This window comes from Ralstonia sp. A12, assembly GCF_000801955.1.
GTDB lineage: Bacteria > Pseudomonadota > Gammaproteobacteria > Burkholderiales > Burkholderiaceae > Ralstonia.
The window spans coordinates 340,912-382,380 of sequence record NZ_JSZO01000007.1 but is presented as its reverse complement, the minus strand read 5'-3'; the positions used below and the strand labels follow the sequence as shown (position 1 = coordinate 382,380).

The 41,469-nt window shown below is 62.2% G+C and carries 41 protein-coding genes and 1 tRNA gene (1 of these 42 only partly in view); 1 reads left to right on the top strand and 41 read right to left on the bottom strand.

Going from position 1 to position 41,469, the window contains the following annotated elements:
- Positions 1 to 312: 312 nt before the first annotated feature.
- The 39 genes from ureC to PI87_RS11700 all read right to left on the bottom strand — a co-directional run bounded on the left by ureC (position 313) and on the right by PI87_RS11700 (position 38,182).
- A complete protein-coding gene (ureC, locus tag PI87_RS11890) occupies positions 313 to 2,031 on the bottom strand; it encodes an urease subunit alpha (protein ID WP_039597887.1) in 1,719 nt (572 codons plus the stop codon).
- 13 nt (positions 2,032 to 2,044) lie between these two features.
- Positions 2,045 to 2,350 carry an urease subunit beta gene (locus PI87_RS11885; protein ID WP_039597886.1) on the bottom strand — a complete coding sequence of 102 codons (306 nt, stop codon included), beginning with the start codon at positions 2,348 to 2,350 and terminating at the stop codon, positions 2,045 to 2,047.
- Between the two features lie 18 nt (positions 2,351 to 2,368).
- Positions 2,369 to 2,986 (bottom strand): HupE/UreJ family protein, encoded by a 618-nt coding sequence (locus tag PI87_RS11880; RefSeq protein ID WP_039597885.1) that lies wholly within the window; start codon positions 2,984 to 2,986, stop codon positions 2,369 to 2,371.
- Positions 2,987 to 3,020: 34 nt separating this feature from the next.
- Positions 3,021 to 3,323 (bottom strand): urease subunit gamma, encoded by a 303-nt coding sequence (locus tag PI87_RS11875; RefSeq protein WP_039597884.1) that lies wholly within the window; start codon positions 3,321 to 3,323, stop codon positions 3,021 to 3,023.
- A gap of 55 nt (positions 3,324 to 3,378) precedes the next feature.
- Positions 3,379 to 4,275 (bottom strand): urease accessory protein UreD, encoded by an 897-nt coding sequence (locus PI87_RS11870; RefSeq protein WP_039597883.1) that lies wholly within the window; start codon positions 4,273 to 4,275, stop codon positions 3,379 to 3,381.
- Between the two features lie 90 nt (positions 4,276 to 4,365).
- A complete protein-coding gene (gene urtE, locus PI87_RS11865) occupies positions 4,366 to 5,058 on the bottom strand; it encodes an urea ABC transporter ATP-binding subunit UrtE (RefSeq protein WP_039597882.1) in 693 nt (230 codons plus the stop codon).
- A gap of 22 nt (positions 5,059 to 5,080) precedes the next feature.
- Positions 5,081 to 5,932, bottom strand: a complete 852-nt coding sequence (gene urtD, locus PI87_RS11860; RefSeq protein WP_039597881.1) for an urea ABC transporter ATP-binding protein UrtD — start codon at positions 5,930 to 5,932, stop codon at positions 5,081 to 5,083.
- On the bottom strand, positions 5,929 to 7,110 hold the full coding sequence (gene urtC / locus PI87_RS11855; RefSeq protein WP_039597880.1) for an urea ABC transporter permease subunit UrtC: 1,182 nt from the start codon (positions 7,108 to 7,110) through the stop codon (positions 5,929 to 5,931). Before urtC ends, urtD begins: the two co-directional genes overlap by 4 nt.
- A 1-nt stretch (position 7,111) precedes the next feature.
- On the bottom strand, positions 7,112 to 8,731 hold the full coding sequence (gene urtB, locus PI87_RS11850) for an urea ABC transporter permease subunit UrtB (protein ID WP_039597879.1): 1,620 nt from the start codon (positions 8,729 to 8,731) through the stop codon (positions 7,112 to 7,114).
- 106 nt (positions 8,732 to 8,837) lie between these two features.
- Positions 8,838 to 10,100 carry an urea ABC transporter substrate-binding protein gene (gene urtA, locus PI87_RS11845; RefSeq protein ID WP_039597878.1) on the bottom strand — a complete coding sequence of 421 codons (1,263 nt, stop codon included), beginning with the start codon at positions 10,098 to 10,100 and terminating at the stop codon, positions 8,838 to 8,840.
- 276 nt (positions 10,101 to 10,376) lie between these two features.
- Positions 10,377 to 10,856: a MaoC family dehydratase gene (locus tag PI87_RS11840; protein WP_039597877.1), complete on the bottom strand. Its 480-nt coding sequence runs from the start codon at positions 10,854 to 10,856 to the stop codon at positions 10,377 to 10,379.
- A gap of 39 nt (positions 10,857 to 10,895) precedes the next feature.
- On the bottom strand, positions 10,896 to 11,381 hold the full coding sequence (locus tag PI87_RS11835) for a MaoC family dehydratase (protein WP_039597876.1): 486 nt from the start codon (positions 11,379 to 11,381) through the stop codon (positions 10,896 to 10,898).
- A 55-nt stretch (positions 11,382 to 11,436) separates the two neighbouring features.
- Positions 11,437 to 12,567: an acyl-CoA dehydrogenase family protein gene (locus tag PI87_RS11830; RefSeq protein WP_039597875.1), complete on the bottom strand. Its 1,131-nt coding sequence runs from the start codon at positions 12,565 to 12,567 to the stop codon at positions 11,437 to 11,439.
- 24 nt (positions 12,568 to 12,591) lie between these two features.
- Positions 12,592 to 13,788, bottom strand: a complete 1,197-nt coding sequence (locus PI87_RS11825; protein WP_039597874.1) for an acyl-CoA dehydrogenase family protein — start codon at positions 13,786 to 13,788, stop codon at positions 12,592 to 12,594.
- Between the two features lie 84 nt (positions 13,789 to 13,872).
- Positions 13,873 to 14,334 carry a DUF1178 family protein gene (locus tag PI87_RS11820; protein WP_039597873.1) on the bottom strand — a complete coding sequence of 154 codons (462 nt, stop codon included), beginning with the start codon at positions 14,332 to 14,334 and terminating at the stop codon, positions 13,873 to 13,875.
- A gap of 137 nt (positions 14,335 to 14,471) precedes the next feature.
- Entirely contained in the window at positions 14,472 to 15,101 is a 630-nt protein-coding gene (locus PI87_RS11815) for an NUDIX domain-containing protein (protein ID WP_052321488.1), read from the bottom strand.
- 45 nt (positions 15,102 to 15,146) lie between these two features.
- Positions 15,147 to 15,452, bottom strand: a complete 306-nt coding sequence (locus tag PI87_RS11810) for a DUF2818 family protein (RefSeq protein WP_039597872.1) — start codon at positions 15,450 to 15,452, stop codon at positions 15,147 to 15,149.
- Positions 15,453 to 15,468: 16 nt separating this feature from the next.
- Positions 15,469 to 16,944, bottom strand: a complete 1,476-nt coding sequence (gene nuoN, locus PI87_RS11805) for an NADH-quinone oxidoreductase subunit NuoN (RefSeq protein WP_039597871.1) — start codon at positions 16,942 to 16,944, stop codon at positions 15,469 to 15,471.
- A gap of 16 nt (positions 16,945 to 16,960) precedes the next feature.
- Positions 16,961 to 18,427: an NADH-quinone oxidoreductase subunit M gene (locus PI87_RS11800; RefSeq protein WP_039597870.1), complete on the bottom strand. Its 1,467-nt coding sequence runs from the start codon at positions 18,425 to 18,427 to the stop codon at positions 16,961 to 16,963.
- A 12-nt stretch (positions 18,428 to 18,439) separates the two neighbouring features.
- A complete protein-coding gene (gene nuoL, locus PI87_RS11795; protein WP_039597869.1) occupies positions 18,440 to 20,500 on the bottom strand; it encodes an NADH-quinone oxidoreductase subunit L in 2,061 nt (686 codons plus the stop codon).
- Positions 20,501 to 20,530: 30 nt separating this feature from the next.
- Positions 20,531 to 20,842, bottom strand: a complete 312-nt coding sequence (nuoK, locus tag PI87_RS11790) for an NADH-quinone oxidoreductase subunit NuoK (protein ID WP_021194982.1) — start codon at positions 20,840 to 20,842, stop codon at positions 20,531 to 20,533.
- 17 nt (positions 20,843 to 20,859) lie between these two features.
- Positions 20,860 to 21,492, bottom strand: coding sequence for an NADH-quinone oxidoreductase subunit J (locus tag PI87_RS11785; protein WP_039597868.1), 633 nt, complete (start codon positions 21,490 to 21,492; stop codon positions 20,860 to 20,862).
- 157 nt (positions 21,493 to 21,649) lie between these two features.
- Complete coding sequence (nuoI, locus tag PI87_RS11780) at positions 21,650 to 22,138, bottom strand: NADH-quinone oxidoreductase subunit NuoI (RefSeq protein WP_198139547.1); 489 nt, start codon at positions 22,136 to 22,138, stop codon at positions 21,650 to 21,652.
- 23 nt (positions 22,139 to 22,161) lie between these two features.
- Positions 22,162 to 23,226 carry an NADH-quinone oxidoreductase subunit NuoH gene (gene nuoH / locus PI87_RS11775; protein WP_039597866.1) on the bottom strand — a complete coding sequence of 355 codons (1,065 nt, stop codon included), beginning with the start codon at positions 23,224 to 23,226 and terminating at the stop codon, positions 22,162 to 22,164.
- Positions 23,227 to 23,234: 8 nt separating this feature from the next.
- Positions 23,235 to 25,586 carry an NADH-quinone oxidoreductase subunit NuoG gene (gene nuoG / locus PI87_RS11770; protein ID WP_039597865.1) on the bottom strand — a complete coding sequence of 784 codons (2,352 nt, stop codon included), beginning with the start codon at positions 25,584 to 25,586 and terminating at the stop codon, positions 23,235 to 23,237.
- Between the two features lie 12 nt (positions 25,587 to 25,598).
- On the bottom strand, positions 25,599 to 26,894 hold the full coding sequence (gene nuoF / locus PI87_RS11765) for an NADH-quinone oxidoreductase subunit NuoF (protein WP_021194986.1): 1,296 nt from the start codon (positions 26,892 to 26,894) through the stop codon (positions 25,599 to 25,601).
- Positions 26,895 to 27,398, bottom strand: a complete 504-nt coding sequence (gene nuoE / locus PI87_RS11760; protein ID WP_039597864.1) for an NADH-quinone oxidoreductase subunit NuoE — start codon at positions 27,396 to 27,398, stop codon at positions 26,895 to 26,897.
- Between the two features lie 115 nt (positions 27,399 to 27,513).
- Positions 27,514 to 28,767 (bottom strand): NADH-quinone oxidoreductase subunit D, encoded by a 1,254-nt coding sequence (locus PI87_RS11755; protein WP_039597863.1) that lies wholly within the window; start codon positions 28,765 to 28,767, stop codon positions 27,514 to 27,516.
- Positions 28,768 to 28,780: 13 nt separating this feature from the next.
- Positions 28,781 to 29,383, bottom strand: coding sequence for an NADH-quinone oxidoreductase subunit C (locus PI87_RS11750; RefSeq protein WP_039597862.1), 603 nt, complete (start codon positions 29,381 to 29,383; stop codon positions 28,781 to 28,783).
- 1 nt (position 29,384) lies between these two features.
- Positions 29,385 to 29,867, bottom strand: coding sequence for a NuoB/complex I 20 kDa subunit family protein (locus tag PI87_RS11745; protein ID WP_003272835.1), 483 nt, complete (start codon positions 29,865 to 29,867; stop codon positions 29,385 to 29,387).
- A 6-nt stretch (positions 29,868 to 29,873) separates the two neighbouring features.
- A complete protein-coding gene (locus tag PI87_RS11740; protein WP_021194990.1) occupies positions 29,874 to 30,233 on the bottom strand; it encodes an NADH-quinone oxidoreductase subunit A in 360 nt (119 codons plus the stop codon).
- 179 nt (positions 30,234 to 30,412) lie between these two features.
- Positions 30,413 to 30,497 (bottom strand) — tRNA-Leu (locus PI87_RS11735).
- 179 nt (positions 30,498 to 30,676) lie between these two features.
- A complete protein-coding gene (gene secG, locus PI87_RS11730) occupies positions 30,677 to 31,027 on the bottom strand; it encodes a preprotein translocase subunit SecG (protein ID WP_039597861.1) in 351 nt (116 codons plus the stop codon).
- A 65-nt stretch (positions 31,028 to 31,092) separates the two neighbouring features.
- Complete coding sequence (gene tpiA / locus PI87_RS11725; RefSeq protein ID WP_039597860.1) at positions 31,093 to 31,839, bottom strand: triose-phosphate isomerase; 747 nt, start codon at positions 31,837 to 31,839, stop codon at positions 31,093 to 31,095.
- A gap of 85 nt (positions 31,840 to 31,924) precedes the next feature.
- Positions 31,925 to 32,929 (bottom strand): NAD(P)H-quinone oxidoreductase, encoded by a 1,005-nt coding sequence (locus PI87_RS11720; protein ID WP_039597859.1) that lies wholly within the window; start codon positions 32,927 to 32,929, stop codon positions 31,925 to 31,927.
- Between the two features lie 20 nt (positions 32,930 to 32,949).
- On the bottom strand, positions 32,950 to 33,897 hold the full coding sequence (locus PI87_RS11715) for an HAD family hydrolase (RefSeq protein WP_039597858.1): 948 nt from the start codon (positions 33,895 to 33,897) through the stop codon (positions 32,950 to 32,952).
- Positions 33,898 to 33,988: 91 nt separating this feature from the next.
- A complete protein-coding gene (gene pnp, locus PI87_RS11710) occupies positions 33,989 to 36,163 on the bottom strand; it encodes a polyribonucleotide nucleotidyltransferase (protein WP_039597857.1) in 2,175 nt (724 codons plus the stop codon).
- 331 nt (positions 36,164 to 36,494) lie between these two features.
- On the bottom strand, positions 36,495 to 36,764 hold the full coding sequence (gene rpsO, locus PI87_RS11705; protein ID WP_021194996.1) for a 30S ribosomal protein S15: 270 nt from the start codon (positions 36,762 to 36,764) through the stop codon (positions 36,495 to 36,497).
- A 161-nt stretch (positions 36,765 to 36,925) separates the two neighbouring features.
- Positions 36,926 to 38,182: a branched-chain amino acid ABC transporter substrate-binding protein gene (locus PI87_RS11700; protein WP_039597922.1), complete on the bottom strand. Its 1,257-nt coding sequence runs from the start codon at positions 38,180 to 38,182 to the stop codon at positions 36,926 to 36,928.
- Between the two features lie 144 nt (positions 38,183 to 38,326).
- Between PI87_RS11700 and PI87_RS11695 the strand changes: the two genes are divergently transcribed.
- Positions 38,327 to 38,809 (top strand): hypothetical protein, encoded by a 483-nt coding sequence (locus PI87_RS11695; RefSeq protein ID WP_052321493.1) that lies wholly within the window; start codon positions 38,327 to 38,329, stop codon positions 38,807 to 38,809.
- Positions 38,810 to 39,045: 236 nt separating this feature from the next.
- Here the strand turns inward: PI87_RS11695 and PI87_RS11690 are convergent, their stop codons facing one another.
- The gene (locus PI87_RS11690; protein ID WP_039597856.1) at positions 39,046 to 40,587 is read right to left on the bottom strand and encodes a 2-isopropylmalate synthase; all 1,542 of its coding nucleotides are present in this window, start codon (positions 40,585 to 40,587) and stop codon (positions 39,046 to 39,048) included.
- Positions 40,588 to 40,901: 314 nt separating this feature from the next.
- On the bottom strand, positions 40,902 to 41,469 hold the 3' portion of the coding sequence (gene pssA / locus PI87_RS11685) for a CDP-diacylglycerol--serine O-phosphatidyltransferase (protein ID WP_039597855.1). Its footprint extends 305 nt past the window's final position; only the last 568 of its 873 coding nucleotides appear in the window; its start codon lies beyond the right edge, outside the window; it ends in the stop codon at positions 40,902 to 40,904.

Sequence of the window (41,469 nt, the reverse complement as noted above, 5' to 3'; positions counted from 1 at the left end):
ACGCCTCACGCCTCACGCCTTCAACTGAGCCTTGGCGCTCACTTCCGTTCCGCGACGGTTTGTCCGTTGACTTTCCTGCCCTTGATGGCGCCTTGAATTCTCGTAAGCGGGCGGAAAAAAGACGGGGAACTGTTTGAGCGCAGCGAGTTTTCCCCGTCTCCGCCCGGTTACGAAAATTCAAGGAGGGTGTCGCCATCTCGGGCGCGCCTTTCTTTGCTTACTTTCTTTGGCAAGACAAAGAAAGTGAGTCGCCCCCGGCAGGGGGTGAAACAGGGGATGGACCAACAACAAAAAGCCCACCCCAAGAACCAACTAAAACAAGAAATACCGCTGCGCCATCGGCAACACCTCAGCCGGCTCGCACGTCAGCACCATACCGTCGGCCACGACCTGATACGTCTCCGGATCGACGCTGATATCCGGCTGCCAGTCGTTATGAATCATGTGCGTCTTGGTAACCGTACGCGTGCCCTTGACCACCGCCGTCGTCTTGGCCAACCCATACTGCTCCGCCACACCAGCAGCAGCGGCCGACTGCGACAGGAAAGTCAGCGAAGTGCGCCCCAACGCCCCACCCGCCGACCCAAACATCGGCCGATAGTGGACAGGTTGCGGCGTCGGGATCGACGCATTGGCATCGCCCATCGCGGCCGAAGCGATCATCCCGCCCTTCAAGATCAGGCTAGGCTTCACACCAAAGAACGCCGGCCGCCACAGCACCAGATCCGCCCACTTCCCGACTTCGACTGACCCAACTTCATGCGCAATGCCATGCGTCAACGCCGGGTTGATCGTGTACTTCGCCACGTAGCGCTTCACGCGGAAGTTATCGTGCCCACCCCGCGCATCATTCGGGTCCCCCGCCAGCTTGCCGCGCTGCACCTTCATCTTGTGCGCGGTCTGCCAGGTGCGCAGCACAACTTCACCCACGCGCCCCATGGCCTGCGAGTCGCTGGAGATCATCGAGAACGCGCCCAGGTCGTGCAGGATGTCCTCCGCAGCAATCGTCTCGCGGCGGATGCGGCTCTCGGCAAAGGCGATGTCTTCGGCGATGGACGCATCCAGGTGATGGCACACCATCAGCATGTCGAGGTGCTCGTCCAGCGTGTTGACGGTGAACGGCCGCGTCGGGTTGGTGGACGACGGCAGCACGTTCGACTCGCCGCACACGCGGATGATGTCGGGCGCATGCCCGCCGCCCGCGCCTTCAGTGTGATACGTGTGGATCGTGCGGCCCTTGAACGCCGCGACAGTCGCTTCGACAAAGCCCGATTCGTTCAACGTATCGGTGTGGATGGCGACTTGCGTGTCGGTGTCATCCGCCACACCCAAGCAGCAGTCGATGGCGGCAGGCGTAGAGCCCCAGTCTTCGTGCAGCTTCAGGCCGATGGCGCCCGCGTCGACCTGCTCGCGCAGCGCGCCCGGCAGGCTGCCGTTGCCCTTGCCCAGGAAGCCGATGTTCATCGGGTAGGCATCGGCAGCCTGCAGCATGCGCTGCATGTACCACGGGCCAGATGTGCAGGTGGTGGCGTACGTGCCGGTGGCCGGGCCCGTGCCGCCACCGATCATGGTCGTCACGCCGCTGTTGAGCGCTTCGTCAATCTGCTGCGGGCAGATGAAGTGGATGTGCGTGTCGACGCCACCGGCCGTGACGATCATCCCCTCACCCGCGATGATCTCGGTGCCGGGGCCGATGACGATGGTCACGCCGGGCTGGATGTCCGGGTTGCCCGCCTTGCCGATCGCCGCAATGCGCCCGTTCTTCAAGCCGATGTCGGCCTTGACGATGCCCCAGTGGTCGATGATCAGCGCGTTGGTGATGACGGTGTCGGCGCAGTCTTTCGATTCGCGTTGGCTCTGGCCCATGCCGTCGCGGATCACCTTGCCACCGCCAAATTTCACTTCCTCGCCGTAGATGGTGAAGTCGCGTTCGACTTCGACGATGAGGTCGGTATCGGCCAGGCGGAGGCGGTCTCCGGTGGTGGGGCCGAACATTTCCGCGTAGGCGCGGCGGGAGATTTTCAATGTCATGTCCGTGCCTCGTTCAGAGCTTGCCCATCACGCGGCCGGCAAAGCCGTAGACCACGCGGTCACCGGCCAGCGCCACGAGTTCAACCGTGCGCTCCTGCCCCGGCTCGAAGCGCACGGCGGTGCCGGCGGCAATGTTGAGCCGGTAGCCGCGCGTGGCTTCGCGGTCAAAGCGCAGCGCATCGTTGACTTCAAAGAAGTGGTAGTGCGAGCCGATCTGCACGGGGCGGTCACCCGTGTTGGCCACCGTGACCGTCAGCGTGGGCCGGCCTACGTTCAATTCGAGTTCGCCGTCTTGCGGTAGGAGTTCGCCGGGGATCATGATTGCGTCCTTTACCGTTCAGACAGCCGCCACCAGCAGGCCCGCGCCGTACAGCGCCACGCCCACGCCCGACAGGCGCGCCAGCCAGGCCAGACGCGGCTTGAGCGCAAACCCTGCGCCGATGCCGGCGGTGTGCAGCAGTGCCGTCGCCACGGCAAAGCCACCGACGAAGTACGGGAACATCGCTTGCGCGCCAGCCGGGAATTCGGTGCCATGCGCATAGCCGTGGAACAGCGCAAACGCGCCACACAGCAGCGCACCGCCCCACGTCGGCAGTTGCGCGCGTGCGGCAATCAACAGGCCGAACACCAGCAGTGATGCGGCAATCATCGGCTCTGCCATCGGCAATGCCACGCCGCCTGCCCCGAGCATGGCACCCATGACCATCAGCGCGACAAAGGCGACCGGCGCCCACAGCGCATCACGCACCGAACGCGAGGCGAGCGCGCTCCACACGCCCACGGCCACCATCGCCAACAGGTGGTCGGCACCCGTGAGCGGATGCAGGAAACCGGCGAGCAGGCTGCCCTCTGCGGTATGACCCGGATGCCCCGGATGAGCGAAGGCGACAGAAGCGCCCAACGTGAGGGCAATGGCCACAGCGGGCCGGACAAAGCGAGACAGGGTGTGCGTCATGACTGGACTCGTGAGGGTGCGTGGCGTGCTGACTTCAAACGATGGGATGGTGGACGGTGACAAGCTTGGTGCCGTCCGGGAAGGTGGCTTCGACCTGGATGTCGGGAATCATCTCGGCCACGCCGTCCATCACGTCTTCACGCGTGAGGAGCGTCGTGCCGTAGTGCATCAGCTCGGCCACGGTTCGGCCGTCACGCGCGCCTTCCATGATGGCGGCGCTGATGAAGGCGACGGCTTCCGGGTAGTTGAGCTTGAGGCCACGGCCCTTGCGGCGCTCGGCCAGCAAGGCGGCGGTGAAGATCAACAGCTTGTCTTTTTCGCGCGGGGTCAGTTCCACGAGGGGGCTCTCTTCGGTGAGGGTCTAGGTTAAGCAGCGTGCAGTTACGTTGCCATCATGTGGACCACAAGCGCAGCGGACGGCCCGTCACGCCATGTATCGGTTCGCGCAGCGCCAGCCAGGTCTGTGACAGCAAGGCGCGTGCATCTTCGGGCCGGCGTGCAAGCACGCGCAGCAGCAAAACGTTTGGCAGGCCGGGCGCGTCTTGCGAGTCGTGCATCAAGCAGGTCACGCCAGCACGCAGGTTGTCGTTGTACGGCAGGTGTTCAGCCATCGCCTCGGCCAGCGCTTCGGTCGCGCCCTCGCCCACCGCCCACAGCGTGCCGACAACGTGGAAGCCGGCCATGCCCGTGGTCGCATTCAGCAGGGGCGATTGCGCATCAAAGGCCGCCGACTCGATCCACAGCGGCTGGCCGCCGCAACGCAAATCGGTGCGCATGACGATGTGGCCGTCGGCCCACGATTCACCGGCGGCGTGGCGGCCGAGCATGGTCGTATCCCAGCCGATGGCACTGGCACCGGGCGCCATGTCCAACGCCTGCTCGATGATCGGGCGCGCCTGGTTGAAGACGATGTTCTCCTGCGGCAGCCAGTCGAGCCGGGCGCCGGCCTCCAGACGGATCGCCACCCGCTGTGTGGCCGTGCGGCCGCGCGACTTGTACCACTTGGTGGCGCCGGGGGTGGTCAGCACGGCGTGCGACTGCGCGCCGAGTTCGATGTCGATGTCGAGTACATCGCCGCCTGCAATGCCTGCGGGCGGGTGCAGCATCACGACATGGCACACCCCTTCGCCTTCCGGGTACAGCGCCTTCTGCACGCGCAACGGCCCTTGATGGCGACACGACGCCAGCACTGTCCGCGCCTCACGCCGCGCAAATGCCAAGCGCAGTGAGGCCTCCCAGGACGCGAAAGAATCGGTCTGCGGCGGGACAGGAAAATCGGGATGGCGCATCAGGGGTGCAGCGCTGGGACTAGGAATTTTCTCATCATAGCCAGATGCGACGGCTTCCGCACTCGACTTTTTTTGCAGGACTCCCGCGCATCAAACGGCGACCAGATCGCGCACGCCGTCGGCCTCCATGTTGGCGCCATCGCCCTGGGCGATGACCTCACCGCGGCTCATGACGACGTAGCGGTCAGCAATGCTGCGGGCGAAGTCGTAGTACTGCTCGACCAGCAGCACCGACATGCCGAACTCATCCACCAGCCTGCGCAGCGTGCGGCCGATCTCCTGGATGATCGACGGCTGGATGCCTTCGGTCGGCTCGTCGAGAATCAGCAGGCGTGGCTCGCTCATCAGCGCGCGGCCGATGGCGAGTTGCTGCTGCTGACCACCCGAGAGATCTCCGCCGCGCCGGGCCTTCATCTCCTTGAGCACCGGGAATAGCGCGTAGATCGAATCCGGCACCTTGGACGGCGCACGCTTGGTGGCCGCGCCAATCAGCAGGTTCTCCTCCACCGTCAGGCGCGGAAAGATCTCGCGGCCCTGCGGCACGTAGGCGAGGCCCTGTGAGACGCGCTCGTAGGCGGGCAACTTCTGGATGGTGCGCCCTTCCCAATCGATCGCACCGCTGGCGGTGGGCACCACGCCCATCAGGCACTTGAGCAGCGTCGTCTTGCCGACGCCGTTGCGGCCGAGCAGCGTGGTCAGCTTGCCTGTGGGCACCTCGAAGCTGACGTTGCGCAGGATGTGGCTGCCGCCGTAGAACTGGTTCAGTTGCTGGATTTGCAGCATCGCATGTATCCCAAAATTCGCCTTAGCGCCCTAGGTAGGATTCGATCACTCGCTCGTCGCGCTTGACGGCATCGAGCGTGCCTTCGGCCAGGACGCTGCCTTCGGCCAGCACGGTCACGCGCCCCGTATCGCCCGCCAGCGCAGCGACGAACTCCATGTCGTGCTCCACCACCATGATCGAGCACGAGCCACGCAGACCATTGAGCAGCGCGGCAAGCTGCATCGTCTCTTCGTCCGTCATGCCGGCGACGGGCTCGTCAAGCAGCAGCAGTTGCGGTTGCTGCATCAGCAACATGCCGATCTCCAGCCGCTGCTTCTGGCCGTGCGACAGCAGTCCCGCGGGCCGATAGGCTTCGGCTTCCAGATGGATGCGGCCGAGCGTTTCTTCGATGCGTTGGCGACCGTCGTTCAGCAGGCGCGCGCGCAGCGATACCCACCAGCGCTTGTCGGCCTTCATCGCCAGTTCCAGGTTCTCCCACACGGTGTGCTGCTCGAACACCGTCGGCTTCTGGAACTTGCGGCCGATGCCGATCTGCGCGATGCGCGGTTCGGTCAGACGCAGCAAATCGATGCTCTGGCCGAGGAAGACGCGGCCCGTGACATCCGCATTGCGCGGCCCGGTCTTGCCGGTGATCACGTCCATCATCGTGGTCTTGCCTGCGCCGTTGGGGCCGATGATGCAGCGCAGCTCGCCGTGATCGATCGACAGCGTGAGTGCGTTCAGTGCGCGGAAGCCGCCGAAGCGCACCGTCACGTCTTCGAGATACAGGATGGCACCGTGCGAAACGTCAATCGTATCCGGCTCGACCAGGTGGCCCATGCCGGTGACGGTGCCGGTCTCCGCACGGTCGGGGAGTTCGGTGAAGGTACTCATGCGTGGTCTCCGGCGGGCGGTGCGGCAGTGGCGGTCGCGGCTTCAGGTGCCTTGGCTTGCGTGGGCACACGCTTTTGCGCGCGCAGCTTGCCAACCAACCCCAGCACACCATTCGGCAAGTACAGCGTCACCAGCACGAAGATCGCGCCGAGCACGAACAGCCAATACTCCGGCACCCATGCCGTCAGCAGCGTCTTGGCCCCGTTGACGAGGAACGCGCCGATGATCGGGCCGATCAACGTGCCGCGCCCACCCACGGCCACCCACACGGCCATCTCGATCGAGTTGCCCGGCGACATCTCCCCCGGGTTGATGATGCCGACCTGCGGCACGTACAGCGCGCCCGCAATGCCGCACAGCACGGCCGAGAACGTCCACACGAAGAGCTTGTAGCCGAGCGGGTTGTAGCCGGAGAACATCACGCGCGCCTCGGCATCGCGGATGGCTGTGACCACGCGCCCGAACTTGGACGTGACGATCGCGCGGCAGGCGATGAAGGCCAGCACCAGCGCCACGAAGGTCGTGACAAACAGCACGGTGCGCGTCGGCAATGCGGAAACCTGGAAGCCGAGGATGCGCTTGAAATCCGTAAAGCCGTTGTTGCCGCCAAAGCCGGTTTCGTTGCGGAAGAACAGCAGCATGGCCGCGTACGTCATGGCCTGCGTGATGATCGACAGGTACACGCCCTTCACACGCGAGCGGAACGCGAAGAAGCCGAACAGCCACGCCAGCACACCGGGCACCAGAATCACCAGCAGCATGGCCCAGGCGAAGTGCTCGGTGCCGTGCCAGAACCAGGGCAGCTCCTTCCAGTCGAGGAAGACCATGAAGTCCGGCAGGTCGCTCTTGTACACGCCCTCGCGGCCGATGGAGCGCATCAGGTACATGCCCATCGCATAACCACCCAGTGCGAAGAACACGCCGTGGCCGAGGCTCAGGATGCCGCAGTAGCCCCACACCAAGTCGAGCGCCAATGCCGCCAGCGCGTAGCACATGATCTTGCCGATGAGCGTGAGCGCATACGCCGACAGATGCAGCGGGCTGCCCTCCGGCACCAGCAGCGCACACACCGGTGCGCCAATGCAAACGATGAGCGACACCAGCACCAGCGCAGACCACCCGCGCCGCGTCAGCAGCGGCATGCGCGCGGGAATATCCAGTTTGAATTGGGTTGTCATATCAGGCCTCAGCGCTGCGGCCCTTGAGGGCGAACAGGCCCTGCGGACGCTTCTGGATGAACAGCACGATCAGCACCAGCACGATGATCTTCGCCAGCACCGCGCCATAGAACGGCTCGATGAACTTGTTGATGAGCCCCAGCCCGAACGCACCGATGATGGTGCCCGCCAACTGCCCCACCCCACCCAGCACCACGGCCATGAACGAATCGATGATGTAGCTCTGGCCGAGGTCGGGCCCGACGTTGCCGATCTGCGAGAGCGCGCAGCCGCCCAGCCCCGCAATGCCTGCGCCAAACGCAAACGCATAGCTATCGACCTTCCACGTGCGCACGCCAACGCAGGCGGCCATCGTGCGGTTTTGCGTGGTCGCGCGCACGAACAGGCCCAGGCGCGTGCGGTTGAGCACCGCCCATGCAATCGCCACCACCGCCAGTGCAAACAGCAGGATCACCAGCCGGTTGTACGGCAGGATCAGCCCCGGCATCAGCGCAATGCCGCCGCTCATCCAGCTCGGGTTGGCCACCTCCACGTTCTGCGCGCCGAAGATGGAGCGCACAGCCTGCATCAGCAGCAGGCTGATCCCGAAGGTGGCGAGCAGTGTTTCCAGCGGGCGGCCGTACAGGTGACGCAGCACCAGCCGCTCCAGTGCAAAGCCGACCACCGCTGCTGCCAGGAAGGCCGCGGGCAGCGCTGCCGGCAGATACCAGTCGAACGCGTTCGGGAGGTAGGTGCGGAAGAGCGTCTGCACCACGTACGTGGCATATGCACCGATCATCAGGAACTCGCCGTGCGCCATGTTGATGACGCCGATCAGGCCGTAGGTAATCGCCAACCCCAGGGCAGCCAATAGCAGGACGGAGCCCAGGCTCAGCCCGGCGAACAGGTTGCCGATCAGTTCAGACTTGCGCTCCTGCGACGACAGGCTATCAAGCGCTTGTTGAGCGGCAGCGCGCAGTTCGTCATCCGCCCCGCTGTCCTTGGCAAGCAGCGGTGCGATGTGCTGGCGCGTCTGCGGGTTGGTATCGCTTGCGAGCAGCTTGAGCGCTTCGAGCTTCTCGGCATGCGTACCGTCGTCGAGTGCGAGGTTGGCCCACAGCAGATGCAGCTTGGTGCGCAGCTCGGGATCGGTCTCGTGCTTGCGTGCGGCATCGACGATCGGACGCGAGGCCGTCTCCGGATGCGCCAGCAGCGTATCAACCGCCTGCGCACGTACCGCGCGGTCCGGCGATTGCAGTACGAAGCCGCTCGCCGCGCTATCCACTTGCGAGCGCAGCGCGTTGTTCAACGTGAGGGATTGCAGATCGTCCGCCTTGATGGTCACCGGCTGACCGGAGATCGCATCGAGATAGCGCTCACCATCTTGGCGCACCATGCCGGCAGCGGGCGCGAAGAACAGCGCATCGTTCTGCAACGCTTGCAGAATCGGGCCGGCCTGCTCTGCGGGTGCGGCGGCCAGCGCGTTGAGCGTTTTTACCTTGGCGTCGAAGTCGTCTTCAGCCAGGGGCTTGAGATCGGCCTGGGTGAGCGGCTGCCCTGCGGCCCACGAAGTGGCAGCAGGCACGGCGGCCAGGCACAGCGCGCAGAGCAGCGCGGCAAAAAAGCGGGACAAGCGCATCATGGCAATCCGATGCGTGGCGGCCGGTGTCGAGGCCGGTCCGCCACGTCGTACAGCGTCGTTCAAAGGACAGGCCACATGAGTCACGTGACCTGTCCGCCTGATCACATCACTTGCTTGCAACCATGTCAGGCTTGCCCTCGTTGCCGGGAATGTACGGACTCCACGGCTTGGCGCGGATCACCGTCGGCGTCTTCCACACGATGTTGAACTGACCATCGCCCTTCACCTCGCCGATCATCACCGGCTTGCTGAGGTGATGGTTGTTGTTCATCACCAGCGTGAAGCCGGACGGCGCCTTGAACTGCTGGCCGTACATCGCCTGGCGCACCTTGTCCACGTCGGTGGTACCGGCCTTCTCGACGGCCTGCTTCCACATCATGATGCCGACGTAGGTGGCCTCCATCGGGTCGTTGGTGACGCGCTTGTCGCCGCCCGGCAGGTTGTTGGCTTTCACCCATGCGGCCCACTTCTTCTTGAAATCATCGTTCACAGGGTTCTTGACCGACATGAAGTAGTTCCATGCAGCAAGCTGGCCGGCCAGCGGCTTGGTGTCGATGCCGCGCAGTTCCTCTTCACCCACCGAGAACGCCACCACCGGCACGTCCTTGGCCTTCAGGCCGGCGTTGCCGAGTTCCTTGTAGAACGGCACGTTGGAATCACCGTTGATGGTGGAAATGACGGCTGTCTTGCCACCCTGCGAGAACTTCTTGATGTTGGCGACGATGGTCTGGTAATCGGAGTGGCCGAACGGCGTGTAGACCTCTTCGATGTCGCTGTCCTTCACGCCCTTGCTGTGCAGGAACGCGCGCAGGATCTTGTTGGTCGTGCGCGGGTACACGTAGTCGGTACCCAGCAGGAAGAAGCGCTTGGCACCGCCGCCTTCCTTGCTCATCAGGTATTCCACCGCCGGAATGGCCTGCTGGTTAGGCGCGGCACCGGTGTAGAAGACGTTCTTCGACATCTCTTCACCTTCGTACTGCACCGGGTAGAACAGCAGGCCGTTCAGCTCTTCATACACCGGCAGCACCGACTTGCGCGACACCGACGTCCAGCAGCCGAACGTCACGGCCACCTTGTCCTGCGTCAGGAGCCCGCGCGCCTTTTCGGCAAACAGCGGCCAGTTCGAGGCCGGGTCCACCACCACCGGCTGGAGCTTGCGGCCGAGCACGCCACCGCTCTTGTTGATCTCGTCGATCGTCATCAGCGCCACGTCTTTCAGCGACGTTTCGGAGATGGCCATGGTGCCCGACAGCGAATGCAGGATACCGACCTTGATCGGCTCTTTTGCCTGAGCAAACGCGAGGTTCGAGACGGACAACAGCGTTGCTGCGGCGACGGCCGACAGCTTCAACAGCGCACGACGTTTCATTGCGGCTCCTTCGGTTTTGTTGGTGGCGAGAACGACTCCCGGGAGCCAAAATTGCAACTACCGTGCCACCGTGTTTGGCTCGTTTGATGGGAAATTCGCGCCAAAACGGTGCCGAAATGGGCCTGAGCACGCGCCAAATCCGCGCATTCAGTGATAGCCATGCGCACGCGTGGGGCACGCGCGGACAAGCACAAAACCGGCGGAGCGCAAGGAGAAACCGCGCAAAAAGAAAGGCCGGCATTGCGCCGGCCTCTGGAGCTTGCGAAAAAACGCCGTTCAAGAATACCGGCGCGAGATCGATTCCGCCACGCACACCGGGCGCTCCTGCCCTTCGCGTTCGATGGTCACCGCCCAGGTCATCTGCGCACCAGTGAGCGTCGGTGCATTGGGCAGGGGCGGCAGCGCTTCCATCTCCACCAAGCTCACACGTGCACGCACGCGGCTGCCCACCGGCACCGGCGCCGTGAAGCGGACCTTGTTCAGGCCGTAGTTCACGCCCATCTTCACGTCCGGCATCTCCAGCGCATTCGCCATCAGCATCGGCAGCAGCGAGAGCGTCAGAAAACCATGCGCCACCGGCGCCCCGAATGGCGACTCACGCTTCGCGCGCTCCACATCCACGTGAATCCACTGGTGATCGCCCGTGGCCTCGGCAAACAGATTGACCTGCTGTTGTGTGATCTCGGTCCAGTCGCTCACCGCAACTTCCTGGCCGATCATTCCCCGCAGCTCGTCGAGCGACTCGATGATGCGCATCTCGGTTGTCTCCTTGTTGTTGTGTGATCGCCGATTCGATCAGCCTTTCGGACGCCGCCCAAACAAGCCCATGCCGGTGACGGTGCAGACCAGTTCACCGCGCTGGTTGCGTGCCTCCCAGCGGTTGATCGCCACACCGCGGTCGGGCTTCGACTGCGACGGCTTGATCTCCATGCACGTGCTCGACACCGAGAGCGTGTCACCCGGATACACCGGCTTCATCCAACGAATCTCATCCACACCCGGCGAGCCCATGCTAGCGGCTTTACCGAGAAAACCCGTCACCATCAACCGCATCATGATCGAGCATGTCATCCAGCCACTGGAGATGATGCCGCCGTAGATGCTCTGCTTGGCCGCTTCTGCATCAACGTGGAACGGCTGCGGATCGTACTGTCGCGCGAAGGTCAGGATCTCTTCCTCGGTGACGGTGTACGTGCCCATTTCCAGCGTACGGCCAACTTCAAAGTCATCGAAGTAGAACTCGTACGGTAGCGTTGCCTCTGCCTTTTCGTTCTCCACCATATCGCCTCCTATAAATGACAACGCCCCGCATGACCGCGGGGCGCTGAGGTTGCCGTTACGCTGCGTGCTGGAAGCCCGGCAGCGATGCAAAGCGGGCCAGATGATGGTCCACGTCGCCGAGCGTCGTGTTGATCATCGTCAGCCGCTTGAACATGTGCGCGGCCGGCAGTTCGTTGGTCACGCCCATCCCGCCGTGCAACTGCACAGCTTCCTGGCCGACGTCACGCGCAGCCTGACCGACACGTGCCTTGGCTGCCGACACATAACGGCGGCGTGCCTCGACATCGCCATCTTCAAAGTGCGCAGCCGCCAGGTACGTGATCGAACGCGCTTGCTCAGCGTGGATGAACATGTCGACCATGCGATGCTGCAGCGCCTGGAAGCGGGCGATGGGCACACCAAACTGCTGGCGCGTCTTGGTGTACTCCAGCGTAGCGGCGTTCAGCGCGTCGATCAGGCCGACGGCCTCGGCACACAGCAGCACGCAACCCAGATCGGCCACGGCATCGATGGTTTCCCATGCGTCGCCAGCCTTGCCCAGCAGCGTGGCCGCTGCGTTGTCAAAGCGGATGTCTGCAGCGTGCAGGTTGTCGATGGTGCGGTAGTCCTTGACCGTCACGCCAGCCGCATCACGGTCGACCACGAACAACGACAGGCCCGAGGTATCACGCGCCTCACCGCCCGTGCGAGCCGAGACGATCAGCTTGTCAGCCTGCGCGCCGTGCACGACCACGGCCTTCTCGCCGGTAATGGTCCAACTGCTGCCCTGCTGCACAGCACGCGTGGTGACGTTGAAGAGTTCGTAGCGCGATTGGCGCTCGCTGAAGGCAATGGCCAGCTTGACGGTACCACCGGCCACTTCTTCGAGCAGCGCATCCTGGCCGCCCGCAAGCTTGAGCGCCTGCGCACCCAGCACGGTCGCCTGATACGGCTCCACCACCAAGCCACGGCCCAACTGCTGCATCACCACCAACAGGTCCATCGCACGGCCGTCGAAGCCACCTTGCGCTTCCGGCACCGGCAGCGCAGTCAAGCCCAGTTCGGCGATGCTGTCCCAGGCGCTCTGCGACACGCCCTCTGGCGAGTACACGATCTTGTTGCGAGCCTCGAAGCCGTAGTCCTTATCGACAAAGCGGCGCACCGCATCGGCCAGTTGCTTCTGTTCGTCGGTGAACGAGAAATCCATTGTTGTCTCCGTTATCCGTTCTGATCAGACGCCGAGGATCATCTGCGAGATGATGTTGCGCTGGATCTCGTTCGACCCGCCGTAGATGGAGGTCTTGCGATAGTTGAAGTAGTACGGTGCGAGCGGTGCGGCATCGTTGTCGCCGGTCGCCGCATCGGGCGTATCGCCTTCCAGGTAGCTCGGGTCGAACGGCTGGGCGTAGGGGCCGACGGCCTCGACCATCAGCTCGGTCAGCATCTGCTGGATCTGCGTGCCCTTGATCTTGAGCAGCGATGCCTCGGGGCCAGGGCCCTTGCCGGCGTTCTCGCTCGACACCACGCGCAGCACGGTAATCTCAAGCGCCAGCAACTCGATCTCCAGCGACGCCACCTTGGCGCCGAACACCGGGTCCTGCAGCAGCGGTTTGCCGTTCTTTTGGTGCTGCAGCGCGACGCGCTTGAGGAATGCCAGCTCACGCTTGGAGTTGCCCACGCGTGCAATGCCGGTGCGTTCGTGGCCGAGCAGGTACTTGGCGTACGTCCAGCCGCGGTTTTCCTCGCCGATGAGGTTGTCGACCGGCACCTTCACATTGTCGAAGAACACCTCGTTCACTTCATGTTCCTCATCCAACATGATGATCGGGCGCACGGTGATGCCCGGCGTCTTCATGTCGATCAGCAGGAACGAGATGCCCTCCTGCTTCTTGGCGTCCGGGTCGGTACGAACCAGGCAGAAGATCATGTCGGCATGCTGGCCGAGCGTGGTCCAGGTCTTCTGGCCGTTGACGACGTAGTGATCGCCCTCGCGCACGGCGCGGGTCTTGACCGAGGCCAGATCCGAACCGGAGCCCGGTTCAGAGTAGCCCTGGCACCACCAGTCGGTGCAATCGACGATGCGCGGCAGGAAGTAGCGCTTCTGCGCTTCATTGCCGTACTTCATGATGACGGGCGCGACCATGCTGACGCCGAACGGCAGCACGCCGGGCGCGCCAACCTGTGCGCACTCTTCGTCCCAGATATGTTTTTGGATGGGGGACCAGCCCGTACCGCCCCACTCGACCGGCCAGTGCGGGACCGACCAGCCCTTGCCCGCGAGCGCCTTGTGCCAGCGAACGAAATCTTCGCGGTTCAGCCGGCGGTGGTTCAACACCTTGTCTTGAATGTCCTTGGGCAAATTGGCTTCCAGCCAGCCGCGGACTTCCTGGCGGAACGCGTCATCGGCCGCCGAGTAGTTCAGATCCATGCCTGTCTCCTGTGGTTGGCGCTCCACCGTGGCAAATCGGCGAAGCACGTTCTGTCGGACCGGCGCGGACCTGAATCAGGGCAGCTAGTGCACGGGCTGCTTGAGCGCGTCCGGCACCAGCAACGGCATCACCTCGATGCCCTCCTCTGCCAGTTCCTGCGCTTCCTGCCGAGACGTCGTCCCGCGAATGCCCCGCTCCGGCGCTTCGTCGTAGTGCATGCGACGCGCCTCTTCTGCAAACCGTTCGCCGACATCCTCGGTATTGGCCAGGACATGCCGCACGGCCTTCAGATAGAGCTGTTGCAGGGCTGCGGGCACACCGCCCTCGCCTTCGGCCGCGCGGGCGGCGGCGCCCTTCTGGGCAGCATCCGCACGTGACGACGACAGATTCAGGCGCGGCGCACTCGGCAAGCGCTCAACCTCGTTATGGCCACAGACCGGACACGTCAACAGCCCGCGTTCTTGCTGCGATTGCAGGTCGGCATCAGAGCCGAACCAGCCTTCGAAGCGGTGGTCATTGGCACAGCGGAGGTCCAGCACTTTCATGATCGGTCCAGCGCATGGGGATGAGTGTATCCCCGATTCGAAAATTTGTGAACGGTCGTGCTAATTTTTTCGCACGGTCGTTCGCTATCGTAACGGCAACGGGAAAAAGAGGGGGGGCAGACGGATATGCAAGCGGCTCAGGCAGCACCTGGCGCCCACGCACCTGACAGAATCTTCTCCAGCCAGAACGTACCGATGATGGTCTTCACGTCGGAAATCTTGCCCGCGCGTACCCAGTCAATCAACTGGCCCGCCGACGTGATGAACGTCTCAAGGAATTCGCCTTCATCGAGCCTCGCCTCACCCTGCTTGAGATCGCGGGCGAGATAAATGTCGATGAACTCCGTGGAATACGAAATGACCGGATGGATGCGCGTCAGGTAGTCCCAGCGCTCAGCCGTGTAGCCGGTTTCTTCAACCAACTCACGCTTGCCGCATGCCAGTGCGCCCTCTTGCGGGTCAAGTTTGCCCGCGGGGAATTCGATCATCACCTTGCCAACCGGGTAACGGAACTGGCGCTCCATCAGCACAGTGCCGTCGTCGAACAGCGGGATCATCATGACCGCGCCCGGGTGAATCAGGTATTCACGGCTGGCGTTACGCCCATCCGGCAGGCGAACGATGTCTTGCTTGAGCGTGAGGAACTTGCCCTGATGCATCAACGCCGAGGCGACCTGGGTCTCGCGCAGGCCGGCGTCCCGATCGTCCTGATTGGACGTCGTGTCAGCCGATGCAGGGATCGTGGATGCGGGATTGGTGTCGGACATGGCGCTCTCTCATGCCGAGACAGCGGGTGCCTGCCCGGCGGGTGATCAACGGGAGTGGCGAACGAGGTATTGCCACGTAAAGCCGGGAAACGCGAACACCAGCATCAAACAAGCGGTGATTGCGTAGAACTGCCAGCCCTGCGGGAAGGCATTACCCTGGCTCGATTCAATGCCGAAGCCGATCAACCCCACCACAACATACATGGCGATCAGCTCGGTACCGCGCAGCCAGAACGGCTTGCGCGGCCAGCGTGCTGGCACCAGGGCCAGCACGCGTTGATTGACGAACGGCAGGTTGGCACAGATGAGTGCCAACACGATGACAAACAGACCGCCCGTCGATGCGTTCATTGCTTGCGCCTGGTGGTTAGGAGGCCAGCGTCAGGCGGATTGCCTGGTAGCACAGGGCCATCAGGCTGGCCGGGAAGATACCCAGCAGCAGCACCAGCACACCGTTGACCGACAGCACCGAACGCAGACCGAAGGTGGCTTCCACCGGAACGTCGTCAGCCGGTGCGTCGAAGTACATCACCTTGATGACGCGCAGGTAGTAGAACGCACCCACCAGCGAGAACAGCACGGCCACAATGGCCAGCCAAGGCATGCCCGCGTCAACTACCGCTCCCAGCACGGACAGCTTGGCGTAGAAGCCGACCGTCGGCGGCAGACCTGCCAGCGACATCATCATGAACAGCGTCAGCAGCGCAAACCACGGGCTCTTCTTCGACAAGCCCTTCAGGTCGGCAATCTCTTCCGCCTCATAACCCTTGCGCGACAGCAGCAGGATGATGCCGAAGGCGCCCAACGTGGTCAGCACGTAGGTCACAGCGTAGAACATCGAAGCGCTATACGCCTGGGCCGTCAGGTCCGGCTTGCCGGCGCTCACGCCCGACAGCAGGCCCAACAGCAGGAAGCCCATGTGCGACACCGTCGAGTAGGCCAGCAGACGCTTGAAATTCGTCTGCACCACGCCGGTGATGTTGCCGATGGCCAGCGAGAGGACAGCCAACACAATCAGCATGTTCTGCCAGTCGAACGCCAGCGGCAGCAGGCCTTCAACCAGGATGCGCAGCGTCATCGCAAATGCAGCCAGCTTCGGCGCACCGGCAATCAGCAGCGTCACGGCCGTCGGCGAACCCTGGTACACGTCCGGCACCCACATGTGGAACGGTGCAACACCCAGCTTGAATGCCAAACCGGCTACCAGGAACACCACGCCGAACACCAGAATCGTCTTGTTGATATTGCCGGTGTTGATCTGGCGGAACACTTCACCCAGATCCAGTGAACCCGTCGCGCCGTAGATCATCGACATGCCGTACAGCAGCAGGCCCGACGCCAGCGCACCGAGGATGAAGTACTTCATCGCCGATTCCGACGAGACATTCGCGCCACGGCGCAGCGCCACCAGCGTGTACGAAGCCAGCGACAGCAGTTCCAGACCCAGATACAGCGTCAGGAAGTTGTTGCCGGTGATCATCACCACCTGACCGCCGAGCGTGAACAGCGCGAACATGTAGAACTCGCCGTTGTACATGCCGCGATCGTCAAGGTACTTGCGCGTGTAGACCAGCGTCACGAACACGGCCAGTGCTGCCACGGACGACAGCACATTGGCCATCGGGTCAATCACAGCCAGGTTGCTGAACACATAGTGTGTTTCGCCGGTTGCTGCGTTGAGCGCAAACCAGACGGTCAGCACCAGCGTAATGACCAGCGCCACCGGATAGGCGACGCTGCTGCGGTTCTGACCACGCGCCAGGTCGATCCAGTTGACGGCACCAATGCCGAGCGCGAGGAAGATGATTGGGGCGATAGCCGCCAAGGATGAGGACATTTGCATGGTTTCTTCTCCCCGCTTACAGCTTGCTCTGAGCCACGTGGGTGAGGAGATTCACCACGGACGCATGCATGACATCGGTGAAGGGCTTCGGATACAGGCCCATGTAAAGCGTCGCGATCGCCAGCACGCCGAGCATGAAGAATTCACGCGCGTTCAGGTCTTGAAGCTCAGCAACGTGTTTGTGCGTCACGTCACCAAAGATCACGCGCTTGACCATCCACAGCGAATACGCAGCGCCGAAGATCAGTGCGGTGGCAGCCAGCAGGCCAATCCAGAAGTTGTACTTGACCGAACCCAGGATCACCATGAATTCGCCAACGAAACCGGAGGTTGCCGGCAGGCCGCAGTTGGCCATCGCGAAGAACACCGACAGCGCGGCAAACTTCGGCATCGTGTTCACCACACCGCCGTAATCTGCGATCTGGCGCGAGTGCACACGGTCATACAGCACGCCGATGCACAGGAACATCGCGCCCGAAATGAAGCCGTGCGAGATCATCTGGACGATGCCGCCTTCGATACCGATCTCGTTGAAGATGAAGAAGCCCAGCGTGACGAAGCCCATGTGCGCAATCGACGAGTACGCAACCAGCTTCTTCATGTCGGCCTGCACCAGCGCCACCAGACCGATGTAGATCACAGCGATCAGCGAGATCGTGATGATGAACGCCGACAGACTATGGCTGGCGTCCGGTGCGATCGGCAGCGAGAACCGCAGGAAACCGTAGGCGCCCAGCTTCAGCATGATCGCAGCCAGCACCACGGAACCGCCGGTCGGCGCTTCCACGTGGGCGTCCGGCAGCCAGGTGTGCACCGGCCACATCGGCACCTTCACGGCAAAGGCCATGAAGAACGCGATGAAGATCAGGATCTGCTCGTTCATCGACAGCTTGACCTGATGCCACTGCAGAATCTCAAACGTACCGCTGTGGAAGTACAGGTACAGCAGTGCAACCAGCGTCAGCAGCGAGCCCAGCAGCGTGTACAGGAAGAACTTGAAGGCCGCATACACACGGTTCGGGCCGCCCCACACACCGATGATGATGTACATCGGGATCAGCGTGGCTTCGAAGAACACGTAGAACAGCATGCCGTCGAGCGAGGCGAACACGCCGATCATCAGACCCGACAGGATCAGGAACGCCGCCATGTACTGCGCAACGCGTTCGGTAATCACTTCCCATGCCGCGATCACCACGATCACCGTGATGAATGCCGTCAGCACCACGAACCACATCGAGATGCCGTCGACACCCAGGTAGTAGTTGATGTGGAAGCGCTCGATCCAGCTCGACTTCTCGACGAACTGCATCGCAGCCGTCGTCTTATCGAAACGCGTGACGAGCGGCAGCGTGATCACGAAGCTGATCAGCGAGCCGATCAGCGACATCCAGCGGACATAACCGGGATTGCGGTCTGAGCCCGAGGCCAGCACCAGCACGCCGAAGAAGATCGGCAGCCAGATCGCAAAAGACAGAACCATTTTTGTTATCCCTTATTTGCCCGCCAGGAACACGAAGTACGTCAGCAGCCCAACCGTGCCGACAATCATCGCGAACGCATAGTCATAGATGTAACCGGACTGGAGCAGGCGCACGACGCTCGCGAACCAACCCACCAGACGCGCGCTGCCGTTCACGACCACGCCATCGATCACACCCTGATCGCCGCCCTTCCACAGGCCACGGCCAAACTTGACCGCACCATTGGCGAAGACGATCTCGTTGATCTTGTCCATGTAGTACTTGTTGTCCAGCAGCTTGTAGAGACCAGAGAAGCGCTTGGCGATGGCTTCCGGAATATCCGGACGCTTCAGGTAGAAGAACCACGACAGCACCACACCAGCGGTCAACAGGATGAACGGAGCCGACGTGAAGCCGTGCGTCGCCATCTCAACCCAGCCGTGGAAATCTTCGCCCAACACCTTCATGGCTTCGTGGTTCTCGCCGTTGAAGATCACCTGTGCGAACGCGACGCCGTGCTTGAAGAACTCGCCGAACAGCATCGGCTGGATCGCCCATGCACCGATCACCACCGACGGAATCGCCAGCAGCACCAGCGGCAGCGTCACCACCCACGGCGACTCATGCGGCTTCTCGCCTGGCGCCAGACCATGGTGATGGTCGGCGGTCTCTTCTTCGTCGACGTGGTTGCCTTCGTGGTGCGTATGCTCCTTGCCGAAACGCTCTTCGCCGTGGAACACCAGGAAGTACATACGGAACGAGTAGAACGCGGTGACGAACACGCCAGCCAGCACTGCCCAGTAAGCAAACTCAGCGCCCGGCAGGTGCGACTCACGCACGGCCTCGATGATCGAATCCTTCGAGTAGAAACCCGAGAAGAATGGCGTACCGATCAGCGCCAGCGAACCCACCAGTGACGTCAGCCACGTGATCGGCATGTACTTGCGCAGGCCGCCCATGTTGCGCATGTCCTGATCATGGTGCATGCCGATGATGACCGAGCCGGCACCGAGGAACAGCAGCGCCTTGAAGAACGCGTGCGTCATCAGGTGGAACACGGCCACTTGGTAAGCCGAGGCACCCAGCGCAACCGTCATGTAGCCGAGCTGCGACAGCGTCGAGTACGCCACCACACGCTTGATGTCGGTCTGGATGATGCCCAGGAAACCCATGAACAACGCAGTAATGGCACCGATGACCAGCACGAACGACAGCGCAGCGTCCGACAGTTCGAACAGCGGCGACATGCGCGCGACCATGAAGATACCGGCAGTCACCATGGTGGCCGCGTGGATCAGTGCAGAGATCGGGGTCGGGCCTTCCATCGAGTCCGGCAGCCACACGTGCAGCGGGAACTGTGCCGACTTACCCATCGCGCCGATGAACAGACAGATACAGGCGACCGTCAACATGTGCCAGTCGGTACCCGGGAAACCAATGGTCGCCAGATTGTCACGGGCAGCGAACACGTCGGCATAGCTCAGGCTGCCGCTGTAGGCCAGCAGCAGACCGATGCCGAGCACGAAGCCGAAGTCACCCACGCGGTTGACCAGGAACGCCTTCATGTTGGCGTAGATGGCCGTCGGGCGCTTGAACCAGAAACCGATCAGCAGGTACGACACCAAGCCCACTGCTTCCCAGCCGAAGAACAGCTGCAGGAAGTTGTTGCTCATCACGAGCATCAACATCGAGAAGGTGAACAGCGAGATGTATGCGAAGAAACGGTTGTAGCCGTCGTCTTCCTGCATGTAGCCGATGGTGTAGATGTGCACCATCAGCGAGACGAAGGTCACCACGCACATCATCATCGCCGTGAGCGAATCGATGAGGAAGCCGACTTCCATCTTCAGCGAGCCGACCGTCATCCACTCGTAGACGGTGGCGTTGTAGCCGGCGCCATTGATGACGTCGAGCAGCACCGACACCGACAGGATGAAGGCGATTGCCACACCAAGGATGGTGACGCTGTGAGACGTCTTGCGGCCGATCTTCTCGCCGAAGAACTTTGTGCCGAACAGCCCGGCGATCGCTGAGCCGGCCAGCGGCGCAAGCGGAATCGCCAGCAGCAGGTTAGGGTTGAGCGTGGTAGCCATTGGAACGCTTCTTATAGGTGGATGCGGCGGTCAGCCCTTGAGGCTGTCCAGATCGTCGACGTTGATGGTGTCCAGGTTACGGAACAGCACCACCAGGATGGCGAGACCGATCGCGGATTCCGCCGCGGCCACCGTCAGGATGAAAAACACGAACACCTGCCCCGCCAGGTCACCCAGGTAGTGGGAGAACGCGACGAAGTTCATATTGACCGCAAGCAGCATCAGTTCGATCGCCATCAGTAGCACGATGACGTTCTTGCGGTTGAGGAAGATGCCGACGATGCTGATGGCAAACAGCACCGCGCCGAGCACGAGGTAATGGGCAAGGGATAGCGAAGACATATGGATTCTCCCGGGGCTCAGCTCTTGGAATCAGCCGAAGCTGCGCCTGCCGTCTTTTCAGCCGGCATCGAAACCAGGCGCACGCGGTCCTTGCGCTGCACACGGATCTGATCGGCCACTTTCTGGCTCTTGGTGTCCTTACGACGACGAGCCGTCAGTGCCACAGCGGCGACGATCGCCAGCAGCAGCACAATGCCCGCCACTTCGAAGGCGTAGATGTAATCGGTGTAGATCAGCTTGCCGAGCGCCTGCGTATTCGGGCCGTTAAATCCCTTGGGCAATTCCTGCACAGGCTGTACGCGACCCATGAAGGTCTTGGTCAGCACAACGGCCATTTCCAGGATGATGACCACGCCCACGAACGCTGCCAGCGGCACGTAGGTCCAGAAGTCCCGTCGCAGGTGCTCGATGTCGATGTCGATCATCATCACCACAAATAGGAACAGCACCATCACTGCCCCCACGTAGACCAGCACCAGCGTGATAGCGAGGAACTCCGCCTTGAGCAGCATCCAGATCGCCGCTGCGGTGAAGAACGACAGCACGAGGAACAGCGCCGCGTGCACCGGGTTCTTCGCGGTGATGACCTTCAGCGCTGAGAGCACCAGTACCAGCGCGAAAGAGTAGAAGATGATCGTCGTGATTTCCATGATCCTGGCGCGGGCCGTTTTGCGGCACGCGCTTGTCCAAAGCCGCGGCGGCATGATGCCGCCGTAGCTGGTTGGCTCACGAGGAGCCGTTGTCCTTCCGGAATTTCAACTGCCTAAATTGCACCCCCGTCACCACTCGCGCGACGGGCGCGTTGAATCAGCGGTACTTCGCGTCGGCCGCCTTGTTCGCCGCAATTTCCGGCTCGAAACGGTCACCCACGGCCAGCAGCATGTCCTTGGTGAAGTACAGGTCGCCGCGCTTCTCACCGTGGTATTCCAGGATGTGCGTTTCGACGATGGCATCCACCGGGCAAGCCTCTTCGCAGAAGCCGCAGAAAATGCACTTGGTCAGGTCGATGTCGTAGCGCGTGGTGCGGCGGGTGCCGTCATCACGCTGATCCGACTCGATCGTGATGGCCATGGCCGGGCACACGGCTTCGCACAGCTTGCATGCGATGCAGCGTTCTTCCCCGTTCGGATAACGACGCAGCGCGTGCAGCCCGCGGAAGCGCGGCGACAGCGGCGTCTTCTCTTCCGGGAAGAGCACGGTAATCTTGCGCGCAAACAGATAGCGCCCGGTCAACGCCAGCCCCTTGAAGAGTTCCTTCAGGAGCAGGCTGTTAAAGAATTCCTTGATGGCAAGCAACATGGTGCCTTCCTATTGTCCCGTTACTTCCAGATGTTCCACGGCGACACCAGCCAGATGGCAACGATGATCAGCCAACCCACGGTGAGCGGAATAAAGATCTTCCAGCCCAAGCGCATGATCTGGTCATAGCGATAACGCGGGAACGATGCGCGCAGCCAGATGAAGACCGACAGCAGCAGGAAGACCTTGATCAGCAGCCAGAAGAAGCCCGGGATCCAGTTGAACACCGGTGCATCGATCGGCGGCGCCCAACCACCCAGGAACATGGTTGCCGTCATCGCCGAGATGACGATCATGTTGATGTACTCAGCCAGGAAGAACAGCGCGAACGCCATGCCCGAGTACTCGATCATGTGGCCGGCCACGATTTCCGACTCGCCTTCCACCACGTCAAACGGGTGGCGGTTGGTTTCCGCCACGCCAGAGATGAAATACACGCCGAACATCGGCAGCAGCGACAGCCAGTTCCACGACAGGATGTTCACGCCGTGATCCGCAAAGAAACCGCGATTCTGCGAGTTGACGATGTCCGACAGGTTCAGGCTGCCCGTCACCATCAGCACTGTCACCAGCGCGAAGCCCATGGCGATTTCGTACGAAATCATCTGTGCCGAAGCGCGCATCGCACCCAGGAACGCGTACTTGGAGTTCGAGGCCCAGCCGGCCAGGATCACGCCGTACACACCCACCGAGCTGATGGCCATCACGTACAACAGGCCAGCGTTGATGTTCGACACCACGGCTTCCGCCTGGAACGGCACCACCGCCCAGATCGCCACGGCCGGCATCAGCACCATCAGCGGTGCAATGATGTACAGGCCACGACTGACCTGGCTCGGTACCATGACTTCCTTGAGCAGCAGCTTGAGCACATCGGCAATCGGCTGCAGCAGGCCCATCGGGCCCACGCGGTTCGGGCCCAGACGCACGTGCATCCAGCCGATCAGCTTACGCTCCCAAAGAATCAGGTAAGCCACGCACAGCAGCAGCGGCAGGATGATGCAGACCGCACGCACCAGCGTCCAAACCAGCGGCCACCAGCCGCCGAAGGTCGCCGTGCCGAAAGAAGTAATCGACTCGATCATGTTGACCCTTACACCGTAGCCGCCAGCGCGGACGATTCAACCTTTTCAACGCTCACCACGCCAAACATCGCACCCAGCTTGGACGATGCCTCGGTAGCGGCCGGCACGCGGATCACGCCGGATGCCAGCGACTTGTCCAGCACAGCCGGCAACACCACACTGCCCTGCCCTTGCGTCACGCGCACGGCGTCGCCGTTGGCCAGGCCCAGTTGCGCAAACAGATCGGCCGGCAGACCAGCGCGAACCGCAGCACGGGCAGCCGCCGTCAGTTGCAACGAGCCGGCACGGCGCACGATCGGATCGGCATGATAGATGGGCACGTCCGCCAGACGCTCGACACCAGCAGCAGCTGTGGCCGAAGCGGCGGTTTGTGCTGTCGTCACGTTCGACAGGCGATCGGTCACCGGCTTGGCCAGCACATCATTACGCACCACTTCCGAGGTGTCGTAGTCGAAGCCCGACAGGTTCAGCAGGTTGCCCAGCACGCGCAGCACCTTCCAGGCCGGACGCGAGTCGCCCAAGCTACGCACGACACCGCTGAAGCTTTGCGGCAGGCCTTCGCAGTTGACGAAGGTGCCCGAGGTTTCGGTGAACGGCGCGGTCGGCAGCAGCACATCGGCATATTCCAGCGCGGCGCGCGAAGCGAACGGTGCCAGCACGACCACGGTGTCAGCCTGATCCAGCGCGGCACGTGCCTGCGCAGGGTTGGCGGTGTCGAATTCCGGCTCGGCGCCCAGCAGCACGTAGGCGCGGCGCGGTTGTGCCAGCATAGCGGCAGCGTGCAGGCCATTGCCTTGCGGCAGCGCGCCGGCGATATAACCGCCAACCGTGTTGGCAGCTTCCGTCAGGAAACCCAGCGTGGCGCCAGTCTGCTGCGCGACCCACTGGGCCAGCGCATGCAGCGTCGAGAACTGCGGATGCGCCACGGCAGCGTTGCCGAGGAACACCGCGCGGCGCTCACCCGAAGCCAGGCTTTCGGCGATGCGCTTGGCAACGTCACCGGCTTCGATACCGTCAGTACCGGCCGGACGTGCGACGTTCTTGGCAACAGCAACCGCCACGGCCACTTGCGACAGCAGCGACAGCCATTGCGACGGCGCGCCCAGCAGTTGCGTGGCGGGCATCAAGAGGTCTTCACCGCCAGCGCCAATCACATTCAGTTGCGCGCCCTTCTTGCCAGCCTGGCGCAGACGCGCGGCCAGCAGCGGATGATCCTTGCGCAGGAACGCGCCCACCACCAGCGTACGCTGCAGCAGCGACACATCGGCGATCGGCATACCCAGCCACGGAGCACCCGTCGGCTTGACCGAGAAATCGGACTGACGCAGGCGGAAGTCGACGTTGTCGCTGCCGATACCACGCACCAGCTTTTGCAGCAGGAACAGTTCTTCCAGCGTGCTATGCGGGCTGGCCAGTGCACCAATTTGCTCTGCACCGTGGTCGCGCTTGATTTCGTTCAGACCGTTGGCAACGTATTCCAGCGCCGTGGTCCAATCAACAGCCTTCCACTGACCGCCCTGCTTGAGCATCGGCTGGGTCAGGCGGTCGTCGCTGTTCACACCTTCGTACGCGAAGCGATCCTTGTCAGACAGCCAGCATTCGTTGATGGCTTCGTTGTCCAGCGGCAGCACGCGCATCACGCGCTGGTTCTTCGTCTGAACAATCACATTGGCGCCCAGGCCGTCGTGCGGCGACACCGACTTGCGGCGTGCCAACTCCCACGTACGGGCCGAATAGCGGAACGGCTTGCTGGTCAGCGCGCCAACCGGGCACAGGTCGATCATGTTGCCCGACAGTTCCGAGTCAACGGTCTGACCGACGAACGTCGTGATTTCGGAATGCTCACCGCGGTTGAGCATGCCCAGTTCCATCACGCCGGCCACTTCCTGGCCGAAACGGACGCAGCGCGTGCAGTGGATGCAGCGCGTCATCTCTTCCATGGAAATCAGCGGGCCCACGTTCTTGTGGAACACCACACGCTTCTCTTCCTGGTAGCGCGATTCGGACTTGCCGTAACCCACGGCCAGATCCTGCAGCTGACACTCGCCGCCCTGATCGCAGATCGGGCAATCCAGCGGGTGGTTGATCAGCAGGAATTCCATCACGGACTTCTGCGCCTTCACCGCCTTCTCGGAATTGGTGAAGACCTTCATGCCCGCCGTGACCGGCGTGGCGCAGGCCGGCAGTGCCTTGGGCGCTTTCTCGACCTCGACCAGACACATCCGGCAGTTGGCCGCGACCGACAGTTTGCGGTGATAGCAGAAGTGAGGAATGTAGGTGCCCGCCTGGCGAGCCGCTTCCATCACCAGGCTGCCTTCGGCAACCTCGACCTTCTTGCCATCGATTTCGATTTCAACCATGTTCTGCCACGCTTAAATGTAGGTGGGCACCATGCACTGCTTGTGTTCGACGTGATACGCGAACTCATCCCAGTAGTGCTTGAGCATGCCGCGGACCGGCATCGCGGCGGCATCGCCGAGCGCGCAAATGGTCCGGCCCATGATGTTTTCGGCCACGTTGTTGAGCAAGTCCAGGTCTTCCTGGCGGCCCTTGCCGTGTTCGATGCGGTCGACCACACGGTACAGCCAGCCGGTGCCTTCACGGCACGGCGTGCACTGGCCGCACGACTCTTCAAAGTAGAAGTAGGACAGGCGCAGCAGCGACTTCACCATGCAGCGCGTCTCGTCCATCACGATCACGGCGCCCGAGCCCAGCATCGAACCGGCCTTGGCGATCGAATCGTAGTCCATGTCGGAGGCCATCATCAGGTCGGCTGGCACGACAGGCGCCGACGAGCCCCCCGGGATGACCGCCTTGAGCTTCTTGCCACCGCGCATGCCGCCCGCCAGCTCCAAAAGCTTGGAGAACGGTGTACCCAGCGGAATCTCGTAGTTGCCCGGACGCTCCACGTCGCCGGACACCGAGAAGATCTTCGAGCCGCCGTTGTTCGGCTTGCCCATCTTCAGGTAGTTGTCCGGACCGATCGACAGCAGGAACGGCACCGCTGCAAAGGTTTCGGTGTTGTTGATCGTGGTCGGCTTGCCGTACAGGCCAAAGCTGGCCGGGAACGGCGGCTTGAAGCGCGGCTGACCCTTCTTGCCTTCCAGCGATTCGAGCAGCGCGGTTTCTTCGCCGCAGATGTACGCGCCATAACCATGGTGCGCATGCAGCTGGAAGTTGAAACCGGAGCCGAGGATGTTGTCACCCAGGAAGCCCGCAGCACGCGCCTCTTCGAGCGCCTGCTCGAAAATCTTGTACTCGTTCCAGATTTCGCCGTGGATGTAGTTGTAGCCCACGGTGATACCCATCGCGTAGCCGCCGATGGCCATGCCTTCGATCAGCGCGTGCGGGTTGTAGCGAATGATGTCGCGGTCTTTGAACGTGCCCGGCTCGCCTTCGTCCGTGTTGCAGACCAGGTACTTCTGGCCCGGGAACTGGCGCGGCATGAAGCTCCACTTCAGACCGGTCGGGAAACCCGCACCGCCACGACCGCGCAGGCCCGAGGCCTTCACATCAGCGATGACTTGTTCAGGAGTGATCTTTTCCGTCAGGATGCGCTTGAGCTGCTGATAGCCGCCACGTTTGACGTAGTCTTCGAGGTGCCAGTTGTCGCCGTTCAGGCCGGCGAGAATCAACGGCTGGATATGTCGATCGTGCAGGGAGGTCATTTACTTGCCTGCTCCGTTGGTCGCAGCTTTCGCCTGGAGGTCGGCGATCAGCGCGTCGAGCTTCTCATTGCTCATGAAGCTGCACATATTGGTGTTGTTGACGATCATGACCGGTGCGTCACCGCACGCGCCCATGCACTCGCCTTCCTTCAGCGTGAAGTTGCCGTCGGCGGTGGTCTCGTTGAAACCGATGCCCAGCTTCTTCTTCAGGTAGTCGGCAGCGCGCTCACCGCCCGACAGCGCACACGGCAGGTTCGTGCACACCGACAGCTTGAAGCGGCCCACCGGCTTGGTGTCATACATGTTGTAGAACGTCGCCACTTCCTCGACCCACACCGGCGGCATATCGAGATATTCGGCCACGAACTGCATGACCTCGGGCGAGACCCAGCCTTTCTCGCTCTGCGCGACCGCCAGCGCCGCCATCACGGCGGACTGCTTCTGGTCGGCGGGATATTTCGCGACCGCCCGGTCGATTTCCTTGAGAGCTTCTGCTGATAGCATTTTCGTTGCGATTGGTGCGGGACGCGGGGCTCTCACCCCGGCGTGCGTCCTCGTTTCACAGCCGCGCTTGCCAGCGCGTCAAACCGTTGTTTCCTGCGGGTTCGGCGATCGCGGGTTAGCGATCAATTTCGCCGAACACGATGTCTTGCGTACCGATGATCGTCACAGCGTCGGCGATCATGTGGCCACGGGCCATCTCGTCAAGCGCTGCCAAGTGCACGAAGCCCGGTGCGCGGATCTTCAGACGGTACGGCTTGTTCGCGCCGTCCGAGATCGCATAGATACCGAACTCGCCCTTCGGATGCTCGACAGCGGCATACGCCTCGCCTTCGGGCACATGCATGCCTTCTGTGAAGAGCTTGAAGTGGTGAATCAGCTCTTCCATGTTCGTCTTCATCTCGACGCGCGACGGCGGGGCCACCTTGTGGTTATCGGTAATCACCGGACCCGGGTTCTTGCGCAGCCACTCGATGCACTGACGGATGATGCGGTTGCTCTGGCGCATCTCTTCCACGCGCACCAGATAACGGTCGTAGCAATCGCCGTTCACGCCCACCGGAATATCGAAGTCCATGCGGTCGTACACTTCGTACGGCTGCTTCTTGCGCACGTCCCAGGCGATGCCCGAGCCGCGCAGCATGGCGCCGGAGAAGCCCTTGTTGAGCGCACGTTCCGGGCTTACCACGCCGATGCCGACCAGACGCTGCTTCCAGATCCGGTTATCGGTCAACAGCGTTTCGTATTCGTCGACGTACTTCGGGAAACGATTGGTGAAATCTTCGATGAAGTCCAGCAACGAACCCGAACGCGTTTCGTTCAGGGCGGCCAGGGCCTTCTCGTTGCGCACCTTGGATGCCTTGTATTGCGGCATCGTGTCAGGCAGATCGCGGTAGACGCCACCCGGACGGTAGTAGGCCGCGTGCATACGCGCACCCGACACCGCCTCGTACATGTCGAACAGGTCTTCACGCTCGCGGAAGGCGTACAGGAACACAGCCATGGCGCCCACGTCCAGCGCGTGCGAGCCGATCCACATCAGGTGGTTCATGATCCGCGTGATCTCGTCGAACATGACGCGGATGTACTGCGCGCGCAGCGGCACTTCGATGCCCGCCAGGCGCTCGATGGCCATCACGTAGGCGTGTTCGTTGACCATCATCGACACGTAGTCGAGCCGGTCCATGTACGGCACGCTCTGAATCCAGGTCTTCTGCTCGGCGAGCTTTTCGGTCGCGCGGTGCAGCAGGCCAATGTGCGGATCGGCACGTTGAATCACTTCGCCGTCCAGCTCGAGCACCAGGCGCAGCACGCCGTGTGCGGCCGGGTGCTGCGGGCCGAAGTTCAGGGTGTAGTTCTTAATATCTGCCATGATCGGGCGCCCTTCAGTGCTTCAGACCACCGTATTGATCCTCGCGGATCACACGCGGCGTAATCTCGCGCGGCTCGATGGTCACCGGCTGGTAGACCACGCGACGCTGCACCGGGTCATAACGCATTTCAACGTAGCCCGAGACGGGGAAATCTTTGCGGAACGGGTGGCCGATGAAGCCGTAGTCAGTCAGGATACGGCGCAGGTCCGGGTGGCCCTCGAACACCAGACCGTACAGGTCGAACGCTTCGCGCTCGAACCAGTCGGCGGAACTCCAGAGAGTAGTGACGGAGGGTACGACCGGGAAGTCATCTTCCGGCGCGAACACACGCACGCGCACGCGCCAATTGTTCGTGATCGACAACAGATGCGACACGGCCGAAAAACGCGGGCCATTCCAGGCACCGTCGCCGTAGTCGGCGTAGTCGACACCGCACAGATCCATCAACTGCTCGAACTTGAGCGAGGCGTCATCGCGCAGCGTGCGCATGGCCTCAAGATAGTCAGCGGCCTTCACCACGAGGGTAAGTTCACCAACTGATTCGGTCAGGCTTTGAATACGATCGCCCAGCGCCTTTTCCAGCGCGGCCTTCAGGGTGGCAAGCTTTTCGGTCATGTCAGCCCTTGCGCGCGATGGTGTTGGTGCGACGGATCTTGGCCTGCAACTGGATGACGCCGTAGATCAGCGCTTCAGCGGTCGGCGGGCAACCCGGCACATACACGTCGACCGGCACGATGCGGTCGCAACCACGCACGACGGAATACGAGTAGTGGTAGTAGCCGCCGCCATTGGCACACGAGCCCATCGAGATGACCCAGCGTGGCTCGGCCATCTGGTCGTACACCTTGCGCAGAGCGGGTGCCATCTTGTTGCAGAGCGTGCCGGCCACGATCATCACGTCGGACTGACGCGGTGACGGGCGGAACACCACACCGAAGCGGTCCAGGTCATAACGCGATGCACCAGCATGCATCATCTCCACAGCACAGCAGGCCAGGCCGAACGTCATCGGCCAAAGCGACCCGGTACGGGTCCAGTTGATCAGCTTGTCAGCGGTGGTCGTGACAAAGCCTTCGTTGAGTACGCCTTCGATCGCCATTTCACATCACTCCCAATCGAGCGCGCCTTTTTTCCAGATGTAGACGAAGCCCACGAGAAACTCGAGAAGAAACACACCCATCGCGAAGAACCCCGGCCAGCCGATCTCACGCAGCGCCACGCCCCACGGGAAGAGGAACGCGGTCTCCAGATCGAACAGGATGAACAGGATGGCGATGAGGTAATAGCGCACGTCGAACTTCATGCGCGCGTCTTCGAAGGCTTCGAAGCCGCACTCGTACGGCGAGAGCTTTTGAGGATCGGGATTGTTCGGACCGAGAATTCGGCCGATGGTCATCAGTGCAAGGCCAAGACCAACACCGACGACGATGAACAACAATACGGGGAAATAGGCTTCGAGGTTCAAGGGACGCCCGCCTTTTTGAATGGTTGCAACAGCACTGCCCGCAGGCGGCGCCTTGTCGCCCCATCGAAGGCGCCGGGTCCGCAGCCTCACGACGCCTCAACTGAACGTCGTCTTGCGGATGGAGCCCGAACGGAACATCCCTAAGCGGAACATCCCATTAGCCAGACCCCGAATTTGATTGGTGCCGACGGCGAGACTCGAACTCGCACAGCTTTCGCCACTACCCCCTCAAGATAGCGTGTCTACCAATTTCACCACGTCGGCTGGGGGAAGAAACTCTATCAGGAACCCAGATCGGGCTTAGCGCCTTCGCTGTTTTCCGCATTGTTTCAAGCCTCACATTCTACCGCAAAGCGAAGCTTTTGTTCAATGCACAAACAAAAATCTTATGCATCGCGGCGCACCGAAAAAACCAATAGCGCGCCCGCGACCGTTACAGCAAATTACTTGGGCACGGCCGGCGCGGAGGCTGCAGCCGGAGCCGATGCCGCAGGCGCCGAAGCTGCCGGCACAGCCGGCGCCACCGAACCCATCACGCCTGCCGATACACTGCCCTTGTTGGTACCGATCAGCGTTAGCGCCAGCGTGGCTACAAAGAACACGCTAGCCAGCACAGCCGTCGTACGCGACAGGAAGTTGGCCGAACCGGTCGCGCCAAACAGGCTGCCCGACGCGCCCGAACCGAAAGCAGCGCCCACGTCAGCGCCCTTGCCGTGCTGCAGCAGCACCAAGCCAATCACACCAAGCGCGCTCAGGATTTGCGCTACCAGCAGCAGAGTCTTCAGAATTGCCATTTCGTATCTCTCAATAATATGTTGCAGTCGCACATGCGCCGCATGTTGCAATCTTGATCAATCGCTCAAGCGCGGCCGATCGCCAGGAAATCTTCGGCCTTCAGCGATGCGCCGCCGATCAGGCCGCCATCGATATCCGCCATCGCAAACAATTCGCCAGCGTTGTCCGGCTTGACGCTACCGCCGTACAGAACCGGCAGACGCTGCGCCACACCTGCATCACGGGCGGCGACGCGCGCGCGCAGGAATGCATGCACAGCCTGCGCTTGCTCGCTTGTCGCGGTCTTGCCAGTACCGATCGCCCAGACCGGCTCGTAAGCCACGACGATATTGCCCAGTTGCTCGACCGACAACGCTTCCAGCACCGCATCCAGTTGGCGACCGACCACTTGCTCGGTTTCATCGGCTTCACGCTGCGCCAGCGTTTCACCCACGCAGACGATCGGGGTAATGCCGTGCTCCAGCGCGCGCAGTGCCTTGGCCGCCACTTGCGCATCGATTTCACCGTGGTACGTACGACGCTCGGAGTGACCGACGATCGCGTAGCCGCAGCCAAATTCCGACAGCATCGACGCCGCTACTTCGCCGGTGAAAGCACCGCGCGCTTCGGCCGACACATCCTGTGCACCCCAACCCACTGCGGAACCAGCTAGCAGCGACTGGCACTGAGCCAGATATGGGAACGGTGCGCACACCGCCAGCGTGGCGCTGGTCTTGCCCGCGGCCTTGATCTGCTCAAGCAGCGCGGCGTTGGTGTTCAGGCTGCCATGCAGCTTCCAGTTGCCTACCACCAGCTTCGGTCTTGCGTTCACGTTCTTGTTCCGCCCGGTCGACTGTCAAATAAACCCGGCATTCTACCGTGGCAGCAAAAACAGGGTCAATTTTGACGTCTTGAACTCAATCCCAAACCAACATGATCTTGCCGATGTGGGCGCTGGATTCCATCAACGCATGCGCCTGCGCTGCCTGCGCCGCCGGCATGACCTCGTGGATGACAGGCTTGATGCGGCCCGAGGCCAACAGCGGCCACACATGCTCGTAAAGGTTAGCGGCAATTGCCGCTTTGAAGGCCACCGGACGCGGACGCAACGTCGAGCCCGTCAGCGTAATGCGTCGGCGCAGAATGTCGCCCAGCGGCACTTCGGCCTTGGCGCCGCCCAACAGCGCGATCAACACGATGCGGCCGTCGTCAGCCGTGCAGGCAATCTCGCGCGCGACGTAGCTGCCGCCAACCATGTCGAGCACCACGTCGGCGCCGCGGCCGGTTTCGGCCTTGACGATCTCTGCAAAGTCTTCCGTTTTGTAGTTGATGGCGCGCGTGGCACCCAACTCGACGCATGCGGCGCACTTGTCGGTGCTGCCAGCTGTGGCGAACACGCGGTAGCCGAGTGCCGCTGCCATCTGAATGGCCGTCGTGCCGATGCCGCTGGAGCCGCCCTGCACGAGCAGCGTCTCGTCCTTGCCATGCGCGCCCCGCCCCAGCAAACCGCGATCGAACACATTCGACCACACCGTGAAGTAGTTTTCGGGCAGCGCTGCCGCCTCGACATCGGACAAGCCTGCCGGCACCGGCAGCACCTGGCCAATTGGCGCTACGCAGAACTCCGCATAGCCACCGCCTTGCACCAACGCACACACACGGTCGCCCGCCTTCAGGCCGTAGCGATTATCGGCATGCGACAGATCACCACTCACGATTTCGCCCGCCACTTCCAGCCCAGGAATGTCAGACGCACCCGGCGGCACCGGATAGTTGCCCGTGCGCTGGAACACGTCGGGCCGATTCACGCCGGCTGCGCGCACGCGGATCAACACTTCGCCCGCCTTCGGCTCGGGCATCGGGCGCTCGCCGAGCTTCAGGACTTCAGGGCCGCCGTACTGGGTGATTTCAATCGCTTTCATGGGAATCTGATCGGTGAGAGTTACGACGCGGTGCGCTTGGGCTCGACAAAGTGCTGCGGGATGCCGCGCGATGTCTCGCGCAGGATTTCCTGCTTACCGTGAACGATGGCGTCGGCGATTTTGCCAATATGCAATTTGAGCCACATCTCGGTCGGTGAACCGGCGCGATAGTCCGCGGGCCCAAGCATGTCGACGCGGTCGTCGGCACGCAAATTGTCGGCCTGCTCGAACGAGCGCGGGCTCTCGGGGTTGTAAACCGCATACGTGCGGCCACCACCTTTGCGCGCAACGGAGAAGGCCGGAATATCGCTCGGACCATCCGCCACGTAGATCATGTTGGCGAACGGCACGCGACGCTCATCCTCGGCAATCGACGAGTTTACGTTCACAGCTTCCGGGTGCTTGTTGACGCCCTTGTTGATCTCGAACAGCGCGCGCGTCTTGGTGGTGTTGTCGATGGCGTAGATGACTTCGGAGACGACCGGGCGACCGTTCGCATCAGGCGCTTCCAGAAATTCGCAGCCCCACACGCCGTCGATATACGGGGCGATGGGCGAACCCTTGATCATCTCGGTCAGGCCAGTACTGACGATGTAGTGCTCGAGCTTGATGTCGAAGGCCTGATACGCGCCGTTGTCGCGCACCCAGGCTTTGCTACGCCCGAAGAAATCGGTTACACCGGGGAAGAATTCGAGCTGTTCGCCAAGCGTGCGCAACGTGGTGTTATCGAGTCCGGCCATGCGGCCATCGCGCACGTGGCGCAGCAGCACGTTGAGGTAGAACGTCTCGTGGTTGACCTTCTGGCCGCGCGATTCGATTTCGCGGGAGCCCGCAGCCACCTCATCCCAGAAACCCTGCTCAACGATGCCATAGCGCTCAAACAGCGGCACTTGCATGTAGCGCGGGATCAGCGTCTTGTCGAAATCCCAGACAACTGCGATGCGGTTTTGCTCGAACAGACGGCTCATGATTGGTCGCGGAAGGAGAACTCGCGACGCAGTGTAAACAAAAAAACGGCTGGACGATGTCCAGCCGTTTTTGGATAGCGAGAGACCGCGCTTACTGCTGTTGTTGCTGCTGCTGTTGCGAAGCAGCGTCGCCAGCGCCCGGCGCTTGCGGTGCAGCAGCCGGCACGTCGCCTTCTTCAGCCTTGGCGGCCTTGATCGACAGACGCATGCGGCCCTTCTCGTCAGTGCTCAGCAGCTTCACGCGCACTGCCTGGCCTTCCTTCACGTAGTCGGAGACCTGGTTCACGCGCTCATTGGCGATTTCCGAGATGTGCAGCAGACCGTCCTTGCCCGGCAGGATGTTCACGATCGCGCCGAAGTCCAGCAGCTTGAGCACGGTACCGTTGTAGATCTTGCCCACTTCGGCTTCAGCCGTGATGCCTTCGATGCGGCGCTTGGCTTCCGCCATGCCTTCCGACGAGGTCGACGCGATGGTGATCGTGCCGTCTTCCCCGATGTCGATTGTGCAGCCGGTTTCCTTGGTCAGCGCCTGGATGGTCGAACCGCCCTTGCCGATCACGTCGCGGATCTTCTCCGGATTGATCTTGACGGTGATCATGCGCGGCGCATGCTCCGACAGTTCGGTGCGTGCGTGACCCATGGCCGATTGCATCTTGCCCAGGATGTGCAGACGGCCTTCCTTGGCTTGCGCCAGTGCCACCTGCATGATTTCCTTGGTGATGCCCTGCACCTTGATGTCCATCTGCAGCGCGGTGATACCAGCGTCGGTACCCGCCACCTTGAAGTCCATGTCGCCCAGGTGATCTTCGTCACCCAGGATATCGGTCAGCACGGCGAACTTGTTGTCTTCCAGGATCAGGCCCATGGCCACACCTGCGACGTGCGCCTTGATGGGCACGCCAGCATCCATCAGCGACAGCGAGCCGCCGCACACCGAAGCCATCGACGAGGAGCCGTTCGATTCGGTGATTTCCGACACCAGACGGATCGTGTAGGCGAATTCGTCGTCCTTCGGCAGCACCGGAATCAGTGCGCGCTTGGCCAGACGGCCGTGGCCGACTTCGCGGCGCTTCGGGCTGCCCACGCGGCCGGTTTCGCCCGTGGCGAACGGCGGCATGTTGTAGTGGAGCATGAAGCGGTCACGGTACTCGCCTTGCAGCGCGTCGATGATCTGCTCGTCGCTCTTGGTGCCCAGAGTGGCCACCACCAGCGCTTGCGTTTCACCACGCGTGAACAAGGCCGAACCGTGCGCACGCGGCAGCACCGACGAGCGGATTTCGATCGGGCGCACCGTGCGGGTGTCGCGGCCGTCGATACGCGGTTCGCCGTTCAGGATCTGGCCGCGCACGATCTTCGACTCGAGCTCGAACAGGATGTTGTCGACTTCCACGCCGTCGGCTTCCACGCCAGCGGCAGCCAGCTTCTCGGCGACCGACTTGTAGACTTCCTTCAGCTTCTGGCTGCGGGCCGACTTCTGGCGCAGTTGGTAAGCGGCTTGCAGGTCAGCCAGGCCCAGTTCGGACACCTTGGCGACCAGCGCTTCGTTCTTGGGAGCAGCTTGCCAATCCCACTCCGGCTTGCCGCCTTCACGCACCAGATCGTGAATCGCGTTGATGGCGATCTGCATCTGCTCGTGGCCGAACACCACAGCGCCCAGCATGATCTCTTCCGACAGCTGCTGCGCTTCGGATTCCACCATCAGCACGGCACGCTCGGTACCGGCCACAACCAGGTCCAGATCCGAATGCGCCAGTTGCGCGCGGTTCGGGTTCAGCAGGTACTGGCCATCCTTGTAACCCACGCGGGCAGCGCCCACCGGGCCGTTGAACGGCAGACCCGACACGGCCAGCGCAGCCGAAGCGGCCACCAGCGCCGGGATATCGGCCGGCACTTCCGGGTTGATCGACAGCACGTGGATGACGACCTGGACTTCGTTGTAGAAGCCTTCCGGGAACAGCGGACGCAGCGGACGATCGATCAGGCGCGAGGTCAGCGTTTCGTTTTCTGACGGACGGCCTTCACGCTTGAAGAAGCCACCCGGAATCTTGCCGGCGGCGTAGGTCTTCTCGAGGTAGTCGACGGTCAGCGGGAAGAAGTCCTGACCCGGCTTCGGGTTCTTGGCGCCCACCACGGTGGCGAGCACGACGGTGTCGTCCATGTCGAGCAGCACGGCGCCGCTCGCTTGACGGGCGATCTCACCCGTTTCCATGCGGACCTTATGGCCGCCCCATTGGAATTCTTTGACGATCTTGTTGAACATGGTCATAGCATCTCCTGTTCGGTATTCGCGGCGCTCACGCGTCAAACGCGATTTCATTGCGCCACGACAAACACGTTCCGGAAGACGGTGCGGTTGCAGAGGTGTGTTTTATGCCATTCCAGCGCGGCGCTGACATGCAACGCCGCACTGGAATGACACAAGACTCTGCTTCCTGCCGCCTCCGGTCCCTGGCAGCCGCTTCATCAACTGAACTGGCCGACTGCCATATTTGCCGGTTGCCCGACGCGGCCACAAACGCGGCCGCCAAAAACAAAATGCCTGCATCAGCACGCTGACGCAGGCACTTTTCATCACGCGCAGTGCGTGAGACCCACCATTACTTACGCAGACCCAGCTTCGCAACCAGCGCAGTGTAACGGTCAGCGTCCTTGCCCTTGAGGTAGTCCAGCAGACGGCGACGACGGCTCACCATCTTGAGCAGACCGCGACGGCTGTGGTGGTCCTTCATGTGCGCCTTGAAGTGCGGCTGCAGTTCGTTGATGCGGGCGGTCAGCAGTGCAACCTGCACTTCCGGGCTACCCGTGTCGTTGGCGCTGCGGCCGTTATCCTTGACGATTTCTTGCTTGTTGATGTTAGCAACGGACATTTCGATTCCTTTGACTTGCGGACACTGCAGCGTTTGAAAATCGCCGCCGCTGGTGCCGTGTTGAACAATGTCTTGCCGACCCCATTCCAAATCCGGCCTGGACGGCAAGACCGCGATTATAGCCCAAAAGCCCCCACAGACGACAGTTCTGTGTCAGGTGGTCAATAGCGCGCCATTTTGCAAGTGGTGGGCAATGCCGTTTGCGTCGCAGGAATCACTTTCAGCGTGCGAAAGCCATAACCGGAGCCCTCGATATCGAATGGCGTGCCGGGCGTGCCTGCCCGCTCCATCAGCGTAACGATCAGCGGTTGGATCGCCTGGTGATCCTCCGCACGCAGCGTCATGCGGTGGAAACCATTGTCGAGCGAAGCGCCTTCCAACGCACGTGCTACCGCGCCCGCCTCCGCCGTGCCTGCGCGCTCGATGGCGGTGGCCAGCATGTCGATCATCATTTGATCGCGTAGCAAGGGGTAGTCGTCAGCCGGCGCCGGAAAGCGCGCGCGGAAGGCCTTGTAGAACGCATCGGACTTGGCGCCACCGAGGTTCGGATGCCACTCCGCCACCGCCACCACGCGACCAACACCCGCCTCGCCCATCGCCCCTGGCGCGCCCAGCGAGTTGCCATAGAACGTGAAAAAGCGCGCCTTGAGCCCCGCATCGCGCGCAGCCTTGACGAGCAGCGTCAGATCATTGCCCCAGTTGCCGGTGATGACCGTATCCGCACCCGACGCGGCAATGCGCGCCACATACGGCGCGAAGTCCTTCACCTTGCCAATCGGGTGCAGCACCTCGCCAACGATGGCCACATCCGGCCGCTTTTCGCCCAATTGCTGACGCGCCGATTGCGCTACCTGACGGCCGAATGTGTAGTCCTGCCCGATCAGGTAGACCTTCTTGATGGCCTTATCGGTGCGGATCACCTCAGTCAGCGCATGCATTCGCATGTCGGCCGACGCGTCAAAACGGAAATGCCAGAAGCTGCAGGCCTCATTGGTCAGGGCTGGATCGACGGCGGCGTAGTTCAGGTACAGCACGCGCGACTCCGGATGGCGTTCGTTGTAGCGCGAGATGGACGTCGACAACGCAGCCGCGGCCGCCGAGCTATTGCCCTGCAGGACGAAGCGGATTCCCGCATCGGTGGCGGCCTGCAGTTGCAGCAAGGATTCGTCGACCGTGTTCTTGCTGTCCAAGCGCACGAGTGCAAGTGGATGGCGCCCGTCAGGCAGCTTCACGCCACCACGCGCATTCACCCCCTCGATGGCGAAGCGCAGATTGCGATCCACCGCCTCCCCCGCATTGGCGAACGGGCCGGACAAGCCCTCGATCAACGCCAGCCGAATCGGCGCAGCCTCAGGTTGCGCAATGGCAGTGGCGCATAACCCAACGGCCGCCAACGCGGCCACAAACAAGCGAAACATCATGGCAACTCCCCGTGAAGCGCGGATGGTAAAGCGCGCCGCCTCGCCGGCACAAGCGGCCAAGCGACATGACGCCCTACACTGAAGGCATTCAGGAGAACCATCGTGAGCACCCGAACTTGGCAGCGTACTGCGCTGCTCGCCATGGCGCTGGCGTTGATGAGCGCATGTACCGTACTGGCCCCTGTTCAAACAGGCGAAGCACTGATCGGCCAGCCGGCGCCTGCCGTAGAAGCGCGTTTTGGCAAACCACCCGAACAATACCCGCGAGCGGACGGTGGCACGCGATGGCTATATCCCACCCAGCCATACGGGCAATTCACCTATGCCGCTGACTTCGACGCGAGCGGCAAGCTCGTCTCGTTTCGGCAGATCCTGACAACGATGGAGTTTGCGAAGATTCGCGTCGGCACTTCGACGCAGAAAGATGTGCAGCAGATGTTCGGCAAGCCCGAGGAGACCGCCTACTTTCGGCTGATGGATCGGCGGGTGTGGTCCTACCGCTTCAAGCACGAAGGTGTGTGGCCGTCGCTGATGAATTTCTATTTCGACCGCGACGGCATCGTGCGGCTCACGCAGGTCAGCCCAGACCCGATGTACGACCACGATCACGATTCCAGCCGCTGAGCGCCGAAACGGCAACATCCACGCGAGGCGCGTCACCTGGCGTGGATGTTCGGGTCGGCCATGTCGTGGATCACACAGACATCGCTCTCAAAGACGGTCGGCTCGGAAATCACGCTCCTGACGTGTCCGGTGCCGCCGCACCCGCTTCGCGTTCCGGTGGATAACCGGGTGCGCGCTCAGTGGTAATCGTGTTGGGGTCTGGGCTGACTCCTGCGTGTGTTCGTTGAAACCCGCGATCAGATCTGCGGATTGAGTTTTTCGCTGCTCTTGTCCTGCAGCTTGTTCAATGCAGCCAGGTAAGCTTTGGCCGAAGCCGCGACGATGTCCGGATCCGTGCCCACGCCGTTGACGATGCGGCCCGACTTGGACAAACGCACTGTCACCTCACCCTGCGCCTGCGTGCCAGTCGTGATGGCGTTGACCGAGTACAGAAGCTGCTCAGCACCGCTGGCGACCTTGCTTTCGATGGCATTGAGCGTGGCATCCACCGGGCCATTACCCTCGGCCTCACCCGTCACTTCCTTGCCATCGGCAACGAAGACGATGCGCGCGTGCGGGCGCTCACCGGTTTCCGAGCGCTGCGCCAGCGATACGAAGCGGAAGTGTTCACCCTCGCTGTGCTGGGCCTCGTTGGAGACGATGGCGACGATGTCCTCGTCGAAAATCTCGGCCTTCTGGTCAGCGAGTTCTTTGAAGCGCGTGAACGCGGCGTTCAGTTCGGCTTCGGAATCCAGCTCAATGCCCAGTTCCTGCAGGCGCTGCTTGAATGCATTGCGGCCCGAGAGTTTGCCCAGGACGATCTTGTTGGCCGTCCAGCCCACGTCTTCGGCGCGCATGATTTCGTAGGTATCACGCGCCTTGAGCACGCCGTCTTGGTGGATGCCGGAAGCATGTGCGAACGCGTTGGCGCCCACCACCGCCTTGTTCGGCTGCACGACGAAGCCAGTGATCTGCGAGACCAGCTTGGAGGCCGGCACGATCTGCGAGGTATCGACACCGACGTCGAGGTTGAAGTAATCGCGGCGCGTCTTGACGGCCATCACCACCTCTTCAAGGCTGGTGTTGCCGGCGCGCTCGCCCAGGCCGTTGATCGTGCATTCGATCTGGCGTGCGCCGCCCAACTGGACAGCGGTCAGCGAATTGGCAACGGCCATGCCCAGGTCGTCATGGCAATGCACCGACCAGATCGCCTTGTCCGAATTCGGGATGCGCTCGCGCACCGAGCGGATCAGCGCAGCGTAGCCTTCCGGCACCGCATAACCCACCGTATCCGGCAGGTTGATGGTCGTCGCGCCTTCGTCGATCACGCCCTCCAGCACGCGGCAGAGGAAGTCCATGTCGGAGCGGCTGCCGTCTTCCGGCGAAAACTCGATGTCATCCGTGAACTGGCGGGCGAAGCGCACAGCCAGACGCGCCTGCTCGTACACCTGATCCGGCGACATGCGCAGCTTCTTCTCCATGTGCAGCGCCGACGTGGCGATGAACGTGTGGATACGGAACTGGCCAGCCGGCTTGAGTGCCTCGGCGGCGCGGGAGATGTCGCGGTCGTTCGCACGGGCCAGCGAACAAATTCGCGAATCCTTGACCGACTGGGCAATCGCACGGATCGCCTCAAAGTCGCCATTGGAGCTGGCCGCAAAGCCGGCTTCGATCACATCCACCTTGAGCCGCTCGAGTTGCTTGGCAATGCGGATCTTCTCTTCCTTGGTCATCGACGCCCCGGGGGACTGCTCGCCGTCGCGCAAGGTGGTATCGAAAATGATGAGTTTGTCGCTCATGGCGGCTCCTTGGTGGGGTGACGTTTTTGACGTCGGTCTCAGTGGTGTCTCAGATGTTTTTTGCGGCGCAGAATGCAAAACGCCCCGGCGTGCATGGTTGCAGGCCGGGGCGCTGTGAATTCTGGTTCGCGAAAACTTGGCGGTTTCTGCTTGCCTTGTCTTGCGATTTCCTATGCACGTGTCCCGACCTGACGACCTAGTAGGCCATCAATCGAGACTAGCGTAATCAGAATGGAAATCGGGTGCGAAAGCATGCGAACGACTATAGACGAATTCAAAAATTGACGCAAGCGCACAATAGCGCGCCGCATCGGTCACTCATGCACTTCGTCCGATGTCTGATTCGGCATGCGTGGGCTGCCCTGCTGCCCGTGCAGCGTACGCCAGCCCCAGAGCAGGTAGCCCGACACCGCGTAGCCGACAAACAGGCCGAACAGCGCCACCGGCGGGTCGCTCGACACGACCACGAACAGCACGAGCATCAGCACCATCACACCGAACGGCACGCGATTCCGCACACCCAGCACCTTGCCGCTGTAGAACGGTGCGTTCGACACCATCGACAGCCCCGCGTACAAGGTGAGCCCGAAGGCGACCCACGGCATCCACAGCTCTTTCACCGGCAGCTTGTTGTCGATCGCCAGCCAGACGAAGCCGGCGATGAGTGCGGCTGCGGCAGGGCTCGGCATGCCCTGGAAGAAGCGCTTATCGACCACGCCGATGTTGGTGTTGAACCGCGCAAGCCGCAATGCCGCACCCGCGCAGTAGACAAATGCGGCCAGCCAGCCCCACTTGCCCAGATCACGCAGGATCCACTCGTACATCACCAACGCGGGGGCCACGCCAAACGACACCATATCGGACAGCGAATCGTACTGTTCG

What these genes read in the sequence shown, in the direction of transcription:
- urtA (WP_039597878.1), bottom strand. Translation starts at nt 10,100, where the DNA reads ATGAAACGTCGTGCGCTGTTGAAGCTGTCGGCCGTCGCCGCAGCAACG.
- PI87_RS11815 (WP_052321488.1), bottom strand. Translation starts at nt 15,101, where the DNA reads ATGTCCGACACCAATCCCGCATCCACGATCCCTGCATCGGCTGACACG.
- nuoH (WP_039597866.1), bottom strand. Translation starts at nt 23,226, where the DNA reads ATGATCGAGTCGATTACTTCTTTCGGCACGGCGACCTTCGGCGGCTGG.
- PI87_RS11690 (WP_039597856.1), bottom strand. Translation starts at nt 40,587, where the DNA reads ATGAGCGACAAACTCATCATTTTCGATACCACCTTGCGCGACGGCGAG.
- PI87_RS11700 (WP_039597922.1), bottom strand. Translation starts at nt 38,182, where the DNA reads ATGTTTCGCTTGTTTGTGGCCGCGTTGGCGGCCGTTGGGTTATGCGCC.
- PI87_RS11800 (WP_039597870.1), bottom strand. Translation starts at nt 18,427, where the DNA reads ATGGTTCTGTCTTTTGCGATCTGGCTGCCGATCTTCTTCGGCGTGCTG.
- PI87_RS11720 (WP_039597859.1), bottom strand. Translation starts at nt 32,929, where the DNA reads ATGAAAGCGATTGAAATCACCCAGTACGGCGGCCCTGAAGTCCTGAAG.
- PI87_RS11755 (WP_039597863.1), bottom strand. Translation starts at nt 28,767, where the DNA reads ATGGCAGATATTAAGAACTACACCCTGAACTTCGGCCCGCAGCACCCG.
- PI87_RS11870 (WP_039597883.1), bottom strand. Translation starts at nt 4,275, where the DNA reads ATGCGCCATCCCGATTTTCCTGTCCCGCCGCAGACCGATTCTTTCGCG.
- PI87_RS11750 (WP_039597862.1), bottom strand. Translation starts at nt 29,383, where the DNA reads ATGACCGAAAAGCTTGCCACCCTGAAGGCCGCGCTGGAAAAGGCGCTG.
- PI87_RS11695 (WP_052321493.1), top strand. Translation starts at nt 38,327, where the DNA reads ATGGCGCTGGCGTTGATGAGCGCATGTACCGTACTGGCCCCTGTTCAA.
- PI87_RS11820 (WP_039597873.1), bottom strand. Translation starts at nt 14,334, where the DNA reads ATGAAAGTGCTGGACCTCCGCTGTGCCAATGACCACCGCTTCGAAGGC.
- urtC (WP_039597880.1), bottom strand. Translation starts at nt 7,110, where the DNA reads ATGACAACCCAATTCAAACTGGATATTCCCGCGCGCATGCCGCTGCTG.
- rpsO (WP_021194996.1), bottom strand. Translation starts at nt 36,764, where the DNA reads ATGTCCGTTGCTAACATCAACAAGCAAGAAATCGTCAAGGATAACGGC.
- PI87_RS11825 (WP_039597874.1), bottom strand. Translation starts at nt 13,788, where the DNA reads ATGGATCTGAACTACTCGGCGGCCGATGACGCGTTCCGCCAGGAAGTC.
- PI87_RS11835 (WP_039597876.1), bottom strand. Translation starts at nt 11,381, where the DNA reads ATGGTGGAGAACGAAAAGGCAGAGGCAACGCTACCGTACGAGTTCTAC.
- nuoG (WP_039597865.1), bottom strand. Translation starts at nt 25,586, where the DNA reads ATGGTTGAAATCGAAATCGATGGCAAGAAGGTCGAGGTTGCCGAAGGC.
- urtD (WP_039597881.1), bottom strand. Translation starts at nt 5,932, where the DNA reads ATGAGTACCTTCACCGAACTCCCCGACCGTGCGGAGACCGGCACCGTC.
- nuoE (WP_039597864.1), bottom strand. Translation starts at nt 27,398, where the DNA reads ATGCTATCAGCAGAAGCTCTCAAGGAAATCGACCGGGCGGTCGCGAAA.
- secG (WP_039597861.1), bottom strand. Translation starts at nt 31,027, where the DNA reads ATGGCAATTCTGAAGACTCTGCTGCTGGTAGCGCAAATCCTGAGCGCG.
- nuoL (WP_039597869.1), bottom strand. Translation starts at nt 20,500, where the DNA reads ATGGCTACCACGCTCAACCCTAACCTGCTGCTGGCGATTCCGCTTGCG.
- PI87_RS11830 (WP_039597875.1), bottom strand. Translation starts at nt 12,567, where the DNA reads ATGGATTTCTCGTTCACCGACGAACAGAAGCAACTGGCCGATGCGGTG.
- nuoN (WP_039597871.1), bottom strand. Translation starts at nt 16,944, where the DNA reads ATGCAAATGTCCTCATCCTTGGCGGCTATCGCCCCAATCATCTTCCTC.
- ureC (WP_039597887.1), bottom strand. Translation starts at nt 2,031, where the DNA reads ATGACATTGAAAATCTCCCGCCGCGCCTACGCGGAAATGTTCGGCCCC.
- PI87_RS11880 (WP_039597885.1), bottom strand. Translation starts at nt 2,986, where the DNA reads ATGACGCACACCCTGTCTCGCTTTGTCCGGCCCGCTGTGGCCATTGCC.
- PI87_RS11810 (WP_039597872.1), bottom strand. Translation starts at nt 15,452, where the DNA reads ATGAACGCATCGACGGGCGGTCTGTTTGTCATCGTGTTGGCACTCATC.
- pnp (WP_039597857.1), bottom strand. Translation starts at nt 36,163, where the DNA reads ATGACCATGTTCAACAAGATCGTCAAAGAATTCCAATGGGGCGGCCAT.
- PI87_RS11885 (WP_039597886.1), bottom strand. Translation starts at nt 2,350, where the DNA reads ATGATCCCCGGCGAACTCCTACCGCAAGACGGCGAACTCGAATTGAAC.
- nuoF (WP_021194986.1), bottom strand. Translation starts at nt 26,894, where the DNA reads ATGACCTCCCTGCACGATCGACATATCCAGCCGTTGATTCTCGCCGGC.
- PI87_RS11745 (WP_003272835.1), bottom strand. Translation starts at nt 29,867, where the DNA reads ATGGCGATCGAAGGCGTACTCAACGAAGGCTTTGTCACGACCACCGCT.
- PI87_RS11785 (WP_039597868.1), bottom strand. Translation starts at nt 21,492, where the DNA reads ATGGAAATCACGACGATCATCTTCTACTCTTTCGCGCTGGTACTGGTG.
- PI87_RS11840 (WP_039597877.1), bottom strand. Translation starts at nt 10,856, where the DNA reads ATGCGCATCATCGAGTCGCTCGACGAGCTGCGGGGAATGATCGGCCAG.
- urtE (WP_039597882.1), bottom strand. Translation starts at nt 5,058, where the DNA reads ATGCTGCAAATCCAGCAACTGAACCAGTTCTACGGCGGCAGCCACATC.
- urtB (WP_039597879.1), bottom strand. Translation starts at nt 8,731, where the DNA reads ATGATGCGCTTGTCCCGCTTTTTTGCCGCGCTGCTCTGCGCGCTGTGC.
- PI87_RS11715 (WP_039597858.1), bottom strand. Translation starts at nt 33,897, where the DNA reads ATGAGCCGTCTGTTCGAGCAAAACCGCATCGCAGTTGTCTGGGATTTC.
- nuoK (WP_021194982.1), bottom strand. Translation starts at nt 20,842, where the DNA reads ATGTCTTCGCTATCCCTTGCCCATTACCTCGTGCTCGGCGCGGTGCTG.